The sequence below is a fragment of the Bartonella florencae genome (assembly GCF_000312525.1).
GTDB classification, from domain to species: domain Bacteria; phylum Pseudomonadota; class Alphaproteobacteria; order Rhizobiales; family Rhizobiaceae; genus Bartonella; species Bartonella florencae.
Genome location: NZ_HE997453.1, coordinates 55,483 through 113,153, shown reverse-complemented (window position 1 = coordinate 113,153; position 57,671 = coordinate 55,483). Strand labels below are relative to the sequence as shown.

Annotated in this window: 55 protein-coding genes and 2 pseudogenes (1 of these 57 running past the window's edge); 33 read left to right on the top strand and 24 right to left on the bottom strand. The window is 37.9% G+C overall.

Going from position 1 to position 57,671, the window contains the following annotated elements; translation table 11 throughout:
• From BN202_RS05995 to BN202_RS05985, 3 genes are all read right to left on the bottom strand, one after another.
• Nucleotides 1–522, bottom strand: the 5' portion of a protein-coding gene (locus BN202_RS05995; RefSeq protein ID WP_019219711.1) for a heme/hemin ABC transporter substrate-binding protein. It extends 381 nt beyond the left edge of the window; only the first 522 of its 903 coding nucleotides appear in the window; its start codon is at nt 520–522; the stop codon falls past the left edge of the window.
• Nucleotides 523–538: 16 nt separating this feature from the next.
• Nucleotides 539–1,582: a hemin-degrading factor gene (locus tag BN202_RS05990; protein WP_019219710.1), complete on the bottom strand. Its 1,044-nt coding sequence runs from the start codon at nt 1,580–1,582 to the stop codon at nt 539–541.
• Nucleotides 1,583–1,849: 267 nt separating this feature from the next.
• Entirely contained in the window at nt 1,850–4,024 is a 2,175-nt protein-coding gene (locus BN202_RS05985; RefSeq protein ID WP_019219709.1) for a TonB-dependent hemoglobin/transferrin/lactoferrin family receptor, read from the bottom strand.
• Nucleotides 4,025–4,261: 237 nt separating this feature from the next.
• On the opposite strand from BN202_RS05985, the gene BN202_RS05980 reads away from it, so the two are divergent.
• The gene (locus BN202_RS05980) at nt 4,262–4,984 is read left to right on the top strand and encodes an energy transducer TonB family protein (RefSeq protein ID WP_019219708.1); all 723 of its coding nucleotides are present in this window, start codon (nt 4,262–4,264) and stop codon (nt 4,982–4,984) included.
• A gap of 102 nt (nt 4,985–5,086) precedes the next feature.
• Here BN202_RS05980 and BN202_RS05975 read toward each other — a convergent pair whose 3' ends face one another.
• Nucleotides 5,087–7,210 (bottom strand): lytic transglycosylase domain-containing protein, encoded by a 2,124-nt coding sequence (locus BN202_RS05975; RefSeq protein WP_019219707.1) that lies wholly within the window; start codon nt 7,208–7,210, stop codon nt 5,087–5,089.
• A 246-nt stretch (nt 7,211–7,456) separates the two neighbouring features.
• On the opposite strand from BN202_RS05975, the gene dapA reads away from it, so the two are divergent.
• Both dapA and smpB read left to right on the top strand, forming a co-directional pair.
• Nucleotides 7,457–8,350 carry a 4-hydroxy-tetrahydrodipicolinate synthase gene (gene dapA / locus BN202_RS05970; RefSeq protein WP_019219706.1) on the top strand — a complete coding sequence of 298 codons (894 nt, stop codon included), beginning with the start codon at nt 7,457–7,459 and terminating at the stop codon, nt 8,348–8,350.
• A 7-nt stretch (nt 8,351–8,357) separates the two neighbouring features.
• The gene (gene smpB / locus BN202_RS05965) at nt 8,358–8,834 is read left to right on the top strand and encodes an SsrA-binding protein SmpB (RefSeq protein WP_019219705.1); all 477 of its coding nucleotides are present in this window, start codon (nt 8,358–8,360) and stop codon (nt 8,832–8,834) included.
• 21 nt (nt 8,835–8,855) lie between these two features.
• On the opposite strand, the gene BN202_RS05960 is transcribed toward smpB, so the two are convergent.
• On the bottom strand, nt 8,856–9,524 hold the full coding sequence (locus tag BN202_RS05960) for a uracil-DNA glycosylase (RefSeq protein WP_019219704.1): 669 nt from the start codon (nt 9,522–9,524) through the stop codon (nt 8,856–8,858).
• A gap of 396 nt (nt 9,525–9,920) precedes the next feature.
• Between BN202_RS05960 and rpoZ the strand changes: the two genes are divergently transcribed.
• The 11 genes from rpoZ to panB all read left to right on the top strand — a co-directional run bounded on the left by rpoZ (nt 9,921) and on the right by panB (nt 19,293).
• Nucleotides 9,921–10,319, top strand: a complete 399-nt coding sequence (gene rpoZ, locus BN202_RS05955) for a DNA-directed RNA polymerase subunit omega (RefSeq protein ID WP_019219703.1) — start codon at nt 9,921–9,923, stop codon at nt 10,317–10,319.
• Nucleotides 10,320–10,447: 128 nt separating this feature from the next.
• Nucleotides 10,448–12,673: a RelA/SpoT family protein gene (locus tag BN202_RS05950; protein WP_019219702.1), complete on the top strand. Its 2,226-nt coding sequence runs from the start codon at nt 10,448–10,450 to the stop codon at nt 12,671–12,673.
• Nucleotides 12,674–12,690: 17 nt separating this feature from the next.
• Entirely contained in the window at nt 12,691–13,269 is a 579-nt protein-coding gene (gene pyrE, locus BN202_RS05945; protein WP_034987670.1) for an orotate phosphoribosyltransferase, read from the top strand.
• A 91-nt stretch (nt 13,270–13,360) separates the two neighbouring features.
• Nucleotides 13,361–13,963, top strand: a complete 603-nt coding sequence (locus tag BN202_RS05940; RefSeq protein ID WP_019219700.1) for a DUF2062 domain-containing protein — start codon at nt 13,361–13,363, stop codon at nt 13,961–13,963.
• Nucleotides 13,960–14,361: a holo-ACP synthase gene (acpS, locus tag BN202_RS05935; protein ID WP_019219699.1), complete on the top strand. Its 402-nt coding sequence runs from the start codon at nt 13,960–13,962 to the stop codon at nt 14,359–14,361. The genes BN202_RS05940 and acpS overlap by 4 nt, the downstream gene beginning before the upstream one ends.
• 81 nt (nt 14,362–14,442) lie before the next feature.
• Nucleotides 14,443–15,255, top strand: coding sequence for a signal peptidase I (gene lepB, locus BN202_RS05930; RefSeq protein WP_019219698.1), 813 nt, complete (start codon nt 14,443–14,445; stop codon nt 15,253–15,255).
• On the top strand, nt 15,236–15,943 hold the full coding sequence (gene rnc / locus BN202_RS05925; RefSeq protein ID WP_019219697.1) for a ribonuclease III: 708 nt from the start codon (nt 15,236–15,238) through the stop codon (nt 15,941–15,943). Before lepB ends, rnc begins: the two co-directional genes overlap by 20 nt.
• A complete protein-coding gene (gene era, locus BN202_RS05920; protein ID WP_019219696.1) occupies nt 15,936–16,841 on the top strand; it encodes a GTPase Era in 906 nt (301 codons plus the stop codon). The genes rnc and era overlap by 8 nt, the downstream gene beginning before the upstream one ends.
• A gap of 1 nt (nt 16,842) precedes the next feature.
• Complete coding sequence (gene recO / locus BN202_RS05915) at nt 16,843–17,589, top strand: DNA repair protein RecO (RefSeq protein ID WP_019219695.1); 747 nt, start codon at nt 16,843–16,845, stop codon at nt 17,587–17,589.
• 22 nt (nt 17,590–17,611) lie between these two features.
• Nucleotides 17,612–18,478, top strand: coding sequence for a pantoate--beta-alanine ligase (gene panC / locus BN202_RS05910; RefSeq protein WP_034987603.1), 867 nt, complete (start codon nt 17,612–17,614; stop codon nt 18,476–18,478).
• Complete coding sequence (gene panB, locus BN202_RS05905) at nt 18,475–19,293, top strand: 3-methyl-2-oxobutanoate hydroxymethyltransferase (protein ID WP_019219693.1); 819 nt, start codon at nt 18,475–18,477, stop codon at nt 19,291–19,293. The genes panC and panB overlap by 4 nt, the downstream gene beginning before the upstream one ends.
• A 176-nt stretch (nt 19,294–19,469) precedes the next feature.
• On the opposite strand, the pseudogene BN202_RS05900 reads toward panB, so the two are convergent.
• Both BN202_RS05900 and ygfZ read right to left on the bottom strand, forming a co-directional pair.
• Nucleotides 19,470–20,091, bottom strand: a pseudogene (locus BN202_RS05900) (YfbR-like 5'-deoxynucleotidase).
• Nucleotides 20,091–20,957 carry a CAF17-like 4Fe-4S cluster assembly/insertion protein YgfZ gene (gene ygfZ, locus BN202_RS05895; RefSeq protein ID WP_019219691.1) on the bottom strand — a complete coding sequence of 289 codons (867 nt, stop codon included), beginning with the start codon at nt 20,955–20,957 and terminating at the stop codon, nt 20,091–20,093. Before ygfZ ends, BN202_RS05900 begins: the two are co-directional and overlap by 1 nt.
• A gap of 64 nt (nt 20,958–21,021) precedes the next feature.
• On the opposite strand from ygfZ, the gene BN202_RS05890 reads away from it, so the two are divergent.
• Nucleotides 21,022–22,350, top strand: coding sequence for a dihydroorotase (locus tag BN202_RS05890; protein WP_019219690.1), 1,329 nt, complete (start codon nt 21,022–21,024; stop codon nt 22,348–22,350).
• A 146-nt stretch (nt 22,351–22,496) separates the two neighbouring features.
• Here BN202_RS05890 and BN202_RS05885 read toward each other — a convergent pair whose 3' ends face one another.
• On the bottom strand, nt 22,497–22,922 hold the full coding sequence (locus BN202_RS05885) for a TIGR02301 family protein (protein WP_034987668.1): 426 nt from the start codon (nt 22,920–22,922) through the stop codon (nt 22,497–22,499).
• Between the two features lie 479 nt (nt 22,923–23,401).
• Here BN202_RS05885 and cysS point away from each other — a divergent pair, with 479 nt between their 5' ends.
• The 5 genes from cysS (at nt 23,402) to pssA (ending at nt 29,294) form a co-directional block, all read left to right on the top strand.
• Nucleotides 23,402–24,910: a cysteine--tRNA ligase gene (gene cysS, locus BN202_RS05880; protein ID WP_019219688.1), complete on the top strand. Its 1,509-nt coding sequence runs from the start codon at nt 23,402–23,404 to the stop codon at nt 24,908–24,910.
• Nucleotides 24,911–24,950: 40 nt separating this feature from the next.
• On the top strand, nt 24,951–25,622 hold the full coding sequence (locus BN202_RS05875) for a DUF421 domain-containing protein (protein WP_019219687.1): 672 nt from the start codon (nt 24,951–24,953) through the stop codon (nt 25,620–25,622).
• Between the two features lie 124 nt (nt 25,623–25,746).
• A complete protein-coding gene (locus BN202_RS05870; RefSeq protein ID WP_019219686.1) occupies nt 25,747–27,630 on the top strand; it encodes an ABCB family ABC transporter ATP-binding protein/permease in 1,884 nt (627 codons plus the stop codon).
• A gap of 117 nt (nt 27,631–27,747) precedes the next feature.
• A complete protein-coding gene (locus tag BN202_RS05865) occupies nt 27,748–28,446 on the top strand; it encodes a phosphatidylserine decarboxylase (protein ID WP_019219685.1) in 699 nt (232 codons plus the stop codon).
• Nucleotides 28,447–28,454: 8 nt separating this feature from the next.
• On the top strand, nt 28,455–29,294 hold the full coding sequence (pssA, locus tag BN202_RS05860; protein WP_019219684.1) for a CDP-diacylglycerol--serine O-phosphatidyltransferase: 840 nt from the start codon (nt 28,455–28,457) through the stop codon (nt 29,292–29,294).
• Between the two features lie 512 nt (nt 29,295–29,806).
• Here the strand turns inward: pssA and BN202_RS05855 are convergent.
• The 9 genes from BN202_RS05855 to rpsF all read right to left on the bottom strand — a co-directional run bounded on the left by BN202_RS05855 (nt 29,807) and on the right by rpsF (nt 38,728).
• On the bottom strand, nt 29,807–30,556 hold the full coding sequence (locus tag BN202_RS05855) for an SDR family NAD(P)-dependent oxidoreductase (protein ID WP_034987596.1): 750 nt from the start codon (nt 30,554–30,556) through the stop codon (nt 29,807–29,809).
• 2 nt (nt 30,557–30,558) lie between these two features.
• Nucleotides 30,559–32,049 (bottom strand): amidophosphoribosyltransferase, encoded by a 1,491-nt coding sequence (gene purF / locus BN202_RS05850; RefSeq protein ID WP_019219682.1) that lies wholly within the window; start codon nt 32,047–32,049, stop codon nt 30,559–30,561.
• Between the two features lie 77 nt (nt 32,050–32,126).
• Nucleotides 32,127–32,708, bottom strand: coding sequence for a CvpA family protein (locus BN202_RS05845; protein ID WP_019219681.1), 582 nt, complete (start codon nt 32,706–32,708; stop codon nt 32,127–32,129).
• 127 nt (nt 32,709–32,835) lie between these two features.
• Nucleotides 32,836–34,230: a DNA repair protein RadA gene (radA, locus tag BN202_RS05840; RefSeq protein WP_019219680.1), complete on the bottom strand. Its 1,395-nt coding sequence runs from the start codon at nt 34,228–34,230 to the stop codon at nt 32,836–32,838.
• A 6-nt stretch (nt 34,231–34,236) separates the two neighbouring features.
• Nucleotides 34,237–35,727, bottom strand: a complete 1,491-nt coding sequence (locus BN202_RS05835; RefSeq protein WP_034987665.1) for a replicative DNA helicase — start codon at nt 35,725–35,727, stop codon at nt 34,237–34,239.
• Nucleotides 35,728–36,340: 613 nt separating this feature from the next.
• Nucleotides 36,341–36,916: a 50S ribosomal protein L9 gene (gene rplI / locus BN202_RS05830; protein WP_019219678.1), complete on the bottom strand. Its 576-nt coding sequence runs from the start codon at nt 36,914–36,916 to the stop codon at nt 36,341–36,343.
• Nucleotides 36,917–36,941: 25 nt separating this feature from the next.
• Nucleotides 36,942–37,922 (bottom strand): hypothetical protein, encoded by a 981-nt coding sequence (locus tag BN202_RS05825; protein WP_019219677.1) that lies wholly within the window; start codon nt 37,920–37,922, stop codon nt 36,942–36,944.
• A 156-nt stretch (nt 37,923–38,078) separates the two neighbouring features.
• The gene (gene rpsR, locus BN202_RS05820) at nt 38,079–38,327 is read right to left on the bottom strand and encodes a 30S ribosomal protein S18 (RefSeq protein WP_006589286.1); all 249 of its coding nucleotides are present in this window, start codon (nt 38,325–38,327) and stop codon (nt 38,079–38,081) included.
• Nucleotides 38,327–38,728 carry a 30S ribosomal protein S6 gene (gene rpsF / locus BN202_RS05815; RefSeq protein WP_019219676.1) on the bottom strand — a complete coding sequence of 134 codons (402 nt, stop codon included), beginning with the start codon at nt 38,726–38,728 and terminating at the stop codon, nt 38,327–38,329. The genes rpsR and rpsF overlap by 1 nt, the downstream gene beginning before the upstream one ends.
• A gap of 344 nt (nt 38,729–39,072) precedes the next feature.
• On the opposite strand from rpsF, the gene BN202_RS05810 reads away from it, so the two are divergent.
• The 7 genes from BN202_RS05810 (at nt 39,073) to gmk (ending at nt 45,239) form a co-directional block, all read left to right on the top strand.
• Entirely contained in the window at nt 39,073–39,660 is a 588-nt protein-coding gene (locus tag BN202_RS05810) for an undecaprenyl-diphosphatase (protein ID WP_019219675.1), read from the top strand.
• A gap of 77 nt (nt 39,661–39,737) precedes the next feature.
• The gene (fabD, locus tag BN202_RS05805) at nt 39,738–40,682 is read left to right on the top strand and encodes an ACP S-malonyltransferase (RefSeq protein ID WP_019219674.1); all 945 of its coding nucleotides are present in this window, start codon (nt 39,738–39,740) and stop codon (nt 40,680–40,682) included.
• 20 nt (nt 40,683–40,702) lie between these two features.
• Nucleotides 40,703–41,440, top strand: a complete 738-nt coding sequence (gene fabG / locus BN202_RS05800) for a 3-oxoacyl-[acyl-carrier-protein] reductase (protein WP_019219673.1) — start codon at nt 40,703–40,705, stop codon at nt 41,438–41,440.
• 268 nt (nt 41,441–41,708) lie between these two features.
• On the top strand, nt 41,709–41,945 hold the full coding sequence (locus BN202_RS05795; RefSeq protein ID WP_004860281.1) for an acyl carrier protein: 237 nt from the start codon (nt 41,709–41,711) through the stop codon (nt 41,943–41,945).
• 102 nt (nt 41,946–42,047) lie between these two features.
• The gene (gene fabF, locus BN202_RS05790) at nt 42,048–43,310 is read left to right on the top strand and encodes a beta-ketoacyl-ACP synthase II (protein WP_019219672.1); all 1,263 of its coding nucleotides are present in this window, start codon (nt 42,048–42,050) and stop codon (nt 43,308–43,310) included.
• 99 nt (nt 43,311–43,409) lie between these two features.
• On the top strand, nt 43,410–44,519 hold the full coding sequence (gene mltG, locus BN202_RS05785) for an endolytic transglycosylase MltG (protein WP_034987591.1): 1,110 nt from the start codon (nt 43,410–43,412) through the stop codon (nt 44,517–44,519).
• Nucleotides 44,520–44,573: 54 nt separating this feature from the next.
• A complete protein-coding gene (gmk, locus tag BN202_RS05780; protein WP_019219670.1) occupies nt 44,574–45,239 on the top strand; it encodes a guanylate kinase in 666 nt (221 codons plus the stop codon).
• A 31-nt stretch (nt 45,240–45,270) separates the two neighbouring features.
• Here the strand turns inward: gmk and rsmA are convergent, their stop codons facing one another.
• The 6 genes from rsmA to lptF all read right to left on the bottom strand — a co-directional run bounded on the left by rsmA (nt 45,271) and on the right by lptF (nt 52,815).
• Nucleotides 45,271–46,101, bottom strand: coding sequence for a 16S rRNA (adenine(1518)-N(6)/adenine(1519)-N(6))-dimethyltransferase RsmA (gene rsmA / locus BN202_RS05775; protein ID WP_019219669.1), 831 nt, complete (start codon nt 46,099–46,101; stop codon nt 45,271–45,273).
• Nucleotides 46,102–46,110: 9 nt separating this feature from the next.
• Nucleotides 46,111–47,112: a 4-hydroxythreonine-4-phosphate dehydrogenase PdxA gene (gene pdxA, locus BN202_RS05770; RefSeq protein ID WP_019219668.1), complete on the bottom strand. Its 1,002-nt coding sequence runs from the start codon at nt 47,110–47,112 to the stop codon at nt 46,111–46,113.
• Complete coding sequence (locus BN202_RS05765) at nt 47,112–48,068, bottom strand: peptidylprolyl isomerase (protein ID WP_019219667.1); 957 nt, start codon at nt 48,066–48,068, stop codon at nt 47,112–47,114. Before BN202_RS05765 ends, pdxA begins: the two co-directional genes overlap by 1 nt.
• A gap of 110 nt (nt 48,069–48,178) precedes the next feature.
• Complete coding sequence (locus BN202_RS05760; protein WP_019219666.1) at nt 48,179–50,536, bottom strand: LPS-assembly protein LptD; 2,358 nt, start codon at nt 50,534–50,536, stop codon at nt 48,179–48,181.
• Nucleotides 50,537–51,628, bottom strand: a complete 1,092-nt coding sequence (gene lptG, locus BN202_RS05755) for an LPS export ABC transporter permease LptG (protein ID WP_019219665.1) — start codon at nt 51,626–51,628, stop codon at nt 50,537–50,539.
• Entirely contained in the window at nt 51,625–52,815 is a 1,191-nt protein-coding gene (gene lptF / locus BN202_RS05750; protein ID WP_019219664.1) for an LPS export ABC transporter permease LptF, read from the bottom strand. Before lptF ends, lptG begins: the two co-directional genes overlap by 4 nt.
• A 413-nt stretch (nt 52,816–53,228) precedes the next feature.
• On the opposite strand from lptF, the gene BN202_RS05745 reads away from it, so the two are divergent.
• Both BN202_RS05745 and BN202_RS10340 read left to right on the top strand, forming a co-directional pair.
• Nucleotides 53,229–53,675: a DNA polymerase III subunit chi gene (locus BN202_RS05745; RefSeq protein ID WP_019219663.1), complete on the top strand. Its 447-nt coding sequence runs from the start codon at nt 53,229–53,231 to the stop codon at nt 53,673–53,675.
• 166 nt (nt 53,676–53,841) lie between these two features.
• A complete protein-coding gene (locus BN202_RS10340) occupies nt 53,842–54,102 on the top strand; it encodes a hypothetical protein (protein ID WP_083859166.1) in 261 nt (86 codons plus the stop codon).
• Here the strand turns inward: BN202_RS10340 and BN202_RS05735 are convergent.
• On the bottom strand, nt 54,095–55,378 hold the full coding sequence (locus BN202_RS05735) for an MFS transporter (protein ID WP_019219660.1): 1,284 nt from the start codon (nt 55,376–55,378) through the stop codon (nt 54,095–54,097). The genes BN202_RS10340 and BN202_RS05735 overlap by 8 nt on opposite strands.
• Before the next feature lie 789 nt (nt 55,379–56,167).
• On the opposite strand from BN202_RS05735, the gene BN202_RS10455 reads away from it, so the two are divergent.
• The 4 genes and pseudogenes from BN202_RS10455 to BN202_RS09965 form a co-directional block, all read left to right on the top strand.
• Nucleotides 56,168–56,299, top strand: coding sequence for a hypothetical protein (locus BN202_RS10455; protein WP_280109570.1), 132 nt, complete (start codon nt 56,168–56,170; stop codon nt 56,297–56,299).
• A 338-nt stretch (nt 56,300–56,637) separates the two neighbouring features.
• Nucleotides 56,638–56,877 carry a hypothetical protein gene (locus BN202_RS09280; protein ID WP_051013508.1) on the top strand — a complete coding sequence of 80 codons (240 nt, stop codon included), beginning with the start codon at nt 56,638–56,640 and terminating at the stop codon, nt 56,875–56,877.
• Nucleotides 56,878–56,898: 21 nt separating this feature from the next.
• Nucleotides 56,899–57,285: a pertactin-like passenger domain-containing protein gene (locus BN202_RS09490; RefSeq protein ID WP_083859165.1), complete on the top strand. Its 387-nt coding sequence runs from the start codon at nt 56,899–56,901 to the stop codon at nt 57,283–57,285.
• Between the two features lie 31 nt (nt 57,286–57,316).
• Nucleotides 57,317–57,671, top strand: a pseudogene (locus BN202_RS09965) (BafA family autotransporter); the annotation flags it as partial.

Sequence of the window (57,671 nt, the reverse complement as noted above, 5' to 3'; positions counted from 1 at the left end):
TTTTGTTACTTTCGCTAAAAGCGCATCATTATCTACAAAATCACGACTTATTTTTTGAATTAATACAGCAGCTTGTGCTTCACGATGAATGGCTTTACCAACGACGCGAATCTTTTCTATTACATTTTCACGAGAATAGTCTTCTGGTACAATCACTATTGGAATAGAAGTTTTCTTAAGGATGTCAATTGTTGAAGCAGGACCACTTCCTTCAACAAGTAATATGCCCTCTGGATCAAGTGATAAAACTCCCTCAGGTGATAGAGCACGCATATATCCAAGTACAGGAAGTTTGAGTGCATCTTGCGGGTAAACACTTGTACTATCACGAGCTACAAGTTGATTTTGAGCTCCTAGTGCATAAACAATTTCTGTAAGAGAACCACCGATAGAGACAATCTTTGCATTTTCAGAAAAGTGCGTTGTAGGTTCAGCAATGACTGGTTGAGAAAAGGAGATAAGAGAAAATAGTACAAAAACGGAAAAAATGTTCAAAAATCTCTGTAAAGAAAGTGCAATCATATCCAGTTTTACCTTTCTATGCAACAATAGCTTCTTGACTGGCAGGCAGACTACTTAATAATGAGCGCCAATCTTCACGTTCTTTTTGCCCTTCCTTTCGCATACCAAAGAATTGAACAATCATCTCACCATTTTTATCGAAAATCTCAAGTGAACTAACATAACCATCACTCGTAGGTTTACGAACATACCATACACGATCAATACCAGAAATGAGTAAATGTAAATCAAATTTAGGATCAAGAACATTAAGCCATGATCCCATCTGTTTAATATTTTTTACTTGCCCGCTGAAAATTTGAATACATCCTCTGTTCCCAACAAAGCACATAATAGGTATTTCTTGCTTTGCAACTTCCTTGAGCATCATTTCAACAGATTCTATTGTCACTTCATTGGCAAATTCACCACCAGCATGTTTTACAGCATCATGTCGATTAATTTTGAACTCAGAAATAATCTTATGAAGCTGGTGCACATCAGTCATGTTCCGCCAACGGTCTCTGAATTGTTCAACATCAAATTCTGTAGTGTTAGATTGACTTGGAATAGAAAGTGGAAGAACATCAAGAACAGATGATTGGTCTTCATGAAGCAATTTTTCAACCAGTCTATTCCATTCTTTCATATTTGTTGTGTCTCTAGAATAAATTTTTAAGATGGCAATACCATATTGATCAAAAAATTGCAGACTTTTTGCAGACTTTCCAAGAATAATGACATCATACTCAAAAGCAAATTTCCATTGTTTTGAAAAAATACGCAAATCAATTTCACCAAGAGTAATAGGGATATGTGGACTTTGAACAATTTTTTCAAAACATCCAGTTACCTCATGAACAGCGTATTCATTGCGTGTCAACACCATAACTGTTCCAAGCAGAGGAGCATTTTCTAAGAAAGTTGCAACATCCGCTTTGAGTTTTTTTGCTTTTCCAATGGTACAATAGGCAGCAATAAGTTCTGCCTCAGAGATACCAATAGAAACCGCAAAATCACGATTTCGCATTTCTTTTTTTTCTTCACGCAAACAAATAATCGTTTCAGCTGTATATGACATAGACCTTCCTTAATATTTGTACAGAGTTAACTTTCAAAATTTTACAACTTCAAGACAATAGATTGAATCACTCTCAACAGAGGATTCAACCCATCACTAAATTAAGTTCTTATATCAACAACAAAACAAACGAAAGGCGACAAGTGAAGAATAGTTAAAGCGTTTCTTTCAACTCTTTGTGATTTAAAGAATGATAAGAATCAAAAGACAATAATTTACCCTTTTATCGATACAAATTTCCATTGTTTTAAGAGTTAACAGAAACGACTAAAACTTTTGCACGAATGACACTTTAAAATTACGACCAGGTTGACTATAGTAATCCTTTGGTGTTGAGCTTTTACCTGAAGGAAGATCTGATACATTCCAATATTTTGCATTGAAAAGATTATAAACACCAGCTCTTACAACAGGCCCATTTTCACCGAATGGCTTCCACCACCCTGTTATATCCACGACATAATATCCTGGAACTTTTTGGTAATCAGACTCTTCAGCAACTTTATCACGCTTGGCTGCCAAAGTAAGCATAATATCGCTACCCCAAGCTTCCGCAGCATATCCTAGCCCGATAATTGTTTTCAAAGGCGGTATGGAGTTCAGATATTGATTTTTATCAAGATCTTTTCCTTGTGAATAGGCAAGAGCAACATTGCTATGAAAACCACTTTGCAAAGCCAAATGTGCTTTTGTTTCAGCGCCAAAAATTCGTACGCGCGAACGGTTCACATAATGCCGACGCGCAAATCTGAATTCTTCAGATGGCCCTCTATCCTCGGTATCTATGAAATTTTTATATTGGTTAATAAAGACACCAAAAGAACCACCAAAATTCACATTTCCATATTGTATTCCAAAATCATAACCATTACTTGTCTCTGCTTTCAGATCAGGATTTCCTTTCGAGTAATAAGCAGAGGGTTTAATATAAGAAACATAAAGTTCTGAAACACGTGGTGCACGAAAAGCCTGCGCCCATTGCGCATAGAACGTTACTTGACGAATATCCCACTCCATGCGCAATTTAGGAGAGAGACGCGAACCAGTTCTTTCTGGAGGGAATTTATCAGAAATAAGAGCTTTTTCATAAGCAGAAGTTTTTTGAGGGACATATTTGTACCAATCATAACGAACCCCAGGTGTTATGCGGAAACGATTATCAGCCAATCCAATTTCATCTTCGAAAGCAAAACCAATATTGTAACTATTTGTGTCTGGTGAATCCGATCGATTAGCAGGAACAAAAAGGCACCCCCGTGCATTTTCTGGCAAATGACAATTATCTTTACCTAACAAATAGTGATGAAATTTAGATGACGAAGCACTCGTAGCAAACTTTAACGTATGGTCTAAAGTGCCTATATAAGCCTTTTTAAGAGCATGAGCATTGAAACCATAACTGGTATTACGCAAAAAATTATCTCTTAAGTAATCACCGTTGGGCGCCGATAGACGAAAGCCAGTCATAATGTGACGATCTGACTGTCTTTGCCAATAAATCTGCCCACGAAACATATCCAGAATAGCATCTCCATTACCATTATAATTATAAGAAAGAGAAAGGCGTTCACGGTTTTTATTATCTTTATCATAAACGGAACCTTGTGCATATCTTTTAGATGCATCTAATGAATGTGTGTTACTATTATGAGCAAAACGTTCCGCAGTAAAACCAACCCAGTGACGGTCATTCAAATATTGATGAATTTTAAAGAGCAAATTGTTTTTGTCAAAATTGGATGGGTTTTTAAGTGTACGCCCATCATACCCTCCTACAGTTCCCATATTTTTGCGCTCATGCCCTTCCACATGAGATCCTTGAAAAAGCAAAAATGTTTGTTGTGCACGCACCGCAATAGCTTGATCTACACGCCAACTGTTATCAACAGAGTGGTAGCCACCTTTTGTAAGGCCTCCCCAATTTTTTCCGTCACGAATAAGATCTTCAGGATTAAGCGTACGCAAAGCAACAATTCCCCCTAAGGCACCAGATCCATAAAGGCTAGAATCCGAACCTTGAATAATATCAAACGTAGAAAGTGCACTAAAATCAAAAGTCGTGTTTCCACCATTTCCACGGAATATGTCATCAAACCATGGAACAGAAATGCCATCCATTGTTGTAAGAATACGGTTTGCATTTAAACCACGGATCACGAAACTGTTATTGAGTGAGTTATAGGCAACCGATGGATTAAGACGACTAACATCATGAACATCACTTATTTGTTTTTCATCAATATCCCTAGCAGTTTTTCGATCAGTCAAAATAGTTACTGAACCAGAAGCATCTTCTATTTTTTTCCCTTTAATAACAATCGGCTTAAGCTCAGTCACAGCATCTTTATTGCTGTTTTGTGCAAAAACAAATGAAGGTACACAGACCGACAAAGCACTTAAAATCACGCAGCTTTTATGGATGTTTTTTTGTTTTATTTGCATAACACATAATAACCTTTATTTTAACAACCCCCTCCAGCTTAAAATTCATTAAAACGTTTGACTTAAGAAGATCACAAATTAGCCAGCCAAACATAAAGTGATTTATTGAGCACAAAACCACGCTGAAAACATATTAAATATGACAAAATCAGTCAAGAAAAAAGTTGCATTTTTTAAATAGCCTGTTTTAATGAATTTTAACAACAACTATTAAGCTTAGAATAGTGGCGGAAAAGTATGTTTTTTGCAAATACAAGGCGATTATTAGCTCTTTGGATTTGTGGATTTATTTGTGCCTTCTCTTTGCATATAGCATTGGGAGTACAGTTTTACTTTTACAGTGCCGGTGTAAGTAATGGCACGTCCTCTTTCCCGATTATGCTGACTTTTACTCAAGAGGTTCTTTCTCCGGATTTTGATACAGATTCGGCTAATATTGATACGGATCTATCAAATGTTAACACTGAGCCAGAAATATTGGAGCCTGATCTTCCAGAGCAGGAATCAGAGATGTTGGAAGCCGTGAATGAGGATCAACCGGAAGAACTTTCACCTCAAAAAAGTGAACATGAAGTACACATCAAAAAAACGATACCAAAGATTGTTGCAAAGCGTTCCACTATAAAAGCCAAGCATTCTTCTAACACCTTCAAGGGTGGTGATGCGGTAACACGTGAAGATGCACTATTAATAGAATGGTTGGCAAAAGTACAAGCGCAATTAGAAAAGCAAAAAAACTATGTTGTGGGACAACGTGTCAGTCGTGCAAAAGGAACAGTGAAGCTAGAATTTAGGGTGCATGAGCAAGGGAATATTTTTTCTAGTCGCGTTGTGGTTTCCGCTGGTGATCCAGAACTTGATCGATTAGCCATAGCGGTGCTTCAACGTGTGAGCTCTTTTCCTCCACCACCACCATCAAAAGTCAATAAAATTATCAGAGTATCTTTGATATTCAGTTGATTTTCAGGAGGAGCTGAGATTTTTCCTAATTCATTACCACAATATTGTTGTTTACGAGTTGAGAAACAAGAATGAACGACTTAAGGGTGAATTGAGACTGGATTATTTCCACCGGCCGAAAAGAAGATCGGCTTTTATATCCGTTTTTCCAGTCAGTCTTGTTTTGTAAACTCCGTAATTTTCCATGACACGCATCACGTAATTACGTGTTTCTGTATAGGGAATACGTTCAACCCAGTCGATGACTTTATCAAGAGACTGTCCTCGAGGATCACCATAACGTTTTATCCATTCATCAACCCGACGGGCTCCTGCATTGTAACCGATAAGAGTTAAGATATAAGATCCATTAAAGCGTTCCAATTGTTCGCTTAGAAAATAGGCACCTAATGTTGCATTATAACTAGCATCACTGTTTAATTTTTGAGGTGACCATGCCATTGAATATTTTTTTGCGAGTGTTTTTGCTGTAGTAGGTAACAACTGGAGTATACCTCGTGCGCCTGCTTTTGATATGGCTGTTGGATTAAATTCACTTTCTTGACGGGCAATAGCATAAACAAGCGCTTGTCCTGCGCCAGAAACATTTGCAGAACTTGGTATAGCACCTATAGGATGGGAAAGTGCACCAACATTTTTACCTTTAAAAACAGCCGTTTTTCCAATTTTGAGGCTTGTATAATAGTCGCCATTTTTTTCTGCCATCACAGCGAGAAGAGCTAGTTCGCCAGGACTTTCTATTTTTTCGCCGAGTTCTTTATAAAAGAGTTTAGCGAGATTAGCATACCCAGCTGTTTCAAGGCGTTTAATTGCTTTAATAGCTTCTCGTGTACTAAACCGCTGTCGTTCAGTCGCTGTTGGCTTAGGAAAAGAAATTTCGAGTTTTTTTTGATTAAGACGTGAAGTTGCTAATTGACCATAATAAGTTGCACCAAAATGGGCGGCGCGATGAAAATAATTCTGGGCATTTTTATGTTCTCCTAGTGTTTCAGTAGCTCGTCCCATCCAATAGTATCCACGGGACAAGGAAAGAGGTGCGGAAGATAATTGAGGAATACGTGAAAAATGGTGCATTGCCAATTTAGGATCATGAAGAAATCGTAGCGCATACCATCCTGCGTGAAATTCAGCATCCACTGCTAATAAAGATGTCATATTATTGTGCATGGCAACGAGTTGATAAGCGATTTTAGGTTTATTTAAATCGAGCATTTCGCGAGAAAGGGCGCGTCGCTCTTTCCATAATGCATGAGGATCCATAAATTTTAGTGCATCCTTTGGTGTTCTCATCATAAGTGTTGCTGCTGCATTATATTGTCCAGTTCGTCTAAGATGGCGGATTTGAGCAAATTGTAAAAGGGGATGTTTTTGCCATGAACGCTCCACAAAACTTAATTTTTGTGCAGCTCTAAGATCATTTTTTTCAACGGCAACAAAGGCATTAAAAAGAGATTGGGCACGGGCTAATTTTGCAACGCGCTCTGCTGAATCAAAGCGATGAGCGTAAAGCATAGATTGCATACGTTTCAGATGATCTATAGGTTTTAATACAGCGCTTGCATTTTTAAGAATAAGCTCTTCTTCTTTTGCATTGAGTTTTGCTTTATGCCACCACGGTGCAATAATTTGTTGAGCATGGGCGATTTGTTTTGTTGCAATAAGTGCTTTTGCAAACCGAGCCATACCTTGTACTGTTAAAGGGGGATGATGAGAAAATTTTTGGAGAATGACGTGTGTGAAATTGTTTTCGTTGATAAAAGCACGTTCAGCATTACGTTGCATAATATCTATGCCTGGCCATCCTTTTAACTCTTTTATTGCATTGAATATTTCAGAGCTTGGTATGTTGGCTTGATTTGATATAGCGATTACCCATGTTAAAATATGACGATCAAGGCTCTTCTTTTCCAATGAATTACGAAGACTTATTGTTTTTGCAATATTGTTATTTAAAAACGCTTCTAAACCGGCTTTAAGCTGCTTGAGAGTAGAATTATTATCGGGCGTAGGAGGGTGTGTTGTGTGAACCTGTCTAAAAGGTTTTGGCACTTCTTTTTTTAGGGCAACGGGGTTGGGACGAACCAAAGGGATTGGTGCTTTCCCATGTACAAGGGGTGTTTTAGCCCATGTAGTTGAAAATAAACACGTACTTGAAAATAAAATTGTTGTCGCCAGTATAAGTGCAGTAAAGGTTTGTAGACAAAAAATAGCAGAAAATGCACGCATAAGAAAAAACCTAGAGACCTTGCTATTGGAGGAACATCAAGAATTTTTATAAGAGAAGCGTGAAAAACGGGTTAATGTGCGCTAATCATCTCAAGAGATATTCAGAATTGAAGGAGATATATGTTAAATCTTGAGAGAGTTATTCTGAAATTCATCTTGCTTCAATGATAGAGCAAGATTATGCTCTATCATTGGGTAATTTATAAGGCCATTAAAAAATAAAGAGAACATTACAGGGAGTTTATCATGCTCAAGGGAGCTATCACTGCACTTATCACACCATTTGATGATAAGGGTGCTATTGATGAGAAGGCATTTTGCAATTTTATTGAGTGGCAGATTGCACAAGGTATTAATGGTGTAAGTCCTGTTGGAACAACGGGTGAATCGCCGACTTTAAGTCATGAAGAACACAAACAGGTTATAGAATTGTGTGTTAAACAGGTTGCCAAGCGCATTCCTGTTGTTGCTGGAGCAGGCTCAAATAGCACAAGTGAGGCTGTAGAGCTTGCCCAACATGCACAAAAGGCAGGTGCAGATGCAGTTTTGGTTGTCACTCCTTATTATAACAGGCCTAATCAGGTTGGTTTATACAAGCATTTTTCGTCCATTGCGAAAGCTATTTCTATACCTATTATAATTTATAATATTCCCGGTCGTTCTGTTATCGATATGGCTGTGGAAACCATGAGAGATCTGTGTCAGAATTTCAAAAATATCATTGGTGTTAAAGACGCGACGAGCAAAATTGAGCGTGTTAGTGAACAACGTGAAAAATGTGGTAAAAATTTTATACAGCTTTCCGGTGATGATAGTACGGCATTAGGTTTTAATGCACATGGAGGTGTGGGGTGCATTTCGGTATCATCCAATGTTGCTCCAAAGCTTTGTACAGAGCTTCAAGCTGCTTGTTTGCGTGGTGATTATAAAACAGCACTTGAATTAAATGATCGTTTGATGCCTCTCAATCGTGCAGTCTTTATTGAACCAAGTCCTGCTGGTATAAAATATGCTGCTGGAAAATTAGGGATTTGTGGGAGCGCTGTTCGTTCACCAATCGTTCCACTAACAGATACCACAAAGGAAATTATTGATGCAGCCCTCTGCCATGCAGGACTGCTTAAAGACGAGATATTATAAGGTTGCCATGAGTAAAAAAAAGAACGCGCCAGTACGAAAAATAATAGCAGATAATCGTAAAGCACGTTTTAATTATGAGATTCTCGATAATCTTGAAGCTGGCTTGGTGTTACAGGGCGCAGAGGTTAAGTCTTTGCGTTCTAATCATGCAAATATTGCTGAAAGTTATGCCAGTTTTGAAAATGGGGAGTTATGGTTGGTGAACAGCTATATTCCTGAATATACACAAGCTAATCGTTTTAATCATGAGCCACGTCGTTTGCGTAAGTTATTAATTTCAAAGCGTGAAATGGCACGTTTTTTAAACGCGACTTCTCGTGAAGGAATGACACTTGTTCCTCTCAAACTTTATTTTAATGAAAAAGGGCGCGCTAAGTTGGAAATTGCTCTGGCACGTGGGAAAAAGCTTCACGATAAGCGTGAGACGGAAAAGAAACGTGATTGGGGACGTGAAAAAGCAAGACTTTTAAAGAGATATGGATAACGGAACTACTATCCTTTATTTTTAGCATTGATCTAGATATGTTCTCGCTGCTGCAAAAATCTGATGGAACATAGTATCCGTTAAGCGGCCGGTATTGGTATTATAGCGTGAACAGTGATAACTTGAAAAAATACGTAATCTGCCAATATTATTGACTTCTCCATGCCCAAAGGGATGAGCTAAAATTTTTGCATTGAGGGCACGCAATGTTGAGTGATGTGCAATGGTACCGAGGGTAACAACAGCTTTGAGTTTGGGAAGATTTGTTAAAAGAGGTGCAAAGAAATATCGGCAAGTATTAATTTCTGCACCAGTGGGCTTATTTTCTGGCGGCACACAACGAACTGAATTAACAATTGCAGCATCAATCAATTCAAGACTGTCATCGGCTCTTTCTTCAAAAGTACCTTGGGCAAAGCCAAACTTTTTGAGAGTGGAATAAAGTAAGTGTCCAGCATAGTCACCAGTGAACGGGCGCCCAGTTCGATTTGCTCCACGCAGTCCAGGAGCAAGACCCACAATGAGAAGTCGTGTTGTGGTTGCACCTTTATAGGGAAAGAATGGATGCACAGGTGCATTATACCAGTGTGGTTCTTTCATGCGCCAGTCAGAAATGAAATTGTGCAAGCGAGGGCATAGATTACAATTTTGAGGTGGTTCTGGGCAAAGCGGTGTGAATTGGTTATTCATGGAGCAGCATTTATCATTTTTTATAAAAATTATTTTGAGATATATGATGGATCATGTTTTTGTGAACAACCATAATGAATATAGATGAATTATTTAATAACAGAGTTTAACATAAAATATTGCTTTATTTTTCAAAGAGAGACAATTATTCAGTGATTTATTCGATAAATTAAAATGGATATGAAGACGACATTTAATGGGACAATATTTCTGATTTAAATGAATACTTTATCATAAATAATGTGTATGAGATTATCTTATAGCGAAAGATTTTTAATGAAATCATTTAGCAAAAAATATGAAAGCTTGCATTGTTTTTCTTGTGTTTTATTTTGTTTATTGTATATACTCTGCTCTTATTAGGAAAAATTTTTAATCTTTAAGAAAGAAGCATAAATGGCCCGCGTAACTGTAGAAGATTGTATTGATAAAGTCGATAACCGCTTTGAGTTAGTGCTTTTAGCTGGGCATCGGGCGCGTCAGATTTCACAGGGGGCACAGATCACAGTTGGTCGTGATAATGATAAAAATCCGGTTGTTGCTTTGCGTGAAATAGCAGAAGAAACATTATCACCTGCCGATTTAAAAGAAGATCTTATTCATTCGTTGCAAAAACATGTGGAAGTAGATGAACCAGAAACGGTAAGTGAGCTGATCACGCATTCAGGGGAAGCTGAAAGTGTTTTGGGAGCATCAATGGAAGAAGAGGGGGGAGTATTCGATCATATGTCGGAAGAAGAGCTTTTAGCGGGTATTGAGGGTTTGGTTGTTCCGGAGAAGAGTGACGATTATTAACTACAGCGATTTATATTATGGGAGAGGATATACATTGTCATGCAGTAGTTGTTATTTTCTGGTCTTTATGGATGGGATGTTTGTATTCAATAAGGATTAAATTGTGAGAAGATAAAGGATATACTCGTATGATGCGTCAGTGTGAGCTTGTTGAACGTGTTCAACGTTACAAGTCTGACGTAGATGAATCTCTTTTAAACAGAGCCTACGATTATGCAATGCAAAAGCATGGTCATCAAAGGCGTGCTTCGGGTGATCTTTATTTTTCTCATCCCTTAGAAGTTGCTGCTATTTTGACGGATATGCGGTTAGATGAAGCAACAATCGCCGTTGCTCTTTTGCATGATACAATTGAAGATACGAGTGCTACACGAGCAGAAATTGATCAACTTTTCGGGTCTGAAATTGGTAAGTTGGTGGAAGGACTCACAAAACTTAATAAGCTTGATCTTGTATCGAAGAAGGCAGTACAAGCAGAGAATCTCCGTAAATTGCTTATCGCTATTTCTGATGATGTTCGTGTTCTTTTAGTCAAGCTCGCTGACCGTCTTCATAACATGCGCACCCTTGGCGTTATGCGTGATGATAAACGCCGGCGTATTGCTGAGGAGACAATGGATATTTATGCGCCACTTGCAGGTCGTATGGGTATGCAAGATATGCGCGAGGAATTAGAGGATCTTTCTTTCTTGTATTTAAATCCAGAAGGTTATCGTACGATTACCAATCGGCTTTCTGAATTATCAAAGCGCAATCGTGATTTGCTCTCTCGGATTGAAAATGAACTAGCAAAACTTTTTTTCGAGAATGGCATTAAAGCAGATGTTAAAAGTCGTCAAAAGAAGTCTTATTCAGTTTTTCGTAAAATGGAAAGTAAGGCATTATCCTTTGAACAATTATCTGATATTTTTGGCTTTCGCGTTATTGTTGAAACAGTGAATGATTGTTATCGTTCTCTTGGTGTCATTCATACGACCTGGCCAATGGTCCCTGGTCGTTTTAAAGATTATATTTCTATCCCAAAGCAGAATGATTATCGCTCCATTCATACAACGATTGTAGGCCCTTCGAGGCAACGTGTTGAACTACAGATTAGAACTGCTGCTATGGATGAAATTGCTGAATATGGCGTTGCTGCACATTCTATTTATAAAGAGCACGGTTCCAATTATTCGATTTCAAAGTTATCAAACGAAACCAATGCCTATGCGTGGTTGCGTCAAACGATTCAATCTTTGTCAGACGGAGATAACCCAGAAGAGTTTTTAGAACATACAAAGCTTGAACTTTTTCAAGATCAAGTTTTTTGTTTTACGCCCAAAGGCCGACTGATTGCCTTTCCAAAAGGCGCTACCCCTATTGATTTTGCTTACGCGGTCCATACTGATATTGGTGATTCTTGTGTTGGGGTAAAAATCAATGGTCGTATTATGCCTTTAATAACAAAATTAAAAAATGGTGATGAAGTTGATATTATACGTTCACAAGCACAAATTCCACCAGCTGCGTGGGAGTTTCTCGTTGTAACAGGTAAAGCACGTTCAGCCATTCGCCGCGCAACCCGCGCAGCGGTACGTAAGCAATATTCTGGTCTTGGATATCGTATACTTGAGCGTTCATTTGAGTATGTAGGAAAACAATTTTCAAAAGACGCTCTCAAACAAGTCTTACCACGTTTAGCACGCAAAGATGTAGAAGATGTATTGGCTGCTGTAGGACGTGGTGAGTTACCCTCTGCTGATGTAATTAAAGCAATTTATCCTGATTATCAAGATCACCGTGTCGTACAAAAGTCATCTTTTAAGCCTGGAGAAGAAGGTTGGTTTAATATTGAAAATGCTCAAGGTATGATTTTTAAAGTTCCAGAAAATGAAAAGGATGCAACTGCACAGAAACATCAATCCAAAGCATTACCTATTCGGGGAACTCATGGTGATATTCCTGTACAGTTTTCTCCTGAAGGTGCTGTTCCGGGGGATCGGATTGTTGGTATTATGCAACCCGGTGCTGGAATTGTTATTTATCCGATACAATCTTCGGCTTTGATGGCATATGATGATCAGCCAGAACGATGGATTGATGTTCGCTGGGATATTGATGCCCAAATGAATGAACGTTTCCCAGCTAGGATTAATATTTTGGCTGTTAATAGCCCTGGTTCTTTAGCTGAAATTACTCAAGTCATTTCTGCCAATGATGCCAATATACAAAATTTATCTTTTATTCATACAGCACCAGATTTTACAGAAGTTATGCTTGATTTGGAAGTTTGGGATTTAAAACATTTAAATCGTATTTTTTCTCAGTTAAAAGAGGCAGGTTCGGTTAGCGCAGTACGACGAGTTCATGGATGAAGAAGAAAGATTTCGCGATGAATACACAAGATGTGATTAATATTTTTAAACAAGCAGATGCTATTTTGGAAGGACATTTTATTTTAACATCAGGTCGTCATAGTGCTATTTATATGCAGAAAGCGAAAGTATTTATGCATGCTGATTTAACAGAAAAGTTATGTTGTGGATTGGCTGAAAAAATTAAAAAGTCTATTGAAGGAAAAATTGACTATGTAGTTGGTCCCGCGATTGGTGGTCTTATTCCCTCCTATGAAACTTCACGTCATCTTGGGGTTCCGTCTCTGTGGGTAGAGCGTGTAAATGGTATATTTGAGTTGCGTCGTTTTGAAATCAAAAAGGGTGCACGGGTTGTGATTGTTGAAGATATTGTAACAACAGGTCTTTCCATTCGTGAGACGGTTGATGCTCTGGTTGCAGCAGGAGCAGATGTGTTAGCCAGTGCATGTATTGTTGATCGTTCTGGTGGTAAGGTTGATGTTGGAGTTCCGTTGATTGCACTTGCTGAATATGAGATAGCATCTTATGCTAGTGATGCACTTCCTGCTGAAATTGCAGCACTTCCAGCGATCAAGCCGGGGAGTCGAAATATTTAATTGTTTTTCTATTTTTTTGCAAAAAACTTGGATAAACCTATTTAAACTATGCGAATTATTTCATTGTCACAAGATGTATACTGAGAGGCATATGCTTTTTCGTCGTCGAGAACCAGTAGATTTTATAAAGCGTGTTCGGCTTTGGTTATGGCCACGTCGTTCATTTTCTCGCTCATTTTGCTACATACGTAAACGTATTTTGCGTATATCAGCAACACCGCATGAAGTTGCATTGGGGTTTGCCATAGGCATTTTTCTAGCTTGTTCGCCTCTCTTTGGCATGCATATTCTTTTGGCAATATTTTTTTCTTGGGTTTTACGGGCAAATTTTGCAGCAGCAATTATTGGAACGATTTTTTCTAATCCACTGACATTCTTGCTCATTGTTATAGCTGATTATAAAATCGGTTATTTCTTTCTATCACTTTTTAGCAATGTAAATGAGACTTCTCTTTCGCAAATTCGCACCCTCTTTGATGGTTTGACACTTTCAAATATCTCTCTACTCTTCAAGGGAGCATGGGATTCAATCATGAGACCAATGATTTTAGGTGGCACCCTTTTGGGGGCTATTTGGGGTAGCTTATCTTATATAGGTGTTTATAGAGCAATTTCCCGTTTTCAAAAGAAGCGATATCAAAAGATTATAAACAAAAACCGTATGTGGCAAAAAAAAACGGATGATACCTTATGATCATCGGTATTGGGAATGATCTTGTTGATATAAGACGCATCGAAAAAATGTTGATTCGTTATGGCGATCGTTTTGTTCAACGCATTTTTACTGATATTGAACAGATCAAATCTGAAAGTCTTCAAAAAAGATCTTCTTCTTATGCCAAAAGATTTGCTGCCAAAGAAGCATGTGCTAAGGCTTTAGGAACAGGTATTGCTTGCGGTGTAAGCTGGAAAGGTATGGGAGTGGAAAATTTACCATCCGGAAAGCCAATCATGAAACTAACAGGTTGTGCGCAAATGCGCTTACAAAAATTACTGCCTCTTTCTTATGAAGCTATCATTCATTTAAGTATAACGGATGATTTTCCTTGGGCGCAAGCATTTGTTATTATTGAAGCACTTCCACGTGAATAGATATTGTGGGAGATTGTACTTTTGTTATTTGAACATTATGATAAAAGATGAATTATATCTGTAATGGGAAGGGTGTCTATAATGATTGAGAAAGAGAAAATGCGTCAAAAGGAAGAAAAAGGTGGAATTCTTGAATTCATTTGGGTTTTGATACAGGCTCTATTGTTAGCAGCGCTTATTCGTACACTTTTTTTTCAGCCTTTTAGTATTCCTTCCGGTTCTATGCGTCCTACCTTACTTGTAGGCGATTATCTGTTTGTTTCAAAATATGCATATGGCTATTCTCGTTTTTCTATTCCTTTTTCTCCCCCTCTTTTTTCGGGGCGGATTTGGGCATCTCAGCCTCAGCGTGGCGATGTTGCTGTTTTTCGTTTACCAAGTAATCCAAAGATTGATTATATAAAACGTGTTATTGGATTACCAGGTGATCGTATACAAGTGCGTCAAAGTGTTCTTTATATTAATGACGAGGCTGTTTCACGTCATTTTATGGGGAAGATTGATAATTCTGATATAACGGAGGTTAATGACCCTGTTGACGTCTATCGTGAGACACTGCCCAATGGTGTGAGCTATGATACACTTGATTTAGCTTTTATTCCAAAAGTTGATGATACAGAAGTCTTTGAAGTTCCAGCAGGTCATTATTTTATGATGGGCGACAATCGCGATAATTCAGACGATAGTCGTTTGGATGTAGGTTATGTTCCAGAGGAGAATCTGGTTGGTCGAGCAAGTGTGATTTTTTTCTCTATTAGTAATGGTTCAAGTGCTTGGCAGCTTTGGCGTTGGCCATTAGATGTACGTTGGAATCGTTTGTTTTCTTTCATCAATACTGTTCATGATTTGCCGCTTATCAAACAAGGAAACAATAATGAAGCGTCCAATAATTGATCAGCTTGAGAAGCTGACGGGGCATCGCTTTAAAGATGAAGAGAGGTTAAAAAGAGCATTAACACATTCTAGTGTCCAAGATTCGGAACAAGGGAATTATGAGCGGTTGGAATTTCTAGGAGATCGGGTTCTGGGGCTTTTGATTGCAGAAATGCTCTATCAATTTTTCCCACAGGCAAGTGAAGGCGAATTATCGGTGCGCCTCAATGGTTTGGTGAATGCACATGCATGTGCCGATGTTGCGCGAGAAATGGGGTTGCCTCATATGATCCATGTTGGTTTTGAGATGAGAAATTTCGAGGGGCGCCGACTCATCAATATGCATGCTGATGTGGTAGAAGCTTTAATTGCTGTGATCTATCTAGATGGAGGATTGGAGAGCGTTCGCCCCTTTATTCAAAGATATTGGCAAAGCCGAGCAAAAGAAATGGATGCTGGTCGGCGTGATGCAAAAACAGAGTTACAGGAATGGGCTCATATGCAGGGTAATGCACAACCACATTATCGCGTTATAAAGCGTTCGGGTCCAGATCATGATCCTGTTTTTATGGTAGAGGTAAGCATTGTTGGTTTTGCTCCAGAGATTGGGCAGGGCAGTTCTAAAAGATCTGCCGAAAGAATGGCAGCTGAAAAAGTTTTACGACGAGAAGGAATATGGGAAACAATGGGAAAAAGTAATCATGGATGACGTTATGAAAACGCGTTCTGGTTTTGTTGTACTTATTGGGATGCCAAATGCTGGCAAATCGACATTAGTAAATCAGTTAGTTGGGACAAAGGTTTCAATTGTAACGCATAAGGTACAAACAACACGAACTTTAATCCGCGGTATTGTCATTCATGATAATACGCAAATCGTGTTGGTTGACACACCAGGTGTTTTTCGTCCTCATAAGCGGTTAGAGCGCGCGATGGTATCTACTGCTTGGGGGAGTGTTAAGGGGGCTGATGTTCTTTTAGTTTTGATTGATGTTCAAAATGGTCTTTCGGATGACGTTTATACAATGTTAGATATTGTAAAGAATATTAAACAAGATAAGATTCTCGTCCTTAATAAGATTGATACAATTGCAAAAGAGTCTCTCTTAGCGTTAACTGCCAAAATAAATGAGCATGTGAAATTTTTGCAGACATTTATGATTTCCGCTCTAAATGGTTCTGGTTGTAAGGATTTGCTTCATGCGTTGAGTGACATGATGCAGGAGGGACCATGGTATTATCCAGAAGATCAAATTTCGGATATGCCTATGCGTCATCTTGCTGCTGAGATTACGCGCGAAAAACTTTTTCTTCGCCTTCATGACGAACTCCCTTATTCTTCAACAGTTGAAACGGAGAGCTGGGAAGAGCGTTCAGATGGTTCCGTTAAAATTAACCAAGTTATTTATGTAGAACGTGATAGCCAGAAGAAAATAGTTTTAGGATCAAAAGGCGATACAATTAAAGCGATTGGTCAAGCAGCACGTAAAGAATTAATGGAAATCATGGATCAAAAAGTTCATCTTTTTCTCTTTGTGAAAGTGCGTGATAATTGGGACAGTGATCCGGAACGTTATCGTGAAATGGGATTGGATTTTCTAAAATAAAATGAAATGGAAAGAGCAAGCCATTATCCTTGGTACACGCCAATATGGTGAAACAAGTGTTATTCTTGAAATTATGACACGTCAGCATGGTCGTTATATGGGGGTGGTAAAAGGGGGGCGTTCGCGTCGTATGGCAGCTCTTCTTCAACCTGGCAATTTTGTTGAGGCTGAATGGTGGGCACGTTTAGACGAACATTTGGGACTCTTTCGCCTTGAAGCGATTGATTTACATGCAGCACGATTAATAATTTTACCAGAAGCACTGTATGCTTTGCAGTTATTGGCTTTTCATTTGCGTCTTCTTCCTGAGCGTGATCCACATCCCATTTTATATGATCTGTTACATCTTTTTATACAGCATTTTGATGAACCATCTGTCATTGCAGAATTGCTTGTACGTTTTGAAATGCGGCTGCTTGAGGAGCTTGGTTTTGGTCTTGATTTATCTCATTGTGCTGCAACAGGAAGCTTAGAAAGACTTATCTATGTCTCACCAAAATCGGGACGGGCTGTTTGTGAGCAAGCAGGGCGTCCTTGGAAAGAAAAACTTCTCACTCTTCCTCAGTTTCTTGTGCGAAGAACGATTCGTCCTGTAGATTTTAGTGACATAATAAATGGTTTTATTTTAACAGGCTTTTTTTTAATGCGCCATGTCTGGGAACCACGAGATATAAAACAACCAATGGTGCGCATGAATTTGATACAATTATTTGAACGGCGATTTCGTGTGCAAGCTTTAACTTGTTAATTTAATAAATATTAAAGAGAATATGAAAATGCGAATTTTAAAAACGATTGCTGAAGTACGTCAATATATCACCGAAGAACGACGTTTAGGGTTTTCGATTGGGTTGGTTCCCACTATGGGAGCATTACATGAAGGCCACCTCGCATTAGTACAGCAAGCAAAAGCAATGTGTGATTGCATTGTGGTTTCTATTTTTGTCAATCCGAAGCAATTTGGTCCCCATGAAGATTTTGATAAATATCCAAGAGATTTGCAGGGTGATTGTGCTTTATTGAAAAAAGCAGGTGTTGAATATGCTTTTGCACCTACTACCGATGAGATGTGGCCACGAGGAAATGAGACAATTGTGAAGGTAGAAAAACTATCACGCATATTAATCGGAAAATTACGTCCTAGGCATTTTTGTGGTGTGACCAGTGTTGTTGCTAAACTTTTTAATATTGTTCAACCGGATAAGGCTTTTTTTGGAGAAAAAGATTTTCAACAAATCTCGATTATTCGACGGATGGTTGAAGATTTGGCTTTTCCTATTGAAATTATTGGTGTGCCCATTTTACGTGAAGCAGATGGTGTAGCGTGTTCTTCACGGAATAAACTTTTAACATTAGAAGATCGTAAAGCAGCAAAAATTATTCCTGAAAGTGGTAAAACTGCTGAAAGACTTTATAGCCAAGGCGAGCGATCTGTTGAGAAATTATGCAAAATTGTTCGCAATATTTTACAACAGGAATCACGTGCGATTGTTGAATCCATAGATTTACGGGATATGGAAACTTTGTGCAGCGTTAAAGGAAAATTAGAAAAACCTGCAGTTTTATTGCTCACAGTTCGCTTTGGTGCTGTGAGGCTTATTGATCAATACATATTGCAAGAGAAGGCTGAAAAATGAGTATACATACTAAAACCGTAAAGCGTATAACTTCTGCTGAAATACGCTCAAGAAAAGGGCAACAGCCGATAGTTTCGCTCACAGCTTATCAGGCTTATACTGCACGGATTGCTGATCCCTATTGTGATATACTTTTGGTTGGTGATAGTGTTGGTATGGTGGTATATGGATTTGAGACAACACTTCCTGTTAATTTAGATATGATGATTTTGCATGGGCAAGCAGTGATGCGTGGTTCTCAAAAGGCGCTTATTGTTGTTGATATGCCTTTTGGTTCTTATGAAAAAAGTCCAGAACAAGCCTTTTTGAATGCGTCGCGTGTTCTTGCACAAACAGGATGTGGGGCAGTTAAGCTTGAAGGTGGTATTTATATAGCAGAAACAATAGATTTTTTATCTAAACGAGGCATTCCAGTCATGGCGCATATAGGCCTTACGCCACAGGCGGTGAATCATTTTGGTGGTTTCAAGACACAGGGATGCAAACAGAGCGATTGGCAAAGAATTGAAGACGATGGGGCGGCGATTGAAGAAGCCGGTGCTTTTGCTGTTGTTATAGAAGGAGTTGTCGAGCCTCTAGCAATAAAGCTTACAGAAAAACTTTCTATCCCAACTATTGGTATTGGTGCATCCAGTCAATGTGATGGACAAATATTGGTTATGGAAGATATGTTGGGCTATGGCGCTCACGTGCCCAAATTTGTTCGTCGTTATGGTGCTCTTGAACAAGCAATGGAGACAGCTATCAAGAATTATGCAGAGGATGTCACATCACGTGCTTTTCCAGCAGACAGAGAAGTTTATAAACTAAAATAAATCCAGTTTAATGTGAAAATCTTAAAGCAAGCGGTATTGGTGATCAGCTTTGATAATGAAGAGAACAAAAGAAATTTATTCTTTGTTATGGTTGCTCTCAAAGAGCTGTTTTGACAAGAAGGTGGAGGTTCCATATATTCACTTTTTAACTAAAATGATAAATGCTACAAGGAGCATTAGTGTGCTCTCTGAGCATCAAGGTCGTTAAAGCGCCTTAAAAAGGCATTTTCAATTTGTTGTGTAGAATATGGCTGCAAATTAAGATCATCGCATAAAATATTATTGGGAGAACCAAAATAGCGAAGAGCTTCTTCTTTATTAAATCCAGCAAGTGTAATAGCTTCGTAGAATGCAGCAATACGATCAGCTTGTTTGATTTTTTTCACGAGTTTTTGCGAGGGATTAACTGGGAGAGAAAAGCGCATATGGATAGCATCTTGTATACGTTTTTCGATGAGTTCATATTGTTTTCCGATGACAGCTTTAAAAGGCGAAATAATATCACCGATGACATATTCTGGTGCATCATGAAAGAGAGCACATAGACAATCATTACTATGCGATTGCGGACAAAGCTTTTGAAATATTTGTTCTACCAAAAGTGAATGTTGTGCAACAGAATAGGCATGCTCTCCTTGTGTTTGACCATTCCAACGCGCAACGCGGGCAAGCCCATGGGCAATATCTTCAATTTCAATATCAAAAGGAGAAGGATTTAGGAGGTCAAGTCGCCGACCAGAAAGCATTCTTTGCCAAGCACGTGCTTCTCCTTTTTTTTGATAATTCAGCTTTAGCCATCAGTGCGTTTCCATAGTGCTTTCAGGGAAGGTAAAATTCATATTTTTAGCAATGCTTATGGTAACGGGAACATCTTTTACTGTAAATGGAATATTATTATCCATAGCATTCTTAACATGGTCAAGACGGGTTAAAACGAGAGCTTCATTTTCAGCACATGTTCCCAAATAACCAAGAATTTTTGTTCCTGCTATAACGCTGGAACTTGGAGTTAATGCATGTTGGCTTTTTACAATCAAAACACGACGGCGCACTGTGTGGCGGTGATGCATTCGTGAAACGATTTCTTGTCCGATATAACATCCTTTATTAAAGGCGAGTCCATTAATTTGATCATAATTAATATCATGGGGAAAGACTTTACCTATTTCATAATCTTGACCACTTTCTGTGATTGCATAATGCACACGCAGTCGATTCCAAGTATCACAACATTCTGAGGCTAAAAAAGGTGTTGTTCCGTATGTCCGTATTATTTTTTCTTTTTGTGGAAAGCGTTTATCAATAAAACTTGAATCAAAATCTAAAGTATCTGATTCATTATTCCAAGAAACTGTAACAAGTTCTTGGAATGGTTCTGTAATTTCTACTTTTTTATGCAGTTTATAAAGGAGCAGGCGCTTGTAAAAGGTATCAGCCAGAGAGACAACGATATCAATCAGATAATCATCATCTCTTTTGCCGATAAGAAAATCAGCAATAACTTTTCCTTGTGGGGATAAAAGCGCTCCAGGAAAAATTTCTTGTGGGCCGATTTTGGTTATATCTGTTGTGAAAAGAACTTGTAGAAAATCTGTTGCTTCTTGACCAGTAACTTTAATAATTCTACGGTTTTTTAAGAGAGTAGCATTTTGTTTTTGAATCATGGTTCTTGCCTTTCTGCCCAAAGTTACATAATCGATAAAGAAAGGATATGTGAGGAGTACGGCTATGTTTAAAACATTTGATACAATTTTAAAAGGCGCAACGGTTGTAAATCATGATGGAAAGATTCAACGTGATATTGGTATTACAAATGGCCGTATTGCTGAAATTGGTGACCTTACATGCGCATCTGCTGGAGAAGTGATTGATTGTACAGGGCTGCATATTTTGCCAGGAATTATTGATAGTCAAGTTCATTTTCGCGAGCCGGGCAACGAACATAAAGAAGATTTAGAAAGTGGCTCCTATTCTGCGGTGTTAGGGGGAGTGACGGCGGTATTTGAAATGCCTAATACCAATCCATTAACCACATCGGAAGAGGCTCTAGCTGATAAGGTGAAACGCGGCTTTCATAGGATGCATTGTGATTTTGCATTTTGGGTTGGAGGAACACGTGAAAATGCCCATGAACTTTCTGAGTTAGAAAGATTGCCAGGCGCTGCTGGAATTAAAGTCTTCATGGGATCTTCTACCGGCAATCTTTTGGTAGATGATGATGAAAGTGTGCGTCTTATTTTGAAAAATACGCGCCGTCGTGTGGCTTTTCATTCTGAAGATGAAGAAAGGCTTAGAGAGCGTAAAATATTACGGATTGAAGGGGATGCATCATCGCACCCAGTTTGGCGTGATGAGGTTGCCGCATTAAAATGTACACAACGCTTGGTGAAAATTGCACATGAAACAAAGGCACGTATTCATGTGTTACATCTCTCTACAGCAGAAGAAATTGATTTTCTAAAAAAGCACAAAGATGTGGCAACAATTGAAGTTACACAGCACCATTTGACTTTAACGGTTCATGATTATCAACGCTTTGGTACATTAATTCAAATGAATCCACCGATCCGTGAGAGCCGTCATCGTGAAGCTCTTTGGTATGGTGTGCAGCAAGGTATTGTTGATGTATTAGGTTCTGATCATGCACCTCATACGCTTGAAGAAAAGCATCAACCTTATCCCGCTTCACCTCCAGGGATGACAGGTGTGCAAACAACAGCGGCAATTATGCTAACGCATGTAAATGCAGGAAAAATGTCTCTTGAACGTTTTATTGATCTTACCTCGCATGGTCCTAGCCGCATTTTTGGTATAAGTTGTAAGGGACGCATTGCTGTTGGCTATGATGCTGATTTAACTATCGTTGATTTAAAGCGAGAAGAAATAATTACCAATGCATTGATTGGTTCGCGCGCAGGTTGGACACCTTATGATGGTCAAAAGGTTAAAGGCTGGCCTGTTGGGACCATCATTCGCGGCAAGCGTGTTATGTGGGAAGGTGAAATTGTTACACCTTCGCAAGGTGAGCCTGTTAAATTTATAGAATCTTTGGTTTAGCCAAATAAAGTTGATGGATTTTACAAAATAGCTTTATTTATTGCAAAGGGCTCGCATGGTAATTTTATCAGATGAAGTTAAAGACATATTGCCAATTATTCTTTGAAAATGACTATATGTATAGCAGAAGCGGCTTATGAATTTATTCATTTTTTGTCAGTGGAATGGCTTAAATCGATAGTTTGATATTTTTGTAAAGATTGATTGTTATAATGCATAAGAAGGCTTTCGGATAAGGCTCTTCCTTCTTTAATATATCTTTGATTTGCTTCAATTGCTGATTGTGTGCAATAATGATAACTTTCTGAAAAAGCACGATATGCTGTATTAAACGCTTCATAAAAATAAATGCGTCTTTGTGGTGTTGGGTGTTCTGCTTCAATCAGTGCATGCATGGAGTCATACCATTGATTTGTTGGAGGCTTACAAAAATTTTGTAAAGCATGCAGAGATCCTAAAATTTCTGCTAATCGTAGCAATTTTTCCTCATAGGGTGGTGATTGTTGTGCAAAGGCTGGTATTAAAGCGAAGAAAAATGTCAGAAAGGTAATTTTTATCAATATATTACGGATCAATTTTTTGCTTTCTTTTAATAAACTTCTCTACAATTATAAGCGTGAATAAAGTCGTTTATGCACCATTACAAATAGCAGCTATATTATAAAATTTAGGGCATGAAAGAGGATAAGGAAAGAGCCATAGGGATATATTGCAAATTCTGATAAAGCTTTTTGTAATTAAAAATTTCAAATTTTCTGTATAGAATTTGTTTTTCATGGGAATGTACATTCTATTGATATTACGCATCGCAGATTTTATTCTGTGATGATTTTTTCATTAAGAAAAAAGAGCTATCGATAGAATATTCCAATCAAATAAAAGAGATTGTTTTTGTTACAGATGGTGGATACAGCCTAGATGAAGGGGGAGGGATGTTATGAGAATTTTACAGAAGCTATACGAAAATTTTCGCTTAAATTGCATAATGGCGATAATTTAAGAGAAATTTCACCCTGAGCGGCGGTAAGTTGAGTGCTAACGGAGTATAATAATGAGTAAGTTGCGATTTTATAATACGCTTACACGTAAAAAAGAAAATTTTACACCGATAGACGCCCAAAAAGTGCGTCTTTATGTCTGTGGTCCGACAGTTTATGATTATGCCCACATAGGGAATGCACGTCCTGTAATTGTTTTTGATCTGTTATTTCGTTTATTGCGTCATGTGTATGGTAAGGACCATGTTATATATGCGCGTAACATTACTGATGTAGATGATAAAATTAATGCACGAGCAGCTCACGAGTATCCAGAGTTAGCACTTAATGAAGCTATTCGTCGATTAACGGAACGTACTTATTCTCAATTTCAACAAGATACAATGGCACTTGGCTGTCTTTTGCCAACTAGTCAACCACGGGCAACGGATCATTTAGATGAAATGCGTGCCTTAATTGAAAAGTTAGTTAAAAAAGGGCACGCCTATAAAGCTGAAAATCATATATTGTTTTCTGTGAGTAGCATAAAAAATCATCCCCATTATGGAGAACTTGCAAAACGCTCGTTAGATGAAATGAAAGCGGGTGCGCGTGTTGATGTTGCTGCTTATAAAAGGGGGGAAATGGATTTTGTTTTATGGAAGCCCTCTGCGGCAGGAGAACCAGGTTGGTCTTCGCCGGCAGGAATTTCTGTTTTAGGACGCCCAGGTTGGCATATTGAATGTTCAGCAATGTCAATGGCAAAGCTGCTTGCACCTTATGGTGGAGGTTTGCACTGCGATGATCCAACAGCAAATATTTTTGATATTCATGGTGGTGGGCTTGATTTGATTTTTCCGCATCATGAAAATGAGATTGCGCAAAGTTGTTCAGCTTTTGGAACTGAACGAATGGCTAATTTTTGGATGCATAATGGTTTTTTGCAAGTTGAAGGTAAAAAAATGTCGAAAAGCCTTGGAAATTTCATAACGATTCGTTCTGTTTTAGAGAATAATTTTTTTGAATTTAATGATGCATTAACCGATGAAATAAAGCAAACTTGGACTGGCTTGTCTGCACGTTTTTCGATGTTACAAACGCATTATCGTGAACCATTAAATTGGACAGCTCAGCGTTTAGCAAACTCTAGTAGCGAACTTTATCGTTGGTATGAATTACTTCGCTGTGAAGCTGAGAGGCTGGAGGACAATGAAACGGTTGAGAATTCTTTGATAAACGCTCTCAGTGATGATTTGAATACTCCAAGTGCATTTGCTTTTTTACGAAAATTTTATAAAACAGGTGATGCTGTAGCTCTCGCAAATGGGATGCGTTTATTTGGGCTCTTACGCCAAGAGTGGGTGAGAGATAGAGAGTGCCCATTGTTTATGAGAAAAGCTTCTCTTGATGCAAAATTTATTAATCAACGCATTGCCGAAAGGCTGCAATTTATCCATAATAAAGAGTGGGCAGCTGCGGATACAATTCGTGATGAGCTTGCAGCCAAGGGGGTTATTTTAAAAGACGAAAAAGACCCACAGACTGGTAAGCGTATGACGTTGTGGGAAGTAAAGCGGTTATAATTTTCCTATTCCAGCAGCTTTCATAAAAAGGGAGGATGTAATGGAATTTGTATATAGTTATGGATATGTTGCGCTTAAATTAGCTGTAGGTCTTATAGCTTTTCTACTCATTTTAAGAACGACGGGGCGTGGTAGTCTTAGTCAAATGACACCTGTTGATTTGGTTAGTAATTTTGTAATGGGGGGTATCATTGGAGGGGTGATTTATAATCCCAATATTAGTATTGTTAAATTATTGGTTGTTTTATGTATTTGGCAAGCATTGGTTACATTTCTTAATTTTTTTGCACACTATTCCGTTTTTTTTCGTCGTCTTGTTGCAGGACAGAATGTCCCATTAGTTTTGGATGGTGTATTTCAAATGGATAAGATTAAAAATTTGGGTATTACCGTCAATGATTTGATTACAATGTTGCGCATTAAAGGCTGTAGTTTACATGAAGCAGCTTTTGTTCATTTAGAAACGAATGGTGATTGTTCTGTTGTTAAAAAGGAAGAAGGTAAGAAGTCTGTCATTTTAGTACAAAATGGCGAAGTTTTTGATAAAGGGCTTAAAGAGATTGGTAAATCAAAAACATGGCTTCAAGCAGAATTGAAAAAAAACCATGTTAAAATTGAGAGTTTGTTTGCAGCAGAATGGTATGAGCATACAGATCAAAATAATAAACTTTCTAAAGGATTATTTCTTGTTCCTTTTTTAAAAACAGTCTAACCTTGAACGCTTAAAAGATAGAACTCATTGGAAGCGTATAGAAGAGATAATATGGGAACAGTGAGTAACAATGGGGAGCTCTATAGTCTCTCCTCTTGAGAGATGATAAAGAAGTAAGGGCTTTATGAAACGCAACAAAACGGTAAAGACTGTATCATCAGAGACAGGTCAGACTTTTCACACACTTTACAATTTATGGCCCTATATGTGGCCCGCAGATCGCCGTGATTTGAAAGTGCGGGTTCTATGGGCAATCTTGTACCTTATTCTCGCCAAGCTGTTTCTCATCTCTGTACCCTATTTCTTTAAGTATGCTACGAATACGCTTGATACGAATTTTAATTTCCCAATATGGCTTTCATCCAGTTGGATTGTTCCCATTATGCTTGTTTTGGCATATAATATTGCGCGCATTGTTCAGGCTGCATTAAATCAATTACGTGATTCTCTATTTGCAACCGTTGGTCAACATGCTATTCGCCAGCTTGCTTATAAGACTTTTGTACATATTCATGGATTATCTTTACGCTTTCATTTAGAAAAGCGAACTGGTGGGCTTTCTCGTGTGATTGAGCGTGGTACGAAAGGAATTGAAGCGATCGTTAGATTTTCAATTCTCAATACGGTACCAACGGTTTTAGAGTTTATTCTGACAGCACTTGTGTTTTACATCAACTATGGGTGGTATTACGTCTTCATAGTTGTGATAATGGTTAGTATCTATACTTTGTTCACAATCAAGGCGAGTGATTGGCGTATTCGTATTCGGCAAGAGATGAATACAGCAGATACAGAGGCCAATACGCGTGCTGTTGATTCTCTTTTGAATTTTGAAACAGTCAAATATTTTTGTAATGAGACTCTAGAAGCGCGTCGATTTGATTCTTCTATGGCAAGTTATGAAAAAGCAGCAACAAAAATTTGGACATCATTAAGCTGGCTTAATTTTGGTCAGGCTCTTATTTTTGGCATTGGAATGACTATTCTGATGTTGATGTCAGCTTACGAAGTGTTTTATAAGACACAGACTTTAGGGGATTTCGTTTTTATTAATGCGCTTTTAATACAGCTTTCTATTCCACTAAATTTTATTGGTTCAATTTATCGCGATATTCGGCAAGGACTCACTGATATCGAAGCTATGTTTGATCTTTTAGACGTTGAGCAGGAAATCGTTGATAAGGTAGATGCCAAACCATTGGTAGTAGATGGTGGCAGCATTTGCTTTAATCAGGTAAATTTTTCCTATGATCCGTCTCGCCAGATTCTCAAAGATATTAATTTTGAAATTCCGAGAGGAAAAACTGTTGCAATTGTTGGGCCATCAGGAGCTGGTAAATCGACAATCTCTCGATTACTTTTTCGTTTTTATGATGTTAATGCAGGCTCCATCACAATTGATGGGCAAGATATTCGTGATGTAACGCAAAAAAGTTTGCGTGAAGCAATTGGTATGGTTCCCCAAGACACAGTGTTATTTAATGATACAATTGCTTATAATATTTGCTACGGGCGCCCAAGTGCTACAGATGAAGAGATGCGCAAAGCTGCTGAAATGGCACAGATATCGAAATTTATTGAGATGCTTCCGGAAGGTTTTCAGTCTATGGTAGGTGAGCGTGGTCTCAAACTATCAGGTGGCGAAAAGCAACGGGTAGCTATCGCTCGAACATTGTTAAAAGCACCTCCACTTCTTATTCTCGATGAGGCAACTGCAGCTCTTGATACAGCTACGGAACAGGAAATTCAACAAGCATTGGATATTGTCAGTCGTGGGCGGACAACATTGATAATTGCCCATCGTCTTTCTACTGTTATCAATGCGGATGAAATTTTGGTCCTCAAAAATGGTCGTATTATTGAAAATGGGACTCATAAAGAGCTTTTACGTAAGAGAGGTTTATATGCTTCGATGTGGAATAAACAACTTGAGGCCTCGCAAGCTGAAGAAAAATTACGTAAAATGCGTGAAGAAGATGAAATAGGCGTTGTTAATCGTAAAAAATAAGCTGCGCAAAATGTAATTTATAACTTTATATGGAGTGATTGGTTCAGTACAGAAAGGAATAAGGAGGAACAAAAGGATTTATGACTTAGTTAAGTTATACGATGAATAGGAAATTATATGAGTATTTTACAATCTATCCATAAGAGTTTTACGCCAATTCATAAAGAGGGCTATCCTTTTATTGTTGCGTTTTTTATTATTTCTCTCTTTCTTGGTTGGCTATGGAATCCATTGTTTTGGTGTGGTCTTGTTCTCACTATTTGGTGCATATATTTTTTTCGTGATCCAGATCGTGTGATTCCTTTGAATTCCAATTGGGTTATGTCTCCTGCTGATGGGCGCATCTCATGCGTTGAAGCATGTGTTCCACCTGAAGAATTGGGATTAGGTAAAGAAGAAATGATCCGGATTTCTGTGTTTATGGATATTTTTTCATGTCATATCAATCGTATTCCCATAAATGGTACTATAGAGTCTATAGTTTATCGTCCAGGTAGTTTTGCCAATGCTGAGCTTGATAAAGCGAGTCGATTTAATGAGCGTAATGGAATGGTGATTGACAGCAAACATGGTAAAATTGGCATGGTACAGATCGCCGGAATGATTGCGCGCCGGATTGTTTGTTGGGCAAAAGAGAATAATTCCGTTACAGTTGGAGAACGATTTGGTTTGATTCGTTTTGGTTCTCGCCTTGACATTTATGTACCAACTACAGTGAAATTACGTGTTGCAGTTGGCCAAACAGCAATTGCGGGAGAAACAATTTTAGGTTCTTTTGATGAAAAGAGTGCTACAATTGACTTCAGATTTGATTAGGATGAACAATGAAAAACTTTTCGCTATTTTCTTCATTTAATCCTGAGGGACAACATGATGATGTTGCCAATCGGTGGCGCTCACCTACCCCAATGCGCTATATCATCCCCAATATTATAACTATTTTGGCGATTTGTGCAGGGATGAGTAGTATTCGTTTGGCTTTCGATAATCGCTATGAGGGAGCTATTTTAATGGTGCTTTTAGCGGCAATTTTAGATGGCACGGATGGTCGTATTGCTCGTTTGATAGATGGGAGTTCGTCTTTTGGTGCGCAGATGGATTCTCTTGCTGATGTAATTAATTTTGGTGTTGCACCTGCACTTATTGTTTATTCCTTTATTTTAACGCAAGCGCATCAAGTAGGGTGGGTAGCAGCACTTGTTTATTGTGTTGCTTGTTGTTTGCGATTAGCACGTTTTAATGTCATGTTAGATAATGCTGATATACCAAAATGGCAGGAAAGTTATTTTGTTGGTGTTCCTGCCCCAGCAGGGGCATTATTGCTTTTATTACCTATGTATCTGGGAGCTCTTGGTTTGGTACCAAGTTGGGGTTGGGCATTATTTTTTAGCCTTTATACGGTAATTATTGCATTTCTTTTGGTCAGTCGTTTACCAGTATGGAATGCAAAAACAATTGATCAAAATCTAAGACGTGATGTCGTTGTACCATGCATGTTAGGAATTGTTATTTATGTAGGCTTTATTGCAACCTATACATGGTATACTTTATTGGTCACAGCTGTTGGCTATATGATTTTTCTCCCCTGTAGTTTTATGGCTTATAATAAACGGGCTGCTTTAGAAGAAAAAAACAACGACGCTAAAGCTATTCAAGAATCATAGAGCTTTGTTTATTTTAGCAAGAACGGTAGAAGTACAGAGAAATTTAATTGAGGTTAATTCCTTCTATTCTCTGTCTATAATTAATGAGCGCAGATTCCTTAAAGAGAGTAATGGGTCATTATATTGCTCATTTATGGAATTACTTTAAAGAAGCCTTTTTTGTTGCTTCCAATCTCATTTTACAGCGAAGATAGTAAAGGGTATCATACCAGATCTATTTTATACTATTGTCTTTACACTTATAAAAATACGAGCTGGCACCATCATTTTTATTTATTGGCTTTTAATGTGGTACTTTCTTTCGCATTTACAACCATAATATCGATTTTTTCCAGTGTTTAGCAATTGCAACAGCAAGATTTTCTAAATTTTTCATAGAAAGCATATTATTTTTTATAATTTTTTATGGCATGCAAGCGAGTACTTTTTAGTGAGAAAAAGTTTCAATTGTATTTGCAACATTTGTTGAAGTTACAGAAAGACGAATTATTCTTACAAACAAATCCGTTGCCTTAATCAGGGATATGATAATTCATAAATCGATTTTTACGGACATTAAAGAGTTTGCCTGTTTCTTTCAAATCAGGTGAGGATAAATGGACTATCTTTGCAGCGACTTCTTGTGGTGCAGGGAGTGTTTGAGGATCCTCACCAGGCATAGCTTGTGCACGCATAGCAGTGCGTGTTGCACCAGGGTCAACACAATTAATTTTAATAGGAGTTTGCTTTAACTCTTCTGCCCAGCAACGAGCAATGATTTCTAAAGCAGCTTTAGAGGCTGCATACGGCCCCCAGAAAGTGCGTGCAATATGAGCAACGCTTGAAGATAACAGAATTGCTCGTCCAGCATCAGATTTACGCAATAAAGGTTCAACAGCTTTCATTAAGCGCCATTGGCTGAAGAGGTTTATTTGAAAAACATCTTCAAATACCGTATTTTCGGTATGTGCTATTGGTGAGAGTGTTCCAAGAATTCCTGCATTTGCAACCATAATATCGAGTTTTTGCCAGCGTTTAGCAATTGAAACAGCAAGAGTATCAATGTTATCCATATGATGTAAATCGAGTGGGACGAGTGTTGCATGAGCGCCTTTTTTTCGGATTTGATTATCCAGTTCAGTAAGGCCACTAACCGTACGTGCAAGGGCGATAATATGAGCACCACGTGCTGCGAGCTCTAAAGCTAAATGGTAGCCAATGCCTCTTGAAGCACCTGTAACAAGTGCAACACGACCAACAAGACTAAAATCAAATTGTGTCATCATTAATTTCTTGTTTTCAAGACAGACAATCGATGAATTTGAGGAATGTTTTCTTGATCAACCAAATGTGTAGGATAGTGTCCAGTAAAATAATGGTCAGTAAATTGTGGATCAGAATTATTTCGTTTTTCACCTAACACAGCAAGATACAGACCATCGGTGGAAAGGAACTCTAATGAGTCAGCTCCAACAAAATGACACATAGATTTTAAGTCTGGATATTGATTAGCCAATAAGCTTTCAACATTGGGTGTATCAATACCATAAAAATCAGGATAAAAAATCATGGGGCTAGAAATGCGCATATGAACTTCTTTTGCTCCTGCATCACGGAGCATTCGTACAATTTTGAGGGAGGTTGTTCCACGCACAATAGAATCATCAACCAAAATAACACGTTTTCCTTTGATAACAGAACGATTTGCTGAATGCTTTAATTTTACACCAAAAGCACGAATTTGCTGTGTTGGTTCGATAAAAGTGCGGCCAACATAATGATTGCGAATAATACCAAGTTCAAAAGGAATTCCAATTTCTTGTGCATAACCAATTGCGGCAGGTGTTCCACCATCTGGAATGGGAACCACAACATCACCCTCACAAGGTGCTTCTTGTGCCAAACGGATTCCCATATTTTTACGTACCGTATAAACATTACGCCCTCCAACAATTGAATCAGGACGTGCAAAATACACATATTCAAAAAGGCAAATTTTTTCGGGTTTCTCACTCTCTGGTTTTATAATCTTTTTCGTAATTTCGCCATTTTTTTGTATTTCACAGATGATAATTTCCCCATTTTTGACATCGCGTACATATTTTGCTCCAATAATATCAAGAGCACAGGTTTCAGAACAAAAAATTGGTTTACCATCAAGCTCTCCCATCACCAGAGGCCGAATACCTGTGGGATCGCGTGCAGCAATAAGCTTGGTGCGTGTGAGTGCTAACATGGCATATCCACCTTCTACTTGCCGAATAGCATCAACAAAACGATCAGAAGAGGATTCATGACGTGAACGAGCAATAAGATGGAGAAAAACTTCTGAATCCGATGTTGATTGGCAAATAGCGCCTGATGCAATGAGTTCACGGCGTAATGTAAGACCATTGGTGAGATTACCATTATGGGCAATAGCAATACCTCCAGCTTTTAATTCAGCAAAAAGAGGCTGAACGTTGCGTAATGCTACTTCCCCAGTTGTTGAATAACGGGTATGGCCGATAGCACGATTTCCCGGTAAACGAGCAAGTGTTACGGGATTTGTATAGTGATCACCAACAAGACCTAGATGCTTTTCTTGATGAAACATTTTATTATGATAAGAAACAATTCCAGCAGCTTCTTGTCCACGATGTTGAAGCGCATGAAGCCCGAGAGCTGTTAATGTTGCGGCATCTTCATGCCCAAGAATACCAAAAACTCCACATTCTTCATGAAGAGTATCATCATCCAATAAAAAATCCTGACAGGAAATGTCGCTTTGTGTCATTATATTCTTTCAATTGTACTATGAGGAATAACCATATTACTCTTACACATTATTTGGAACTTTAGGCTCATGATAAACTATTCCTTATTTTGCTGAATAAGCTTTTCATGAGAGTACTTATTCTGTGTGGGAGCATCATCTTTTTTGAAGATTTTTTCTGCTTTTTCAAGCACAATATCGAGGTTTTTAGGAAGTCTTTCCCAAACTTTTTGCCCCAATGAATCTAAGATGGGTTTTGTTCTGGCATTTTTTAGCCAATTTGCTTGGTTTTCTGGTTTAATAAGTGCATTAAGAAGCAACATACCGATGACCACGATGAATAAACCGCGAAGTGTTCCAAAAACAAAACCAATAGTGCGGTCAAGGATACCAATTCGACTATCAATAATAAAATCGGAGATTTTCATTGTAATGATTGAAGTAATAATGAGAACAATAATAAAAATCGTAACCAATGTTGTGATTAATGCAATCGTTTTATTAGAGAGATATTGCTCAAAAAATGGCAAGACAGGTTTGAATAAAAACAGTGTAGCAACAGCAGCAATTGCCCAAGAAACCAACGAAAATACTTCACGCGAAAACCCTCTAAGCATAGCAAGAAAAGCGGACAACAGGATGACCGCTACGACAATTCCATCAAGGACTGTTATGATCATTTGTTTGTTCCTTATACATAAAGTTGTGTTCTTATAAGTTAATATACAAATACGTTTCTTGTTATGTCATTTTTTATTCTTATAGCAAGCGTCTTTTGTATTTTATAGAGTTTTTTCTATATTATTATCATGTGTATGGGGCGGCAGATTTTTTACCTGCGGTAAGGGCAGCAACCAGCTCAGGAAGATCGGAGAATGTTTTTTGTTGAAAATTGAGCAATTTTATTGTTTTGCTTGTTGTCGTGGGGTGCACAGCTCCTTGAAAGCCAAGTTTTTTTGCTTCATTGATGCGTTGTGCTGAATGTGCAACAGTGCGGGTAGCACCCGAAAGGCTGATTTCACCAAAATAGACGAAATCCGCTGGGAGAGGAATGTTTGTAAGAGAAGATACCAAAGCGGCTGCAACGGCTAAGTCCGCCGCGGGTTCTGATATGCGATATCCGCCTGCAACATTAAGATAGACATCATGTTGTCCAAAACGGATACCACAATGGGCTTCTAAAACAGCAAGAATCATTGAAAGACGATTTCCATCCCATCCCACAACAGCGCGTCGTGGTGTTCCAAGCGAAGTGGGAGCCACAAGTGCTTGAATTTCTACTAATATCGGACGAGTTCCTTCCAATCCTGCGAAAACAGCAGATCCTGGTGCTTTTTCATTTCGCTCACCTAAAAATAGTTCGGATGGATTGATGACTTCTTGTAATCCTTTATCAGACATTTCGAAAACACCAATTTCATGCGTCGGTCCAAAGCGGTTTTTTACAGTTCGCAGGATGCGATAATGCTGTCCTCCTTCACCTTCAAAATAGAGAACACCATCAACCATATGTTCGACAACGCGAGGTCCTGCAATTTGCCCATCTTTTGTCACATGGCCAACAAGGACAACAGCTGCTCCTGTTTTTTTTGCAAAGCGGATCATGGCTTGAGCACCAATACGCACTTGTGTGACGGTTCCAGGTGCTGAATCTGCAGCATCTGACCATAGAGTTTGAATGGAATCGATAATAACCATATCGAGGTTTTTATATTCACTTAAGGTTGCAAGAATATCTTCAACATTCGTTTCGGCAGCAAGCTTAACTTCTGTATTGGCAGCCCCAAGCCTTTGTGCACGCAGACAGATTTGTGCAATAGCTTCTTCCCCTGAAACATAGACGACATTGTATCCTTTTCGCGACAAAGCAGCAGCTGTTTGTGTGAGCAATGTTGATTTACCAATACCAGGATCGCCACCAACAAGGAGTGCGGATCCACGGACAAAGCCTCCACCGGTAACACGATCAAGTTCAGCAATACCAGAATAGATACGTGGAGCATCTTGAAGGTTTTCAGCAAGGGATGTAAGAGGAACTATGCGTCCTTTGCGAACATTTTGCATTGGACCAGTGCCAATACCACCATGCACATTTTCTTCGATCAAAGAATTCCATTCGCCACAGGAGCTACATTTCCCAGCCCAACGTGAATGGATGGTGCCGCAATTTTGGCAGATAAATTGAACACGATTGCGTGCCATGATGATTTAACCAATTTGTTCTGGAAGATAATTGCTATCTGCCAAATCGCTAAAGCGTGTGTAATCAGCTTGAAAAGCAAGAGGAACGGTTCCTGTGGGGCCATGACGTTGTTTTGCAACAATAACATCAGCTTTCCCCATAATTTTATCCATTTCATCTTGCCATCTCTGATGTTCAAGAGTGCCCAATTTGGGTTCTTCATTTTTGAAATAATATTCTTCACGATAGACAAAAAGGACAATGTCTGCATCTTGCTCAATCGAACCAGATTCACGTAAATCTGAGAGTTGTGGCCGTTTATCTGTTCTGTTTTCCACTTGACGCGAAAGTTGTGAAAGAGCGATGATAGGAATATTCAATTCTTTTGCTAATGCTTTTAATCCTGTAGTAATTTCTGTAATTTCCTGAACACGATTTTCTGATGAACGCTTTGAACCGCTTGTCATGAGCTGAATATAGTCAATAAACAAGACATCCAAACCATGTTGTCGTTTGAGACGTCGTGCACGTGCAGCCAGTTGTCCGATTGATATCCCACCAGTTTGATCAATATAAAGCGGTGCTTTTTGTAAGCGATTCATGGCACGAATGATTTTTGTAAATTGCTCTTCTGAAATATTTCCCCGTCGGATGTCAGAAGAAGAAACCTCTGTTTGTTCGGAAATAATACGGGTTGCAAGTTGTTCTGATGACATTTCCAATGAAAAAAATCCAACAATACCTCCCTCATTTCCTTGTGTTTTGTTATCACGATTGCAGGCATTAGCAATATTAAAGGCAATATTGGTAGCCAGTGATGTTTTTCCCATACCGGGGCGTCCAGCAAGGATAATTAAGTCTGATGCTTGTAATCCGCCCATCTTTTCATCAAGTGTTTTTATATGGGTAGCTATCCCTGATAAGTGTGAAGAACGCTGTTTGGCAGCACTTGCCATATCAACAGCTTTTTTGATAGCTTCGTTGAAATTTTCAAATCCTCCTCCATACTTTCCCTTTTCTGCCAATTCAAACAACTGATGTTCAACAGTTTCAATTTGTTGTGATGGCGTAAAATCTACAGGAGCATCAAAGGCTGTATTAACAACTTGAGTTCCAAGATTAATTAAGGATCGCCGGATAAAAAGATCATAAATAACCCGTCCATAATCTTGCACATTAATAATTGTTACTGCTTCTTTTGCTAAACGAACGACGTAATTATATACGGTGATATCACCAATTTTTTCATCAGCAGGAATAAAGAACTTAATGGTAACTGGGTCGGCAATTTTTCCTTTTTTGATAAGTTGGGATAAAACATCATAAATTTTTTGATGAAGTGGTTCAAAAAAATGTTCGGGTTTTAGAAAATCTGAAACGCGATCATGCGCATTATTATTGATGAGAAGTGCACCAAGCAATGCTTGTTCAGCTTCAATATTATGCGGGAGTTGTTGAAAAGAAGAGGAGTCTTCTTTTTGTGAAGAACTGAAACTGACAACGCTTGCTTTTTCCATAACAGTTTTTTCCACTAAAATCTCATCTTTCGCTATTTTAAGCAATCAATTAAACACTGCATCTTAAAAAGATAGGGGACTAGATCTTCATTTTAAGTTAAAATGGCACGTTCAATTTCTGATTCACCATTTATTTATGTGTTTTTATATGTAGCTTATTCCTTTATAATTTATTTTTATAGTACGGAAATTTTAGAGAGTATATAAATTTTCCAAATTGTACTTTTGGTATTTTAAAAAATACAATTTCATGTCTCGAATATTTTGGCATTATATGATTTCAAAATTTAATATTGTTACAGGTAAAATAACTTTTTTATTTTAGATAACAGGATGTGATTGAACTACCACTGTGTACAACCTCTCTTCTTTTTAAAAGTAGGGAAGAGGTAATTTTTCATTTTTATAACAAAATAACGTGTGTAAATATTTTTGCTTACTGTGGGCATGGTCTTTAGTATGGGCTGTTTTTACATAATATGCTAAACATCACCTTCCCATAAAAATAGAATTTTTTTATGATAAAATAATAAAACACTCAACTTTTTAGGCTGAGTGCTTTTATAACATATTAAGTTATTAAACGATATAGAAAACAATTAAACTTTGCTTATTAATTGTTGTTTGTATCATTTTCTTCTATTAACAAGTCTTCTTTTTTTTCTTCATCCGTTTCTTTCTGAATATCATATATTGCTTCAGCAGAGGTTAAATTTTCACCTTCTGCTTGACGTTGTGCTTCACTCGCTGAACGCGCAACATTAATAATCACAGAAATTTGAACTTCAGGATGCAGACTAAGAGTGATGGTATGAAGGCCGATGGTTTTTATTGGATGATTAAGTTCAACCTGATTACGTCCAATAGAAAAACCTTCACTTGTTATAATTTCAGAAATATCACGCGTTGATACAGATCCGTAAAGCTGCCCTGTTTCACCGGCTGAACGAACGGCAATAAATGATTTACCATCAAGCTTTTCAGCAACTTCCTGTGCTTCGCTTTTGCGTTCAAGATTGCGTGCTTCAAGTTGTGTGCGCTGTATTTCAAAATGTTTTTTATTATCTTCATTCGCGCGTAAAGCTTTTCCTTGAGGCAAAAGAAAATTACGTGCATAACCATCTTTTACTGAGACAATATCACCCATCTGACCGAGACGAGGAATGCGCTCAAGTAGAATAATATCCATAGTTTTTCCTTTCGAATAAATAAATTTAATGAAGTTTTTTGTGTGATTGAAAGTTGTATTGAATAGCTGCCCAAATACCCATTAAAAGCGTCATGAAAGAAATAGGTGGAGCAAAAACAACGGTTAAAATGGCAATATAAACCAGAGAGAGTATAACAATCCGACCGTTTATCCCCTTTGTAATATTATGGAGATATGCTAGACCACTGATTGATATGATCACAATATATGCAGAGCTAAAGACACGTGTACTCAAATTAGCAGCAGCGCTAAAATCAATCATAGATGCTATGCAAACAAGAATAAAAATAAAAATTCCAGAGATTGGAAGACGTAGAGTTTGGCTCCAATCATCACGGGGTCTTTTCAACCATTTCATATATTGTGCTGTTATCACCGCAAAATAAAGATTACCAATAAGAAAAACCAAACTATAAATGGTGAGAGCAATAGCAGTAAAAGTTGCTGCATGTGTTATTAAAAGCTCACTAAAAGCGCGTATATCGGTTTCTGTTATTGACCGCGATTGTTGCATAGCTTGTGTTATGTTTGCAGTGATTTTTTTTGCAATGAGGGGGGTGGATGGACGGGTTTGAACATAGAATCCGATAAAGGTTGCTATAAGAGCGATAAAATTGGTTAAATGAAAAATCACTGATGATAGTGGATACCATATCAGGGTATTTTCTTTTTGCGTTAACCGTGCAAGTCCAAGGAGCCAAGAAGCATAGACAGCAGGAAGGAAAAATAACAGCATAAAGCCAAGAGCAATATAGATATCAGTGGTGATAATAAGAAAAATAGTGGCAACTATAAGCGCAACGAGACTGGCTAATGTTCCTTGAGCGAATGCAACAATGAAAATTGGCGATGAAAGACAGCACCCAAGAAGAAGAGAAAGATAAGGCACAATATTTGCAACGCTGATAATTGCCATTGCTATCACAACGGCAAACAACCCTGCTAAAATACCAGTCATTACTTTATAAAGATGAAAATTTTTCATTTATCGCTGTCCTGCCTTTTGCAGTTAGAGGCACTATGAACACCTCAACTATTGGTATTTTATATATCTTAATACAGTGTATAATTAGCTATATAACTAAATCATACAAGGAAAAGCTACTGGGGAATTTTCCCAGCAGCGTAATTCATGGATAGTTTACCTTATAACATATGGAAGTAAACCTAGAAAACGAGCACGTTTAATGGCATTAGCTAATTCACGCTGCTTTTTTTGGCTAACGGCAGTGATTCTTGACGGAACAATTTTTCCACGTTCTGAAATATAACGCTGCAATAATTTGACATCTTTATAATCAATTTTAGGAGCATTTGCACCTGAAAATGGACATGTTTTACGACGACGATGAAAAGGACGACGTGCTGCAGCTTGATTAATGTCATTCATCATTCTACTCCTTCTATGACATCTTCACGTTGACGACGCGGGGAGCGAGGCCGTTCTTCACCAACATGAGCATTACGATCAAGGCGTGAGAGCACAACAGATTTCTCTGTTTCATGTTTTTCTACACGAATGGTCATGTAACGCAAAATATCTTCATTAATGCGCATCTGACGTTCAACTTCAGCAATTGCCGCAGCTGGTGCATCAACATTGATCAACACATAATAAGCCTTACGGTTTTTGCGGATACGATATGCAAGGGGACGAAGACCCCAATTTTCTACACGCCCAACTTTTCCACCATGCGCTTCAATGACACCTTTGTAGAGATTCAAAAGTTCATCAATTTGCTGCGGAGCAATGTCCTGTCGGGCAAGGAACACGTGTTCATAAAGAGCCATTGTTTTGCCTTTCTTCAATTAAACTTTACCGGTTTTAGCGCAAAGCCTCTGCGACTTGTCTTTTTTGGAGACCCAAAGAAGAAAGGACGCGTTTACAATTCGAGACATTCGAGAGCGGAGACACAGAAGGCCGAAAACATTGCGTCTTCTACTGGTTAATTTCCAGCCCTTCGTTCAATCCCCAGCTAAAGTGTCGGTAACAAACGTTTGACATTTACAGCTTATCTTTAAAAATAGCAAGTTTATGTGCATAAAAAATTGATTCATTAAATCTTGATATTGTTTATATCACTTTCTTTATAAAAGGATGACGCTGTAAAGCCATAAACATGGAGGAGAGAAGTATGGATTTTTTAAACCGGATTGACGTTGCACTTTTGGGAATATTTACTGGCAATCATCAATCTTGGTCAATTCTAGTGTTATTTAGTATTTTTTGCGCAAAATTTTTGATTTATATCATTCCACTACATCTTTGTGCATTGTGGTTTTGCGGTGAAAATATGGAACGACGTGTCGCACTAAGTATTTCTGTGAGCATTTGTATGGCTCTTTTTACAGGTTATCTTATTTCACTCACTTATTTTCACCCTCGTCCGTTTGTTGTAGGGTTGACAACTCCACTCATTCAACATCGTGCAACAGCTTCTTTTCCAAGTAATCATGCTTTGACCATTGCATCCTATACGGCGAGCCTTTATTTTTATCGATATAAAATTTTTTTTAGAGTTTCTGTGGTGTTTTTATGCTTGATCTGTTGGGGACGTATTTTCGTTGGTGTACATTATCCTCTTGATGTTATTGCTGGTACCATTTTAGGAAGTTTCATGAGTTGGGGAGTTATTAAATTTATGGCACCCTATTTCCCTAAGTTTTTATACCAAATTCCACCCTTAAAATATAACTTTAAGGGAAATATTCATTTCAAATAAGGTACTGCATCTTGATTTGCACAAATGAATAAGATCAAAAGAAAATAATTAATTGCAAAATGTTTAGGAGTCGATGAATGACGACAGCTTTTATTTTTCCAGGGCAGGGAAGCCAGCTTGTTGGTATGGGCAAAGCGCTTACAGAGCAATTTATTGCAGCACGTATGGTTTTTGAAGAAGTTGATGATGCTTTAGGTGAGAAATTATCAAGTATCATTTTTGAAGGCCCAGCAGATGTTTTGACACTAACAGCAAATGCGCAACCGGCATTAATGGCTGTCTCTATGGCTGTTATTCGTGTCATGCAACAATTGGGGCTTGATATAGAAAAAAAAGTGAAATTTGTTGCAGGCCATTCTTTAGGTGAATATTCGGCTCTATGTGCAGCTGGTACATTTAGTCTTACGGATACAGCAAGACTTTTGCGCATTCGTGGAAATGCTATGCAAGCTGCTGTTGCTGTTGGGGAAGGTTCTATGGCAGCGCTTATTGGTTTGGAAGAGAAAGATGTAGAAGAAATTTGCCAAACGGTTTCTGGAGAAGGGTTATGCCAGATTGCTAATGATAATGGGGGAGGGCAAATTGTTATTTCAGGTGAAACAAAGGCCATTGAGACAGCCGTAGAAATTGCTTCAAAAAAAGGTGCTAAACGTGCTCTTCTTCTTCCGGTTTCTGCACCTTTTCATTCAGCTTTAATGCAGCCTGCTGCTGATGCCATGAAGAAAGCACTTTTGTCTGTTAATAAAATGGCTCCTCTTGTTCCTTTAGTTGCCAATGTTTCTGTTGCACCAGAAACTGATCCAGAGCGTATTGTTATGCTTCTTGTTCAACAAGTGACAGGGAGAGTGCGCTGGCGCGAAACAATAGAATGGATTGGTACCAATGGAGTTGATACACTGTTTGAAGTTGGTTCTGGAAAAGTGTTAACGGGTTTAACGCGCCGTATTAACAAGGATATAAAAGGGCTAACAATCGGAACTGTTGAGGAAATAGAAGCAGCACTACAGGTGCTTGGTGTTTAATCTATCAAGGAGTCTAAAAAATGTTTAAGTTAACAGGTCGTAAAGCTCTTGTAACAGGAGCATCAGGAGGAATTGGTGAGGCAATTGCACGTTGCTTTCATGCGCGGGGAGCAATTGTTGGGCTCCATGGAACGCGTGAAGACAAGCTGAAAGAAGTAGCCACAGATTTAGGGCAGGATGTTTTTGTCTTTCCTGCTAATCTTTCTGAGCGCGGATCTATTAAACAATTGGCTGAAACAGCAGAAAAAGAAATGGGTGGTGTTGATATCTTAGTTAACAATGCAGGAATCACTCGAGATGGTCTTTTTGTACGTATGCAAGAGAAAGACTGGGATGATGTTTTAGCAATCAATCTCACAGCAGCAGCTGCTTTGACGCGTGAATTAACACATTCTATGATGCGGCGTCGTTATGGAAGAATTATTAATATAACATCTGTCGTGGGTGTTGTTGGAAATCCTGGTCAAACAAATTATTGTGCCACAAAAGCTGGCTTAATAGGCTTTTCTAAAGCATTAGCGCAAGAAATTGCCTCACGAAACATCACTGTTAATTGTATTGCTCCAGGATTTATTCAGTCTGCCATGACCGACAAACTTAATGAGAAACAAAAAGAAACCATTATGGCAGCGATTCCAATGAAGCGCATGGGGAATGGAGAAGAAATAGCTTGTGCTGCTGTTTATTTAGCGAGTGATGAAGCAGCATATGTGACCGGTCAAACACTACATGTTAATGGCGGGATGGCAATGATCTGAGTATTTGCTTTATTGCACATTGATTTATAAGTCATATTATTTTAGATAATAACGAATGAAATGGGCAGATACGTCCATTTCTCTAAAAATTGTAGGTTAATCAATTTATATCGGAATGTCAGACTATCAGATTGTTTCATTTTGTAGGGAATATCCACAGGATGTTTTAAATTACTGCTAAAACTTTTAGAGCAATGCATCTATTGCTTGATTAGATGAGCCGATATAGCTAACCAGATTATAGGAAAATAAATTTGAGGATTTCAACATGAGTGATACAGTAGAGCGCGTTAAGAAAATTATCGTGGAGCATCTTGGAGTTAATGCAGATAAAGTCGTGGAAAATGCGAGCTTTATCGATGATCTAGGAGCAGATAGCCTTGATACGGTTGAGCTTGTTATGGCTTTTGAAGAAGAATTCGGTGTAGAAATCCCAGATGAGGCCGCTGAAACGATTTTTACAGTAGGTGATGCTGTAAAGTTTATTGATAAAGCTTCTGCATGAAATTGAAAGGCAAAAGCATAAAATGCTTTTGCTTTTGTTTTTGGGGGACTATTTAAAGAAGAGAACTTTGAGAGATAAATCTCAATCCAAGGTTTAAAAGTTATGAGACGTGTTGTTGTTACTGGTTTAGGGTTGGTGTCTCCGTTAGCTGGTGATGTTAAATGTAGTTGGAGGCGCCTTCTTGAGGGGAAAAGTGGAGTTCGACGCATTACTGAATTTGATGTGTCCGATTTGCCGTGCCAGATTGCTGCTCGTATTCCATTAGGAGATGGAACAGATGGTACATATAATGCTGATTTGTATATGGATCCCAAAGAACAGCGTAAGGTTGATGCGTTTATTGTTTACGCAATGGCTGCTGCTGGTCAGGCACTTGCGGATGCAGAGTGGTTTCCCAAGAATGATGAAGATCAGATTTGCACGGGTGTCTTGATTGGTTCGGGGATTGGTGGCATTGAAGGTATTGTTGAGGCTGGTTATACGCTTCGTGATAAAGGTCCACGGCGTGTTTCTCCTTTTTTTATTCCAGGACGTTTAATTAATCTTGCTTCTGGCCATGTGTCTATTAAATATGGTTTGCGTGGTCCTAATCATTCGGTTGTAACGGCTTGTTCGACAGGTGCGCATGCCATTGGTGATGCAGCACGTTTGATTGCGTTTGGCGATGCAGATGTTATGGTGGCAGGGGGAACTGAGTCTCCAATAAACCGAATATCTCTTGCTGGTTTTTCTGCTTGTAGGGCACTTTCTACTTGTCGTAATGATGATCCTGAGCGTGCGTCACGTCCTTATGATGCTGATCGTGATGGTTTTGTAATGGGAGAGGGCGCAGCGGTTGTCATTTTAGAAGAGCTTGAACATGCAAAAAGACGCGGTGCTCGCATTTATGCTGAGATTATTGGTTATGGTTTATCTGGAGATGCTTACCACATTACTGCGCCTTCAGAGAGTGGCGAGGGTGCACAGCGTAGTATGATGGCTGCTCTTAAACGTGCTCAAGTGAATGTAAGTGAACTTGATTATATTAATGCCCACGGAACTTCAACGATGGCAGATGTCATAGAGTTGCGAGCTGTTGAGCGCGTTTTAGGGCATTATGCGCCACAAGTATCCATGTCATCAACAAAGTCTTCTGTGGGGCATTTACTTGGTGCAGCTGGTGCGGCTGAGGCTATTTTTTGTGTTTTAGCTATACGTGATAATATTGCTCCCGCAACACTTAACCTTGATAATCCATCCATTGAAACAAAAATTGATCTTGTTCCGCATAAACCGCGTGAACGGAAAATTGATACGATTCTTTCCAATTCCTTCGGCTTTGGTGGGACGAATGCATCTTTAGTAATGCGGCGCTTTGCGGAATAAGAAATTATTTGTTTTTTCTATGTTTTCTACTTTATTATAGAATTATAAAAATTTAAGCGAGAAAATTATAATACTTAAAACTTGTTGAGGATGAGAGTTGTGTCCGATGTGAAAAATGGAAGACCACTAAAGGACGTAAAAGATGCTTCTTCGGATCATAGAGTAGATAATAACGCTATGTTAGCATATAAGAAACCAAAGAAATCATTTATCGTACGTAATCCATTGGTTATTCTCGGCCATTTTTTTCTGATGCTGATTGTAGTTATTATTTTAGCCATAAGCATTCCTCTTTATGTTGGTAAAACTATTTTTGAAGCAAAGGGGGGAGCTGAAGAGGAGCAAGTTGTTCTTATCTATCCTAAAACAGGAATTCGTGAAATTGCTTCACTCCTTGAAAAACGTGGTCTCATTCGATCATCTGACGTTTTTGTTTATGGAGTTGGTTATCACCAAAAAACAACACATCTCAAAGCTGGTGAATATTTAATCCCAGCACATGCTTCGATGCGCGATATTATGGATATCCTCGTGAAAGGTAAATCTATTGAATATACATTTACGGTACCAGAAGGTTTAACGGTTCAACAAGTTTTTGATCGATTAGCTGCGAATGAAATTTTAATTGGGGATCTTCCAAAAGTTTTGCCTCCAGAAGGCAGTTTGATGACGGATACTGTTCGTTTTATTCGGGGAACAACGCGTCAAGAAGTTATAAACAGATTGCGTGAAGGACAGACGAAATTAATTCATGCTATATGGGCGACACGTTCACCTGATTTACCAATAAAATCCATTGATGAATTTGTCATATTGGCATCAATTGTTGAAAAAGAGACAGGGATTGCAACTGAAAGGCCTAAAGTTGCTGCAGTTTTTTATAACCGTCTTGCAAAACATATGCGGCTTCAATCTGACCCAACAGTTATTTATGGTCTTTTTGGTGGAAAAGGAATACCATCTGGTCGTGCAATTTACCGTTCAGATCTTGAGAAAGAAACACCATATAATACTTATAAAATTAATGGTTTACCACCAACAGCTATTGCGAATCCAGGCAGAGATTCTCTGAAAGCGGTTGCGCATCCACCAATCAGTGATGTGCTCTATTTTGTCGCTGATGGTTCGGGAGGGCATGTTTTTTCTAGAACGTTAGAGGAACATAATATGAATGTTCGCAAATGGCGGGTGTTTAAAGCAGCACATTGATTTTTGGGTTATAGAAACCCACTATTGAATTTTTGAGAAAAGTAGAACAGTATGATGACATTCTTTGGGGATGAATCCCGTGCTAGAAAAGGAACCCAACGTCGCGGTTTTTTATTTATCCTCTCTTCTCCTTCAGGAGCTGGTAAATCAACTCTTTCTCGATTGCTTTTAAAAGATATACAATTAGAACTCTCTGTAAGTATGACAACACGGAAAAGACGTCCTAGTGAAGTAGATGGTCTTCATTATCATTTTATTTCAAAGAAAGAGTTTGAATGCAAGCGTGATGGAGAGGAGTTTATTGAATGGGCAGAAGTTCATGGAAATTATTATGGAACTTTACGCAAAAGCGTTGAAAATGTGTTAAAAACTGGCCGAGATATGTTATTCGATATTGATTATCAAGGTACCGAGCAGCTGCAAAAAAAGATGCCGGATGATACTGTGTCTGTTTTTATTCTTCCACCATCAATGAAAGAGCTCATCTCGCGTTTACATCGTCGAGCAGAAGACAGCCAAGATATCATCAATTTACGGTTGAAAAATGCACGAACGGAAATGCAGCATTGGCGTTCTTACGATTATGTTGTTATTAATGAGGATTTAAATCAGTCCTTATCCCTTATTAAATCGATTTATTTAGCCGAAACAATGAAACGCGAGAGATGTGCTTTTCTTGAAACTTTTATTGATGGACTTATTGCTGAAGAGATTGATTAATATCTTTATTGTTTTAAAAAATTTATACTTTTTAGGTTATCAAATTCGCTAAAGTTACAAATTCAGAAATTGAAAGTGTTTCAGCACGACGTACTCCATCGATACCAGCTTTTTCCAAAAGTATTTCACCTCCAAGAGTTTTAAAATTTTGACGAAGCATTTTTCGTCTTTGTCCAAAAGCAGTTTTTGTTACAAAGCTTAGCTTCTGTGCGGAACAGTTAAGAGGTTGTATTCGCGGAATGATATGAACAACAGAAGAAGTTATTTTGGGTGCTGGTGTGAAAGCTTGAGGAGGAACATCAAAAGCAATTTTAGCAATAGTACGCCATCCCGTTAAGACACTAAGACGCCCATAGTGGGGAGATTGAGGTTTTGCTGTAATACGTTTGGCAACTTCACGCTGAAACATTAAAGTCATTGATTCATAAAAAGGAGGCCATGGTTCCACCAACAGCCAGTTTAATAAGAGTTGTGTTCCAATGTTATAGGGAAGATTTGCAATAATGCGTGGTTTTTCTAGAGATGGTTCAAAGAGTTTCGCAAAATCTTGCTTTAATGCATCATTACAAATAACTTTTAGTTTTTGTGGGTAGTGCTTTTCTATTTCTAAGAGAGCCGGTATACATCGCTCATCACGCTCTATCGCTGTTACCACGGCACCTTTTGCAAGCAAAGCACGCGTTAAACCTCCAGGTCCAGGTCCCACTTCAATAACAGGTTTTCCTTCTAGATTTCCTGCCTGATGAGCAATTTTGGATGTTAAATTAAGATCGAAAAGAAAATTTTGTCCCAAGGATTTATGAGCTTGCAATCCATATCTATCAATGACCTCACGCAGAGGAGGTAAATTATCTATTGCCATATTATCAAACTATTTTCTATTTTCTGCAAGTTGATTTGCCAGTTTAAGAGCAGCAATAAAGCTTTCTGGAGAGGCTATTCCTTTATCAGCAATATCAAAAGCAGTTCCATGATCTGGAGAAGTACGAATAAAAGGTAATCCTAATGTGACATTAACAGTAGTATCAAAGTCCAATGTCTTAACAGGAATAAGGGCTTGATCATGATACATGCAGAGGGCAACATCATATGTTTTTCGTGCGCATTCATGGAACATTGTATCGGCAGGTAATGGACCAACAATATTAAGTCCTTTTTTTTTGAGATATTCAATAGCGGGAATAATAATTTCAATATCTTCTTTTCCCATTGCTCCCTCTTCTCCAGCATGAGGATTTAGTCCTGCAACGGCGAGACGGGGTGACGTTATTTTAAATCGTGTTCTTAAGTCATATTCAGTAATAAGTGCCGTTTGAATGATTAAGTGACGGGTGAGTTGTGAAGGAACTTCTTTGAATGGAATATGAACAGTAATCGGTACTGTTTTTAGCCGAGGTCCAGACAACATCATAACCGGATGATAATATTTATTAGCGGAGTGATGCGCTAAATTGGCTAAAAACTCTGTATGACCTAGAAATTCAAATCCAGCATCGTAAAGATTTTTTTTTGCAATAGGACAAGTAACCAGTGCAGAGGCATGTCCACTTTCAATCAATTGGACACCACGTTTAATTGATTCAATTATTCCAGCCGCATTATTGGGAGAAGGTAAACCGCGTTGATCGCTTTGTCGATTTTTTAATGGTATTACAGGAAGAGCAGCTTGAAAGTTTTTTACCGGATTATTTATTAAGACAGATTCTATCTCAACATTGATTTGTAAAAAACGAGCTCGCGAACGAATAACATCTGGATCAGCGAGCAGAACAAAAGGCGGAATTTGACGTGTAACACGCAAATTCCACGCTTTTAATGCTATTTCAGGTCCAATTCCAGCCGGATCACCACCACTAACAACAAGTGCAGCCATTATGAGTTTTTAATACGCGCTACTCGACGCAATTCTTCTAAATATTTTTCACTTAATTTTTCGAGTTTCTGCGTGCTGCTTTGTTTATTATCTTGGATGGAAAATATCAATCGAGCTACATAATCATCAGAAACTCTCTTTATTTTGCAGACAGCAAGCGCCTCAATCCCATCAGATGTTTCCTGAAATTGAGTCATTCTTCCAGCAGGAGTTGCAAGGATAGCCTGTTCCCAAGCACTAGGGAGCTGAGGTTCGAGAAATTTTCCCAAGTTTCGGATAGTAACATCTAAAATACCCCTAGCTTGATTGTGAGCATTTGCACATCCACGGAAATGCGCGCGGAAGTTGTTAGCTTCTCTCTGGCGTCTTTCAAAGATTTCTGAATGACGATGCGCAGGAATAACAAAAACAATTCGCTGTAATGTATATTCATTGGTTGAAGGCTTTACTCCACCATTCTTCAATATTCTGCGAACAGCTTCTTGTTCACTAATCATACCCGTTTCAGCTTGATAGCGTGCATTAACAAGACGTCCCCATCCTATTTGTCCACGGATATAATCCTTAAAGTGTTGCACTGTGATATCATTTTGAATCAAAATTTGATTGAGTTGATCGATAGCCATATTATTTTGCATTGCAAAATTTTCAAAAGCTTTATCAACTTCATCATTTTTTACCTCAATATTTCGGCGTTTAATTTCAATATTTTTGAGGGTTTCATTGATAAGTTCATTTTTAGCTTGCAAGGAAAGATTACCTTGTTTTTGTTGTAATCTAAGAAAAGCTGCACGTCTTTGAATATCGTAATTGGTGATAGGATTACCATTGACGGTAACAACAATGCTCGTTTGTGCGAAGACTGGTGAGATTAAAAATTCACTTACCAAGAGGTTGCTCACACTCAAAGGTGCAATACAAAACAAAGCAACAATACGCTTTTTCAATTTATTCATGTAGGTAGGCCTTCACATTGTTTATTAATTTCCATCAACCTTTTAAAATATACGTTTTTTTCATAAAAACAATGGTAAGTCAAATTGCCTATACATTCTCTTTACAAACTTTAGTTTATCTTCTTTCCAATGTCTGCAATCGTGCGCAATGAAAGAGAGAAATTAAAGTTTTGTAGAGGTGTTTTTTTGCTTGGATCAGTTATTTGCTGATAACCAAATGTGAGTCCAAAACATTCATCTGTATAGTTTAAACTGATTCCTCGTTTTATGAATGTACCAGATACTAAATCATAACCGGCATTGCTCTTAACAGACCAATAGTTAGCTAGTTTAATGCCCGTTTGAAAAGAAACTTCTTGGCGCTCTTGTGGATACTCATAATCTGGTTGACTTGCGATATAAGCATATTGCACGGCTCCCCAAAAATTTTTCCATTTCTGTGCTACTTCAATTTCGCTGCGGCGGATTTTTCCTGTTTTTTTATCAAAACGTCCACGCGTTTCTAAGGAAAAGCCGTTTTTATTATTTGCACCAAACATTGCCACATAGTCTGAACGTGTTGCCTCTAAGCTGGAGTGAATACCTACATTAACCAAATCCTTTTCTGCAAAGGAATTTTTTCCTGCAAGATGAAAAGATTGACCAACAAGGCCATAAAAAGACCAATTATTGTTGAAATTTCCAGAATATCTTAAGCCTATATTGGCTCTTGTTCCACCTTCTACACGATCATAACCAGAGAATTTATCACGTTGAAAGAGAGTCGTTGCGTCAAATATAAAGCTTTGCGCATCTTCATTAGGGATTTGTCCTATATAGCGTTCATTATTGCGTATAAAAATTTGTGCGGTTGGCTCTATGATATGTGTAGAGTTTTCCAACGTAATGAGAAAGGGATAGCGTAATTCTAAGCCAGCAGTTGCCATGCCACGAACTGTTGAACTACGAAGAGTCGATGAGAAGCCATTTGTGCTATGATCAGTATTGTTTTCGTGTATATTTGTTGAAATGATATCAGCACGTAAAGAAAGGAGAGGAGTTAGTATCAGCCCACCGCGCATGGAGAGACGTCTTTTCCATTCTAGCTCATTTGTTAAACGGAAACTATTTCCTGCAATACCAGAAATCCTAACACTGTTGAGGGGGGCCCCATTCCAGTCAGTAGAGCTAAAATCAGCATGACGACGGTAAATTGATTGCATATTGCTATGAAAAGTGAGCTCTCCATGATAAATTGGCTCATTTGGTGTAAAAAAGTAATCAATGCGGGGAAGAACCCATGCTTGCCGAGAATGACGTTCATGGGAATCATTCAATATTAAATCTTGAACTTTGAAATGGTAAAAACGCATATCGAAGTAGTTTTTCCCAGCCAGTCCATTCAAATAAAGCTGAGAAAGTTGCGTAGGATTATTATAGTTTTCAAGTTTATAAGCACGACTAAAATGTCGATCAGACTGTGAAAAAATATCCCATCCATAAGTCCAGTGTGAATTAATACGAAAATCCCCTTTTGTTGCGAGCATATAACGATTTTTATGCTGTGCATCAATTGTATCATTGTTAAAGTTTTGCGGTTTCATTTGATAGATATGCGCAAAGTGAATGTTATAATTGCCTGTTTTAAAACGTTGGCGCCATTCAGCTTCGGTTAAAAGCCCTTGTTGAGTATAGAGGGTCGAAGAAAGTGTAACATCATAGTGAGGTGCGAGATTCCAAAAGTAAGAATTTTTTACACCCATACCAAGATAATCGGCATAAAAAAGACGAGGAGCAAGGAAACCGCTTGCACGTTTCACCGTTGGATCATTAAGTTCAAAAGTTGGCAAGTGTAAAATCGGCATACCAAAAATTTCAAAAGAACTATTTTCAAATCGAATTTTTTTGGTAACGTTATTCCATATAATCTTTCTTGCTTTAATTTTCCATACAACTTCCCTATCTGGTTTATAAGAGCAAGGTTCGCAGGCTGTGTAAGTGGCATTATCAAAAACTGTTATCTGGCTGTTGGTGCGTGTGGCATTTGCTGCTGCAAAATGGACGTTGTTAGCGGTATCAATGCGTAAAGCCTTTACGAATCCTTCACCAAAATCTTTCGTCATATCAATTTGGTTAGAATAAATTCTGTTCCCATCTTTTTGAATAATTTCAACATTTCCTTGCGCTATGATTCGTCCTGTTTTTTGATTGTAAATGACTTTTTGAGCGACAACCTTGTTGCCATCATATTCGATTTGGACATTACCTTGTGCAGAAACAGTGTTTTCATCACGGTTGTAGATGAGTTCATCTGCAGAGAGTGTGAGAGGACTTACCGGATTTTTGATGTGACTTTGAGCAAAAAGAGGAGAGCTTTTGGCATTTACAGAAACAGAACAAGATATGCCTAAGAGACAGCCCATAATACTTTTCAAGGTAAGGGTACTTAATTTTGTCAAAACCACTTTTTTACTTATTAATGCTTTCACTTAGCCATCCTCTTTATGCAGTAAAAAAGAGATTCCCAAAAATAATGCAATAACCACTGGTGTCCAAGCTGCAATAATTGGTGGAATATGTCCAGCGTTACCAAAAGCCTGAACAAGTACAGAAATAACATAAAGCGCGAATCCAGCAAGTACACCACCAAGAATTAATGTTCCAGATTGTCCAAAGCGTGTGAAGTTCAAAGAAACAGTTGCTGCAATCAGAGTCATTGCCACAAGCAATGCAGGTAATGCAATCAAAGATTGTAAATACATATCAAAATTATTTGCAGAATAGCCAAATGAACGCGCAATCATAATTTTTTTGGGTAATTGGTAAAATGGGATAGTTGCTGGATTCGCTAAACGTTCAGTTAAAAATTCAGGCTTTAGATTAGTTTTTATTTGAAATGTCGTAAATTTTTCAGGAGAATGACCTATTTTGTAGATAGTTCCATCTGTTAACAACCAAGAACCATTTGTCAATGTTGCTTTTTTTGTATTAATCCAATTTTTAACTGTTGCATTATCGTTGTATTGTACAAAGGTTGCATTGATAAGAGAAGTTCCTTGATCAGTGATAGATTTAGCTCCAATGGTTGTTCTACCTGAAAGGGTGCGTTGTGTTAACCATGGGATACGTGTGTTATGAAGAGATGTTAGTACATTGTTACTACGCCACTCAGTCATCATTTTTTCTGCTTGAGAGAATCCCCATGCGGCAAGAGGATTAATCAAAAAAATAGAAAATAATCCCAAAAGAAAAGCGCCAAAACAGGCAGGTGTGAGAAATTGCCATGCAGAAACACCAATGGAGCGAGTTACAACAAGTTCAAGTTTTCGATTAAGCGAGATGAGCATGACCATTGCAGAAAAGAGTGCAATAAAGGGAATAAGTTGTTGCATTATAAAAGGGATGCGTAAAACGGAGATAAAAAAAGCATCTCTTGCTGTATAATGGGGAAGGTAGGATAGCCGAGCAGAGTTTTCTGTAAAATCAATCAAAAAAGCAAGAATAAAAATCCCCCCCAAAAAATAACAGGTTATTTTAAGATAACGTATAAAGAAATATTGTCCAAGTGTCCAGCCGATCATGATACCTCATCTGAGGGATATTGAGATTTTCGAGAGACAAATTTTCTTCTCACTTTTTGAAAAATGATTTGAAGTGTCTCGTTAAGTTTCGTAGGGATACCAATTGTATGATTTGTTAAGAGCATGAAAAAAACCAGAGCACTCATTCCTATGGGGGTCATATAAAGAAGTGGAACATATGCAAGGTCGCTTTTTGCTTTTTCAGCAAAAAAGTATCCCATCCAATAGACAAGCAAAGAAAATGCAATAGCAGAGAAGTTTGCAGAATGATGTGCTTGTCGATATGAGCGTGTATTTCCTGCCGCTGCTAATGCAATGAGTGAAAAAACAACAGGATAAAGCCATTCTGTAAGCCTGCGGTGAAATTCAGCTTTATATTCTAGTGGTTTTCGTTGATAGTAGGGGTCTTGAGTGTCAGGGCTTAATAAATAAGAAAGGGAGCGATCTTTTGGATAAAGTGTAGGTTTTTTATCGTTGGGAATGAATTCACTCAAGCTAAAGGTGTATGAGCTGAATTGAACAATTGAAACGCTGTCATTTTGATGATTGATTCTTTCTATTTCACCGTTATTAAGGACAAGAAAACTTCCACTTTTATTGCTCACAATTGATGCGCTTGTTGCATAATAAAAAAGATCATTTTTAGGATCGCGTTGATCGGCAATGAAGAGACGCTCAAGCATCCCATTTGGATTGCGTTCACCAATTTCTATATAAAGATTATTGGTGAGTTTTTGGAAGCTACCTTCACTAATAAAAAGATTAATAAGATCAACATGAGCACTTGCTAACATTTTTCGCATATTAAGGCGTGCTTGTGGAACAACAAAATTGGCTATAAAAAAGGAGAGGCATGATGCAATAATAGCGAGAAGAAGAATAGGTTTCCACACAGTGCTTTTAGGAAAACCAGAGGCGCTGATGATGGCAAGCTCTGAGTCTTGATTCATTGCTGAAAGGGTATTTGTAATTGCAATTACTAATGCAAATGGAATGACAAGAAAAATAACAGAAGGGACCAATGAGAATGAAAACTGCAAGACTGTTAGGAGCGTTTGTCTACTTGTTGTAAGAAAGTTTATTCGTGCAAGAATTTGTACTGTCCAACTTATACTAATTGCTGCAATCATAACAGCACCAAACAGGATAAGAACACGTTTCAGGATGTAAAACTCAATAATACGCATAAATTGGATAACATCCTCATATCTTATCTAAAGAGCAGGGATTCTACACTGCCTTAGATGAAAAATATAACAAAAACTTAAAATATTTTATATCTTTTGCACATTTATTACCAAATAATAGGGTGTAGAATTGTAAAATAATTTCAACCCATTGTGCTATACAATATATTTTATTTTTGAATGAAAAATTATCGAGAAGCGAGAAACTGAACTCGAATAAACCTTTTTATGAACTTAGGAAATATAATTTGTCTTTTTTCTCTCTTTAAGACAGATGAAAAAAAAGGTAATACGCATTATGAGAATAAAGAGAAAATGTTATGTTTGTAACCAGCTCCTTTTATGATGGAGATGGTAACAGCTTCTCCTCAAATATGCTGATTTTTTTATAAAGAACGACGAGGGCTAAGAGGGTGGACATTTTATTTTATCATTTAACGCAATCAAAGCTAGGAGATATTTTGCCAAGGCTTGTGGAGCGTGCACTAGTTCGCTTTTCTAAGGTTACAATACAATGTGTGAGTGAAGAACAACGTGATGCTATAGATATGCGTTTATGGGTCTATTCTGATGAAGCATTTATTGGGCATGGAACTCAGTGTGATCAATATCCAAATTTACAGCCTGTCTTTCTTACCACAGGGCAGGAAAATCCGAATGATTCAAAGATACGCTTTCTTATAGAGGGAGCGGTTTGCTCAGATATTGAGGCTTATCAGCGGCTTGTCGTGATATTTGATGGACAAAACGATGACCAGTTGAATTTTGCTCGGGTGCAGTGGAAAAAATATAAAATGGAAAATCATCATTTAACTTATTGGCAGCAGACGGAAGATCGCTGTTGGGAAAAGCAGGTTTAATGCGTGTTGCATCTGTTATTTTGATTTTTATAGGATTGATAGGAATAATGAATCCGACACTCTTTATTGCGGAAATATCAGGAAGAGGCCGTTGGTTATTGTAATTTTTCTTTGGGGAACAATAAAAATATAGCCTACAATCAAAAAAATAAATGGTAGTGATGGAATGATTATTGATCGAATTTTGCTTGTTTTATGGGCTGTGACGTTAGCTTTTTTTTGCGTTTCATGGTTGGGTACAACGCACATTTTATCGCAAATATTTACTGCTACTTATATAAGCAATGTCGCGGATATTTTATTCTTTTTTTTGAGTGCATTATTTGCGAGCATATTATGGTGGTGTCTTCCTCAACCACTGCCTTTAAAAATAAGATTGGCAGCATTTCTGCTACCAATTTTATTTTTCTTATTGTTTTCTAGCTAGATATCTCATCATCTTTAAATCCGACGAAGCAAAGCAATGAGATGAAAGAGGCAAGAAGTAAATAATAACCAATATAAGAAGTATTGAAATTTTGTACCAAGTATTCTGCAATATAAGGAGCAAGAGATCCTCCAACGATACCAGACAAATTGAAGGTTACAGAAGCACCTGTATACCGAACTTCTGTTGGATATGGTGAAGCCAAAACAGCACCAAGAGGACTATAGATCATTCCCATGAGCGATAGACCAATGATAGACATTGCAAGAATTCCTATAACTCCAGAATTTAAAAAATAAGGAATTGCGAAAGAATAAAGACCGGTAATTATCGTGATCAAAATCATCAAAGTTCTACGCTTAATACGATCGGCAAGTTTTCCGGTTATAACAGTAAAAATTCCGCAGAAAATAGCACCAATCACTTCTACTTGCAAAGCCTGATGATATGGCAGTTTCAGGTGATTTGTTGAATAGCTTAATAAATATGCGGTGACCAAGTAAAATAAAACAAATGTCGCCATACCAGAGAATATTCCAAGAAATAGAACTCTTGGATATTTGAAAAAGACATCAATGATAGGAACTTTGACACGTTCTTTACTTTCGAGGGTTTTCTTGAATTGAACGGTTTCATTGATTGAAAGGCGAATCCACAAGCCTATAATCATAAAAATGATTGAGGCAATAAAAGGAATGCGCCATCCCCATGCTAAAAGTTCATCATGATCAAGAAAGTGCAATAAACCTAAGTAAACTATAATAGATAAGAATAAACCGATTGGAACGCCCAATTGAGGGAACATTGCATACCATCCGCGTTTTTCTGGAGGAGCGTTTTCTGTTGCAAGCAACACGGCTCCCCCCCATTCACCTCCTAAACCCATTCCTTGTCCAATACGACACAGGGTTAAGAAAAAGGGTGCCCACCATCCAGCTGTTTCATAAGTAGGAAGGAAACCAATAATGACTGTTGAAAGTCCCATTGTGAGAAGAGAGGCAATAAGCGTTACTTTTCGTCCAATTTTATCTCCAAAATGTCCAAAAACAATCGATCCAAAAGGACGTGCAAAAAAAGCTGCTCCAAAGACTAGGAAAGATTGCAAAATAGCCAGTTGATCATTTTGTGTTGGAAAGAATACATGAGGGAATATAAGGGCTGCAGCAGTTGCAAAAACATAAAAATCAAAGAATTCAATTGTTGGACCAATAAGACTTGCAAATAAAATTCGGCGAGGAGAATTTTTTTTGCTTTTTATTTCTGAGCTTATAGACATGAATAGAATGTCCCTTTCAGTATGCGAACAAATCAAATTACAAAATTGAACTGCTATAATTATAAAAATTTTAGATCTGTGTCGAGTCGGTTATTATTATGCTCTTCATAATAAACAATGGTTATAGTATGAAAAGCATGTTCTGAGTTTCTATATGGAGGCATATTTTTTACTCTATTTAGAAATCAATCTAATTTTTGGGATTAATGTTTAATATCTTAAAAATATTTAAAAAATTTTTTATACGTGCAATAAAAACACTTTTTAGGCGTATTAAGAGAATGTTTTCATCTTTTGTTGTGTATGAATTTTAAAATACACACTGCAGTTTTTGATGAGTTAGAGCTTCATGTGTTGGGTGATTCTTAATATGTCATTATACACTTTATTTCATTATGCAATTTTTTTGAAATTGTGGAATGAGAATGCAACGTAAATTAAGTTTAAGTTTTGGGACATGAATGACCATTGGTTTTCTTATAGAGAATCTTAATGCAGATGGTCTCGCTGTGTCAGAAAAAACTTCATTAATATCCGAAGACATAAATGAAAATTTAGAAAAAACGGGAAATATTATCAAAAGTGAAAGGGGAGAATTCAAAAAGCATACCGAATAAACACAGAGATAAGTTATATGAAGAAGAGTGAAGGAGAAGAGAAGCCTTTTTCTTTAAGGTACTAACAGATTCAATAATCAGTGGTGGTACTGCCATTTATATTACCAATCATGATTCTGAAGCTTTTGGTAAAAAAGTAAAAAGCTTCAATTATAAGGATGGAGGATATTCCATGCATAATACAGTTCAGGATGGTGGGAGGCTCTGTATGGATGAAGCAAGTGTTAGGAGGGATACCACAATTGAGAGTGGTGGTGTTGAGTTTTTTGAAAATCTGAGCAATTCAGGATATGCCATTATTTAAAAAGGTGGAAAGCAAATTGTTAAAAGTGGTGCAAATGCATAAGGGGCTAAAATCTACGGTGGTAAGTAGGTTATTGTTGGTAAGGGGATTCTTGAAGGAAAACTTAGGGAAAGCAGCGTTTATTATACTGAGATTTATAGTGAAAATAGTATATCAGGACAACAGAATATATGATGAGGGATAGTTTTTGATACAAAGATTATGAAAGGAGGGCTACAGAATCTTTATGGCACAAAGAGTTTTAGGTATGAGGTTTTGAAGGTATTGATACAGAAGATCAGGAGGCCGCCTTAGACGGCGGTATTTTTACAGTTTCTACCGAAATTTTAAAGGATGGTATGCAGAACAGCTTTGCAGAAGGAAATGCAAGTGAGATTATGCTCTATGATAGAGCTCCTCAGCAAGCATATAACAATGCATATGTGAATACTCTAACAGCTAATCATCAAGCAAAATCATGGGTATATTTGGATGCAATAATCTATAAAGATACAATTGTTAATGATTTTGGACGGATTTATCTTTATGCTGGTGCTGAACAATGTCGTACGGAAGTAGAAAAAGTTATTTTAAGTTAAAAAGATACGAGCTTATACTCTATTGCTTCTAAAATTGATGGTAATAGCTCTTTAATTGAGGATTTAAGTGGAATTGGCAGTGTTATTTTTACTTCTAGCCTGTTTGATCCACATTATTCTCGACTTGAGATTAATAATCTTTCAGGTCATTTACATTTTAGGTTTCATAAAAGTTTTGTAGAACAATGTGGTGATTATCTCCTTATAAAGAAGGGTATGGGCCAACATAAAATAAGCGTTATTGATTCTGGTATTAAAATTACCAATTCTCCTTTACTCAATCAGGATTTATTTTTTCAGCTTGATTTAATCCATGATCAAAGTGGAAAAGCGCATTTTACTCTAGCAGATTTTCTGGTGAAGAGATTGTTGCTGTTGATAATGCAGTTACATATACACTCTAAGTAATAAAAATCATCACGAAGGGAAAATTTGGTCTTTGATTGCGGTTTATATTGATAATGTAGCACGTAAAAGCATATCTTCTCGATATTTAAACCAAAATCAATTTGTTTTTATTCCCTCAGCTGTTTTATCTTCGAAAGATCAATCCTTACATTCCGTAGACCATCCTTCTGATGAAAAACAGCAGGCTGTAGTTTTAGCAGATGCTTCATTGACAGTGGATCAGATGGTTTTACGCCCAAGCAATCAGCATCAAACTTCTCCACAATCACGTAAGGAAATATCAAAGCCTCGTTTTTTAACCACTCCTTCTACGGATGCAGTGTTGTCCATGTTTGTGGCTCCAGGGCTTATTTTTCACAATGAGTTGCAAGCTATACGTGCGGGGA

What these genes read in the sequence shown, in the direction of transcription:
- rnc (WP_019219697.1), top strand. Translation starts at nt 15,236, where the DNA reads ATGAAGCGTCCAATAATTGATCAGCTTGAGAAGCTGACGGGGCATCGC.
- BN202_RS05795 (WP_004860281.1), top strand. Translation starts at nt 41,709, where the DNA reads ATGAGTGATACAGTAGAGCGCGTTAAGAAAATTATCGTGGAGCATCTT.
- BN202_RS05765 (WP_019219667.1), bottom strand. Translation starts at nt 48,068, where the DNA reads ATGAATAAATTGAAAAAGCGTATTGTTGCTTTGTTTTGTATTGCACCT.
- BN202_RS05980 (WP_019219708.1), top strand. Translation starts at nt 4,262, where the DNA reads ATGTTTTTTGCAAATACAAGGCGATTATTAGCTCTTTGGATTTGTGGA.
- cysS (WP_019219688.1), top strand. Translation starts at nt 23,402, where the DNA reads ATGAGTAAGTTGCGATTTTATAATACGCTTACACGTAAAAAAGAAAAT.
- pssA (WP_019219684.1), top strand. Translation starts at nt 28,455, where the DNA reads ATGAAAAACTTTTCGCTATTTTCTTCATTTAATCCTGAGGGACAACAT.
- BN202_RS05960 (WP_019219704.1), bottom strand. Translation starts at nt 9,524, where the DNA reads ATGAATAACCAATTCACACCGCTTTGCCCAGAACCACCTCAAAATTGT.
- BN202_RS05870 (WP_019219686.1), top strand. Translation starts at nt 25,747, where the DNA reads ATGAAACGCAACAAAACGGTAAAGACTGTATCATCAGAGACAGGTCAG.
- ygfZ (WP_019219691.1), bottom strand. Translation starts at nt 20,957, where the DNA reads ATGATTCAAAAACAAAATGCTACTCTCTTAAAAAACCGTAGAATTATT.
- BN202_RS05975 (WP_019219707.1), bottom strand. Translation starts at nt 7,210, where the DNA reads ATGCGTGCATTTTCTGCTATTTTTTGTCTACAAACCTTTACTGCACTT.
- pdxA (WP_019219668.1), bottom strand. Translation starts at nt 47,112, where the DNA reads ATGGCTGCACTTGTTGTTAGTGGTGGTGATCCGGCTGGAATTGGACCT.
- BN202_RS05875 (WP_019219687.1), top strand. Translation starts at nt 24,951, where the DNA reads ATGGAATTTGTATATAGTTATGGATATGTTGCGCTTAAATTAGCTGTA.
- rsmA (WP_019219669.1), bottom strand. Translation starts at nt 46,101, where the DNA reads ATGGCAATAGATAATTTACCTCCTCTGCGTGAGGTCATTGATAGATAT.
- BN202_RS05990 (WP_019219710.1), bottom strand. Translation starts at nt 1,582, where the DNA reads ATGTCATATACAGCTGAAACGATTATTTGTTTGCGTGAAGAAAAAAAA.
- purF (WP_019219682.1), bottom strand. Translation starts at nt 32,049, where the DNA reads ATGACACAAAGCGACATTTCCTGTCAGGATTTTTTATTGGATGATGAT.
- pyrE (WP_034987670.1), top strand. Translation starts at nt 12,691, where the DNA reads ATGAATACACAAGATGTGATTAATATTTTTAAACAAGCAGATGCTATT.
- BN202_RS05940 (WP_019219700.1), top strand. Translation starts at nt 13,361, where the DNA reads ATGCTTTTTCGTCGTCGAGAACCAGTAGATTTTATAAAGCGTGTTCGG.
- BN202_RS05950 (WP_019219702.1), top strand. Translation starts at nt 10,448, where the DNA reads ATGATGCGTCAGTGTGAGCTTGTTGAACGTGTTCAACGTTACAAGTCT.
- recO (WP_019219695.1), top strand. Translation starts at nt 16,843, where the DNA reads ATGAAATGGAAAGAGCAAGCCATTATCCTTGGTACACGCCAATATGGT.
- BN202_RS05985 (WP_019219709.1), bottom strand. Translation starts at nt 4,024, where the DNA reads ATGCAAATAAAACAAAAAAACATCCATAAAAGCTGCGTGATTTTAAGT.
- BN202_RS05810 (WP_019219675.1), top strand. Translation starts at nt 39,073, where the DNA reads ATGGATTTTTTAAACCGGATTGACGTTGCACTTTTGGGAATATTTACT.
- radA (WP_019219680.1), bottom strand. Translation starts at nt 34,230, where the DNA reads ATGGCACGCAATCGTGTTCAATTTATCTGCCAAAATTGCGGCACCATC.
- lepB (WP_019219698.1), top strand. Translation starts at nt 14,443, where the DNA reads ATGATTGAGAAAGAGAAAATGCGTCAAAAGGAAGAAAAAGGTGGAATT.
- panC (WP_034987603.1), top strand. Translation starts at nt 17,612, where the DNA reads ATGAAAATGCGAATTTTAAAAACGATTGCTGAAGTACGTCAATATATC.
- BN202_RS05845 (WP_019219681.1), bottom strand. Translation starts at nt 32,708, where the DNA reads ATGATCATAACAGTCCTTGATGGAATTGTCGTAGCGGTCATCCTGTTG.
- BN202_RS05735 (WP_019219660.1), bottom strand. Translation starts at nt 55,378, where the DNA reads ATGTCTATAAGCTCAGAAATAAAAAGCAAAAAAAATTCTCCTCGCCGA.
- panB (WP_019219693.1), top strand. Translation starts at nt 18,475, where the DNA reads ATGAGTATACATACTAAAACCGTAAAGCGTATAACTTCTGCTGAAATA.
- fabD (WP_019219674.1), top strand. Translation starts at nt 39,738, where the DNA reads ATGACGACAGCTTTTATTTTTCCAGGGCAGGGAAGCCAGCTTGTTGGT.
- gmk (WP_019219670.1), top strand. Translation starts at nt 44,574, where the DNA reads ATGACATTCTTTGGGGATGAATCCCGTGCTAGAAAAGGAACCCAACGT.
- BN202_RS05825 (WP_019219677.1), bottom strand. Translation starts at nt 37,922, where the DNA reads ATGAAAAATTTTCATCTTTATAAAGTAATGACTGGTATTTTAGCAGGG.
- fabG (WP_019219673.1), top strand. Translation starts at nt 40,703, where the DNA reads ATGTTTAAGTTAACAGGTCGTAAAGCTCTTGTAACAGGAGCATCAGGA.
- rpsR (WP_006589286.1), bottom strand. Translation starts at nt 38,327, where the DNA reads ATGAATGACATTAATCAAGCTGCAGCACGTCGTCCTTTTCATCGTCGT.
- smpB (WP_019219705.1), top strand. Translation starts at nt 8,358, where the DNA reads ATGAGTAAAAAAAAGAACGCGCCAGTACGAAAAATAATAGCAGATAAT.
- rpoZ (WP_019219703.1), top strand. Translation starts at nt 9,921, where the DNA reads ATGGCCCGCGTAACTGTAGAAGATTGTATTGATAAAGTCGATAACCGC.
- BN202_RS05865 (WP_019219685.1), top strand. Translation starts at nt 27,748, where the DNA reads ATGAGTATTTTACAATCTATCCATAAGAGTTTTACGCCAATTCATAAA.
- rplI (WP_019219678.1), bottom strand. Translation starts at nt 36,916, where the DNA reads ATGGATATTATTCTACTTGAGCGCATTCCTCGTCTCGGTCAGATGGGT.
- era (WP_019219696.1), top strand. Translation starts at nt 15,936, where the DNA reads ATGGATGACGTTATGAAAACGCGTTCTGGTTTTGTTGTACTTATTGGG.
- BN202_RS05890 (WP_019219690.1), top strand. Translation starts at nt 21,022, where the DNA reads ATGTTTAAAACATTTGATACAATTTTAAAAGGCGCAACGGTTGTAAAT.
- BN202_RS10455 (WP_280109570.1), top strand. Translation starts at nt 56,168, where the DNA reads ATGCATAATACAGTTCAGGATGGTGGGAGGCTCTGTATGGATGAAGCA.
- BN202_RS10340 (WP_083859166.1), top strand. Translation starts at nt 53,842, where the DNA reads ATGATTATTGATCGAATTTTGCTTGTTTTATGGGCTGTGACGTTAGCT.
- rpsF (WP_019219676.1), bottom strand. Translation starts at nt 38,728, where the DNA reads ATGGCTCTTTATGAACACGTGTTCCTTGCCCGACAGGACATTGCTCCG.
- lptG (WP_019219665.1), bottom strand. Translation starts at nt 51,628, where the DNA reads ATGATCGGCTGGACACTTGGACAATATTTCTTTATACGTTATCTTAAA.
- BN202_RS05835 (WP_034987665.1), bottom strand. Translation starts at nt 35,727, where the DNA reads ATGGAAAAAGCAAGCGTTGTCAGTTTCAGTTCTTCACAAAAAGAAGAC.
- BN202_RS05855 (WP_034987596.1), bottom strand. Translation starts at nt 30,556, where the DNA reads ATGACACAATTTGATTTTAGTCTTGTTGGTCGTGTTGCACTTGTTACA.
- fabF (WP_019219672.1), top strand. Translation starts at nt 42,048, where the DNA reads ATGAGACGTGTTGTTGTTACTGGTTTAGGGTTGGTGTCTCCGTTAGCT.
- lptF (WP_019219664.1), bottom strand. Translation starts at nt 52,815, where the DNA reads ATGCGTATTATTGAGTTTTACATCCTGAAACGTGTTCTTATCCTGTTT.
- BN202_RS09280 (WP_051013508.1), top strand. Translation starts at nt 56,638, where the DNA reads ATGCAGAACAGCTTTGCAGAAGGAAATGCAAGTGAGATTATGCTCTAT.
- dapA (WP_019219706.1), top strand. Translation starts at nt 7,457, where the DNA reads ATGCTCAAGGGAGCTATCACTGCACTTATCACACCATTTGATGATAAG.
- acpS (WP_019219699.1), top strand. Translation starts at nt 13,960, where the DNA reads ATGATCATCGGTATTGGGAATGATCTTGTTGATATAAGACGCATCGAA.